This is a genomic window from Curtobacterium sp. VKM Ac-2865, assembly GCF_015350905.1.
In the GTDB taxonomy this organism is placed as follows: Bacteria; Actinomycetota; Actinomycetes; order Actinomycetales; family Microbacteriaceae; genus Curtobacterium.
This window is the reverse complement of sequence record NZ_JADKRZ010000003.1, coordinates 111282-167858: the sequence shown is the minus strand read 5'-3', so window position 1 is coordinate 167858 and position 56577 is coordinate 111282. Positions and strand designations below refer to the sequence as shown.

Genomic DNA, 56577 nt, shown 5'->3' with positions numbered 1-56577 from the left:
ACCGCTACACGTTCGCTGGTGCTGACCCGGTCAACCAGCAGGACAGGACGGGTCGTGCTGGCTACGGCTCCCTTCTTGACGGCGTTGTCACAGGCGAGAGCCTAAATAGCGCATGCAAATCGGGCTACACGACAAAGAGCTGCGCGACGGAAGCCGTTTCCACTGTGGTGGGACTCGCGACCACGGCGACGTGCGAGGGTATTGTCGGTGTTACAACCACGCCTCTTGGGGCCATAGCAGCATCGGTCGGCTGCGCTGCAGCAGGTGAGCTCGTTAGTTCGGCAGTGACGGGATTTCAATGATAGTCAAGGGTAGAATACTACCGGTGGCCGTAATGGCGTCACTTTTTGTAGTGCTTGCGGCGGTTTGCTTCTTCACCCCCCTCAGGGAGCTGCGAAGTGCTCATGGGTTCCCGGTCTGGGTGCTAGGCGCGGCACTCGCATTCTCGGGTCTTGTGCTCTGGGGGGGCGTGATTCAAGCCTTAGTTCGACGCCGGAGGTAGGCAAGCGCTTCGTCCGGTTGCCCGTTAGATTAGTTGCATGATTGAGGCGGTCCTCTCCAAGAGAGGACCGCCTCAATTGCCTTTCAATGCCATGGTTACGGGTTTCGAGCTTGCGGCAAGCGTGGTGCTCTTGGATATTGCAACGACCGGGCCTCGTGTTACCTCGTGACTGGTCAGCCCTTGTCACAGTCCGGCGTAAAGGAGTAATTCATCACGACGCTGGCGAGGGTCGTCAAACCCACCCTCTCAAGTCTGAGGGCGATCGGATTCGGCGCCGGTGGCGATGACGACGGCGTGCAGGGTTTTGATATACCAGTCGATTGATAGCCGAATGGTCGTCCTGCTCGGCTTCCTACACTGCAACTCCCTTGGTTCACGGCGTCAGCTTTCGCAACAGTCGTGTTGCGCTTCACGCTCGGGTGCGTAGCACCTCGCCAACCAACCGCAGCGGCGCCGGTGGCGTCAGCGTGTCAGGGCGTTCCGCGGGCGACAATGGAGTTCGATGGGATGTCGGACCCGATCTTCTACAAGCGCCTGCAGTGCCTCGGCACGAAAGCGGTCATGTTGACATGCCGGGGGCCCATCGACGGGGTGACGGGTCCGAACTCCGGGAGGCGCGCCGCGGAGCGGCTGCAGGTCGGTGGCTACCTCCATCTCCTCGTTTACTTCGACGAGTGCGACAGCCCCGGGATGATCTGAGCGCTGCGGTGTTGGGCGACGGCCGACCATGCGTACAGCGGACCGATCGACGGCTCCTGAGGTCCGAACATCTACTGCGGTGCCGGCTGCGCGTTGAAGCGCGAGTTTTAACCGGGAGGCGACAGTACCTCTCACGCAGCCTGATGCTCCGAAGGATCAGGGGCTGCCGCTGGGGATCATCGCGCCAGCCCCGTTCGAGACGGAGACTCCCCTTCTGTCCCTGGAGGCAATAGGCCGGCCTGAGGATGCGACCTGTCGTCCGCGGTCGTTGTCCCCCGATCCGCGATTGTCCGAACCGCGAGTACCCCGGTGGGGGACGTGTACCCCGGATCGGGGTCCATCAGGCCCGCGAAACCGGGGCGTCACGATGGAGGGCATGAGGAGAAGCCGTGAATGCCCGGGGGCGGATGGCGGTGGGCGTCGTCCAAGCCCTAGATTCCAAGGGCAGCACGATGTACCCCGGATCGCGACAGGAGCAGCGCCATGAGCATCACCGCCACCACCCCGCAGACCCAGCGTGAACTCACCCTCGACACCGAGACGGTCGACACGATCGCCATCCTCGAAGCCGGCGTCGCTCCCACCGCCCGACCGGCCCGGGCGAAGCTGACCTGGACGCATGAGGACGACGGCGAGTGGGTCGCCAACTACGGCGGCTACTTCGGCGGCTCGGTCGACAAGGTCGCGAACCGCTACGTCGCATCGGACACGTTCGGCCTCGTCGTCGGCGACTTCGCCTCGCTCGAGGACGCCCAGGCGAACCTCGCTGACCGCCTGCACGTGATGCTCCCGCCGGTCATCCGCCCGGTCGCCTGACCAGCACGACCGCTCCCGCACGACCTGCACGAGATGCACCACACGCACGACACGAAGGAACGACCATGAGCTTGATCGACGACCACCATGCGACCACCGAGGTCACCCTCGACACCGAGACCATCGAGGTCATCGCGGCCATCGAGGCCGAGGTCATCGCCCCCGTCCGGCCCGCACGTGCCACCATCCTGTGGACCCGACCGGACACCGGGCTCTGGGCCGCGAACTACGGCGGCTACTACGGCGGCACCGTGGACAAGCAGGGCTCGCACTACTTCGTGTCCGACACCTTCGGTCAGTACGTCGGCGACTTCCGTTCGCTCGAGGAAGCCCAGGCGAAGCTCGCCGAACGCCTGCACCTGGTGCTGCCGGACGTCATCCGGAACGCCTCCTAGCCCCGCTCCACAGCACGCCCCGTCGGTCTCCGGCGGGGCGTTCGTCATGCCCTGCGGAGGCGTCGGCGGCGTCGTCCCCCGAACGAGTGGTCCCCCCTACTGGGGACCGACCTTGTCCCCACTTCCCTCATGTTTCCTGTCAGGATCAGGCCAGCGCGAACGTCCGTTCTCCCGGCCCTGCGGGATCGAGCGGGTCGCGTTCCGTCGACCCGACCCGGAAGTGATCCATGCTGTCTGCCTCGAAGCGCCCTGCCGTGCCCCGCCGCCGTGCGGGCGTCCGGCCCCTCGCCGTGCTCGTCGCCGCCCTCCTCGTGGGGACCGGTCTCAGCACGGCGACGGCCGTCGTCGCGGCGACGCCGGCGTCGGCTGTCAGCGCGACGACCGACGGACACTTCGTCTGCGACCAGAACACGCTCTACGCCGTGAACAGCGCCGGCAAGGTCGTCGCCGTCGACCTCACGACGGGCGACACGAAGGGCCAGACGGTCGACGTCGCTGACCTCGGCACGGGCGCGAACAACGGCCTCGGCGTCTCGCGCGAGGGCAAGTCGCTCTTCGCAGCGTCGAACAACCGGACCGCGACGCTCCGGTCGTTCGACCCGGCGACGAACACCGCGTCCGACCCGGTCGCAACGGACAAGGTCCGACCGGTGATCCGCGGCGCCGTGAACCCAGTGACCGGCATCTACTACTACGGCGACAACACCGGCTGGCTCGGCGCGTACGACCCGGCGACGAAGCAGTACCTCGGCCAGGTCGGTCAGATCAACGGGCTGAAGGACGGCAACGGCGACTTCGCCTTCAGCTCGCAGGGGCTGATGTTCGTCGTCGCCGCGGACAAGGTCTACCGCGTCAACACCGAGACGGTCCCGACGACGTCCGGCACGACCGCGCTCGCCACGACCCCCATCGCGACGCTGCCGTCAGGCACGAACAGCCCCGGCATCGCGTTCTCGTCCGACGGCTACCTGTACGTGTCGAACTCGGCCACGACCAACAACGTCGCGACGACGACGCTCTACCAGCTCGACCCGACCGCAGGCACGCAGGTCCGGAACTTCCCCATCGTCGGCAACTACAACGCCAGCGACCTCGCCACCTGCAACTACGCCGACACGGTCACCGGCAAGGCGAGCATCGACGAGCGCTGGGCCGCCGGCGACCAGTTCGGCCTCGCGATCTCCGGCGACGGCATCACGAGCTCGAGCACCGGCACGAGCGACACCACGACCGGTTCCGACACGGGCGTGCAGGCCCGGAAGGCCGGCGCGATCCTGACGACGCCCGGCAAGAACTACACCGTGACGCAGACCGCGGCGGGCACCACCGACCCGGCGAACTACGCCACGACGTGGAAGGCGATCGACCTCGGCAGCGGCCGCACCGTGGCGGACGGCACCGGCACGACGGCGTCCTTCACCTTCCCGCAGGCCGTGTCGAGCGACGGCACCGACGTCGTCGTCACCTTCGCGAACACGATGAATGCCACGCACGTCAGCACCAGCCCCGACACCGCCACCACCGCGGTCGGCACGACCCTGAGCGTCCCGGCGTCAGCGGGTGTGCTCGGGAACGACAGCGGCACCGGCCTGTCCGTCGTGTCGAACACCACGCCCGCCCACGGTTCCGCGACGGTCGCCGCTGACGGCTCCTGGACGTACACGCCCGCCGACGGCTTCTCCGGCACCGACGCGTTCGACTACACGGCGAAGGACTCCTCGGGACGCACCGCGACGAGCACCGTCACGGTCACCGTGAAGCCGAACGCCGCCGCGGACGCCGTCACCGTGCACGCTGGCTCGACCGCCAAGGCCGCGGCCGGCGACGGGCTCCTCGCCAACGACGCGGGCAAGGGCCTGACGATCACCGACCACACCGACCCCGCCCACGGCGTCCTCGACCTGCGCGCCGACGGCTCGTACACGTACACCCCGGCTGCCGGCTGGTCCGGCCCGGACACCTTCACGTACACGGCGACCGACGACTCCGGTGCCACGACCACCGCGACCGTCACGGTGACCGTCCTGCCGACCGCGGGGGCCGACACCGTCACCGCGACGGCCGGACAGCCGACCGTCGGAGCCGCACCGGGCCTCCTGGCCGACGACCTGGGCCACGACGTCCGCGTGAGCGGATCCACCCAGCCGGCCCACGGCACGGTCGCCGTGCAGCCGGACGGCTCGTACACGTACACGCCCGCCACCGGGTTCTCCGGCACGGACACCTTCACGTACACGGTGACGGACGGCACCGGCTCCGACACCGTGACGGTCACCGTCCACGTCGCCCCGAAGGCCGTGGCCGACATCGTCGACGTCGCCGCCGGCGGCTCCGCCGTGACGACCGACCGCGCGACCGGGCTGCTCGGCAACGACCTCGGTGACGGCCTCAGCGTGACGGCGCACACCACGCCGGCCCACGGCTCGCTCGAGCTCGACGGCGCCACCGGCACGTACACGTACACCCCGGCCGCCGGCTTCTCCGGCACGGACACCTTCGACTACACGGTCGTCGACCGCGCGGGCACCCCGGCCACCGCGACCGTGACGGTCGTCGTCCGGCCCACGGCGAAGGACGACAGCGCGACGACCACGGCGAACGTGCCGGTCACGGTCGACGTCCAGCGCAACGACCTCGGCACGGGGCTCGTCACCACGATCGTCACTGGGCCGACGAGCGGCACCGCGGTCATCGCGGAGGACGGCAGCGTCGACTACGCACCGACCACGGGCTCCTCCGGCACCGACACGTTCACCTACCGGGTGACCGACGGCGCCGGCCGGAGCTCGGGGACCGCGACCGCGACCATCACCGTCGTGCCGCGCGCCCTGCCCGACACCGCCACGACGACGGCCGACCAGCCCGTCAGCATGGCCACGAGCGCCCTGACCCGCAACGACGTCGGCACCGGCGTCACCGTCACCGGGGTGCGTGACGCGCAGCACGGCACCGTCACCCTCGGGACGGACGGCACCGTCCTCTTCACCCCGACCGCCGGGTTCTCCGGCACCGCGACGTTCCACTACGACGCCGTCGACACCGCCGGCGGCACGACCACCAGCTGGGTCGTCGTGGTCGTCGGACCCCAGGCGACGGCCGACACCGCGACGGCCACCGCCGGCTCGACGCTGACGGTCTCGGCGTCCACGGGTCTGCTCGCGAACGACCAGGGCACCGGCCTGACGGCGACGATCGACGAGGAGCCCCTCCACGGCACCGTCGACGTGCACGCCGACGGCTCGTACACGTACACGCCGAAGGACGGGTGGTCCGGCCCGGACGCCTTCACGTACACGGCGACCGACGCCGAGGGCAACACCTCGACCGGCATCGTGCGCGTCACGGTGCAGCCGAGCACGGTGAAGGACTCGATCACCACGGCCGCCGGACAGCCCGTCACCGTCACCTCGCGTGACCTGACGGCGAACGACCACGGCACCGGCCTCACGGTCACCGCCGTCGGCCCGGCGACCAGCCCCGCGACCGTCGGCACCGTCGTGCGCAACGCCGACGGCACCGTCACCTACACGCCGGCACCCGGCACGTCGGGCACGGACACGTTCACCTACGTGGTCACCGGCGCCAACGGCAACACGGCGACCGGCACCGTCACGGTGACGATCACCCCGGTGGTCGCAGCCGCCGACACGTCGGCCACCGCGGACGGCACGCTCGTCGTGCCCGCCGACCAGGGCGTCCTCGCCGGGTCGACCGGCACCGACCTGACGGTCACGGGCGCCACGAAGCCCGCGCACGGCGACGTCGACGTGGCGGAGGACGGCTCGTACACGTACACGCCGACCCCGGGGTACTCCGGCCCGGACACCTTCGACGTGACGGTCACCGACGGCACGGGCACCACCACGACCGGCACCGTCACGATCACCGTCGCCCCGAAGGCGCTCGCCGACACCGCCACCACGACGGCGTCCACGCCGGTCGACGTCCGCGTCACGAAGAACGACTCGGGCACTGCGCTCACGGTCACCGCGGTCGGCACGCCCGGCCACGGCACCGCCAGCATCAGCGGCACCGGGACGGTCACGTACGTCCCCGCCACCGGGTTCTCCGGCACGGACACGTTCACCTACACGGTGACCGACCCCACCAAGGGCACGGCCACCGCGACCGTCACCGTGACGGTCACCCCGACCGCCGTCGCCGACACGCTCCGCACCCCGGCAGGCACCGCACTGACGATCGCCGGCACCACGCTCACGCGCAACGACCTCGGCACCGGCCTGCGGGTCACGGGTCACGGGAAGGCCGCCCACGGCACCGTCACGGCTGGCCCCGACGGGTCGCTCGTCTACACGCCCCGCGCGCGCTTCTCCGGCACGGACACCTTCACCTACACGGCGACGGACGCGTCCGGGCGGCCGACGACGACCACCGTCACCGTGCTGGTGGGCGCGGTCGCGGTCGACGACTGGAGCACCACGAAGACGAACGGCGTCGTGCGGATGCCCGCGGCCAAGGGCGTGCTGAGCGACGACGCCGGGACGGGCCTCTGGGCGTCCATGGAGACGAAGCCGCAGCACGGCCGCCTGCGCCTGGCGAAGGACGGCTCGTACGTCTACTCGCCGGCCGCGAACTGGTCCGGCCGTGACTGGTTCACCTACGCCGCACACGACGCCGCCGGCGCCACCGCGTTCGCCCGCGTCGCCATCGACGTCGTGCCGACCGCAGGGCACGACACCGCCCGCACCACGGCCGGCACCCCGGTCCAGGTGAAGGGCCCCGGCGTGCTCGGCAACGACCGCGGCAGCGCCCTGCGCGTCGTCGCCCTCGGCCGGGCCGCGCACGGCACGGTCACGGTCGCCGCGGACGGCACCTTCCGGTACGCGCCGGCAGCGGGCTTCTCGGGCGTCGACACCGTGACGTACACGGCGCAGGACGCCTCCGGGCAGCGGGCCGACACGACGGTCACCGTCACGGTGGGCATCGCCGCCGCCGGCGACCACGGCAGCACCATCGCCGGCACCGCCCTGCCGGTCGACGCCCGCCACGGCCTGCTCCGCAACGACCTCGGCACGGGGCTCACCGCGGCACTGCGCGGCACTGCCGCACACGGTGCCGTCCGGGTCCGCGCCGACGGCTCGTACGTCTACACGCCCGCCGCCGGGTTCACCGGCACGGACACGTTCACGTACACGGTGACCGACGCCTCCGGCCAGACGACCACCGCGACCGCGACCATCACCGTCGTCGCACACGCCGTCGCCACCGACGACCGGGTCGTCGGCACCCAGGGCCGCCCCGTCACGATCGCCCCGATCGGCAACGACAGCGCCACCGGCGGTGCGCGCTTCCAGACCGGTTCGCTGCGTCTGGTCGACCCCGCCGACGGCGCCCACGTCACCCGCGTGACCGTCGACGGCCAGGGCGTCTGGGTGGTCCGTGACGGCAAGGTCGTCTTCACCCCGGAGGCCGACCGCCCCGGCACCGTCCAGATGCCCTACACGGTCACGGACACCGACGGGCAGGCAGTCACGGCGACGATCACGGTGGTCTACCCGGTCGGGCTCGCTGCCGCGGCGCACGCTGCGCAGCTCGCCTTCACCGGGGCGACCGGCCTGGTCGGGATGGGCCTAGCGGCCCTGGCCGCGCTCCTGGCGGGCGCAGCACTGCTGCTCCGACGTCGTCAGCCCACCTACGGTCCGCTGCGGCGCGGCTAGCGGTCACTGACTGGAGGCCCCGATCACCTCCGCCACCCGGCGGACGTGATCGGGGCCTCCTGTCGTTAGCCGTCAGGCGACGGGGTCGATGAGCTGCGGGCCGTCGTTCCGCACGCTGTTGACCGCGCGCGAGACCTCGTACTGCTCGAGGCCCGCCGCGACCGCCAGCGACTCGTGGTCGAGGAGCGCGAGCAGGTCGTCGCTGCCCAGGTCCCCGCCGAGCCAGTCGTCGTAACCGCCGGGCGTGAGGAACGCCGGCATCCGGTCGTGCACCTCGCCCGGGGCCACGTGGGCGTCTCGCGTGATGATCGCCAGCGACAGCCGCCACTTGTCCGGGTCGTCCTCGGGCTTGGTCGGGTCGGGCCACGCGCTCACGACACCGGCCATCGCGAGTGCGCCGCCGGGCTCGTGCACGAAGTGGGGTTCCTTGCCGTCCTCGCGCACGACCCACTCGTAGTAGCCCTGCGCGGGGACGATGCACCTGTTGGTGGCGAAGGCCCGCTTGAACATGCCGCTCGTGGCCACGGTCTCGATGCGGGCGTTGATCGGCTTCGGCCGCTGCTTCCGGAAGTCCTTCGCCCAGCTCGGCACGAAGCCCCAGCTGATCTGCGGGAGTTCGCGCTCCCCGTGGCGCTGGCGGACGGCGGACACGGGGTCCGTCGGCGCGACGTTCCAGCTCGGGACCAGGCCGGTGCTCACCACGCCGGTGTCCTGGTCGACGTGCTCGGTCCGGTCGGCGAGCTCACCGATGAGTTCCGGGAGCAGGTCGGTAGTGGTGTCGGAGACGACGAAGCGGCCACACATGCGCCCAGTGTGCCCGTCCCCGCCGACAGCGGTGCGTGCGTGGGCCTGCCGGGTGGGCTGCCTGCCCGCCTGCCGGCTGCCGGCTGGCGACCCAGCGGAGCGTCCGTCGGCGGTCAGCCGCCGGGCCGAGTCTCGGGTCCGCGGACATCGTGCGCCGGATTCGGCGCGCGATCTGTCCGCTACGGCGAGACTCGGTCCGCCCGAGCGACGGTGGGCGCGGTGAGGGGCGCGTCGGTCGGGGGCAGGGCAGCGGCGGCGCGGTGGGCACGTTCGGCGCGGCCGAGTTCGTCGAGGCGGCCGACCGTGGCGACGGACCAGAGGACGAAGTAGACCAGCATGTATGCCGGGATCACTCCGGACGTCCACCCAGCGACCGCCGCGAGGGACCCGGCAGCGGGGAGCGGGGCCAGTCGCGTCAGGTCGAGCACCAGCCCGCGCCGGAGCAGGGCAGTGTCGACGAGGATCGCCTCCCGGTCCTCCGGGCGCACGGCGGGCGCCCTCCGCCGCAGGTACGGCTTGACTGCTGCCCGCACGGTCCGCGCGGTGTCGGGCCGGACCTGCCGACCGTTGATCGTCGCCGCGGGGTCGAGGGGCCGTGCGACCGGATAGCAGCCGAGCACCAGGAGGCCCGTCGCGACCGCCAGCAGCACGATCACGACGACCGTCAGCCCAGTGCTCACGGGCGACCAGCGGAAGGCGGCCTCGGTCCCGACCAGGACGGCAGCGGCGACCACGGCCGCGAGCACGCCGATGCCGAGCGCCCGCCGGAACCGGTCGACGGAGACCGCGTCGGCGAAGTGCGCGCGGAAGACCTGCCACCCGAGTCGGAACACGTGGTCAGTCCTACCGGAACCAGCTGAGCATCGCTCGGAGCAGCGGGGGGACAGCGACGTTCGGATTGCACGCTGACGAATCCGGTCGGCGAACCTCGAGGTCCCTGAGCCAGATCCGTCACGGGCGTGGACGAGGACGGCTGCCCCGGTCGCGTCGGCGGGGTCCGCGGTCGGTCCCCGGGTTTCGGATCCGCGCCGTGACGGATCCGGTCGGCGCAGCCCGGCTCCCGTGAACCGGATTCGTCAGGGCCGCGATCGGAATCCGCCGTCCTGGCCGCGACCGCTCGGATCACCGGGCCGCGACCCGCGGGAAGGAGTCGCGCGGTACCCAGCGCGGGACACGCCCGGTCGGCGGTGGCGGGGGAGCGGCGGACACCGGTCGTGGTGCCGGGGTTCAGCGATCGTCCAGACAGAGGCGGTCACCTGGCTCCATGAGTCTCGACATCGTCTACACCGCCGTCGCCCACGCCTCCGGGGGAGGACGCGACGGGCACGTCCGCAGCGAGGACGACCGACTCGACCTCGACACCCGTCCGCCGAAGGAGATGGGCGGCAGCGGCGAGGGCACGAACCCCGAGCAGCTCTTCGCCGCCGGGTACGCGGCGTGCTTCCTCGGCGCCCTGCACGCCGCCGGCCGCGAGCTCGGCGTCGACACCACCGGCGCCGAGGTCTCCGCCGAGGTGGGCATCGGCGGCACGGGCACCGGCGAGTTCGGGCTGGCCGTCGAGCTCGACGTGTACACGCCGGCCGTCGAGCAGGCGCAGCGGCAGCGCGTGGCCGAGCGGGCGCACGAGATCTGCCCGTACTCGAACGCCACCCGCGGCAACATCACGGTCACGCTCTCACTCGTCGACTGATGCCCCCGACCCCGGCGAGCACGACGCGGTGCCCATGCCTCAGCGGCAACCCCTACGACGAGTGCTGCGGGCCGCTGCACGCCGGCGCTGCCGCCCCCACCGCGGAACGGCTGATGCGCTCCCGCTTCTCGGCCTTCGCGCTCGGGCTGCCCCAGTACCTGCTCGACTCGTGGCACCCGAGCACGCGGCCGACGTCCCTCAAGCTCGACCCGGAGCAGCGCTGGACACGGCTGGACATCCTGTCCACCCGGGACGGAGGCCCGTTCGACACGCGGGGTCAGGTCGCGTTCCGTGCGTGGTGGCGGTCCGACACCGACCGTGGCACGCTCGAGGAGACGAGCGACTTCGTCCGTGAGCTGGGCCGCTGGTCCTACGTCGACGGGGTCGTCTCCTGACGGGAGCCCCATGGCCAGGCGTGACATCACCACCTTCGGCGCCCGCACCACCGCGGCCGAGGTCCTCGACGGCATCGACCTGACCGGTCGGACCGCCCTGGTCACCGGAGCGGCCTCGGGCATCGGTGTCGAGACCGCCCGAGCGCTCGCCGGTGCCGGCGCGACCGTGACGCTGGCCGTGCGGGACGTCGCCGCCGGGCAGCGCGTCGCCGCTGACATCGCCGCGACGACCGGTCGACCGGCACCGAGCGTCGTCGAACTGCACCTCGACCGTCCTGCCTCGGTCGAGTCCGTTGCCGGGGCATGGACCGGGCCGCTCGACGTGCTCGTCGCCAACGCCGGGATCATGGACGCTCCCGAGGCCTACACCGCCGCCGGGTGGGAGTCGCAGTTCGCGACGAACCACCTCGGCCACTTCGCCCTGGCGCTCGGGCTGCACGACGCCCTGGCCGCGTCCGGCACCGCGCGCATCGTCGCTGTGTCGTCGAGCGGGCACGGCTCCTCGCCCGTCGTGTTCGACGACCTCTTCTTCCGGCGTCGCGCGTACGACCCCGGTCTCGCGTACGCGCAGTCGAAGACCGCCAACGCGCTCTTCGCCGTCGGGGTCGGGCGTCGCTGGGCCGCCGACGGCATCACCGCGAACGCCTGCATGCCGGGCGGCATCTGGACCGGGCTGCAGAAGCACTGGGACCCCGACGTCCTGGCGGCGACGAAGGTGGCTGCCGGCGACCTCGTCAAGACGCCCGAGCAGGGTTCCGCCACGTCCGTCCTGCTCGCGACCGCGCCGGAGCTCGCCGACGTCACCGGGCGGTACTTCGAGGACTGCCACGAGTCCGAGGTCGTCGACGCCGTGCGCGACGGCCTGTACGGCGTGGTGCCGTGGGCACTCGACCCGGTGGCCGCCGACCGACTGTGGGACGTCTCGCTCGCCCTGGTCGACGCCGAGGCCCGCGCCCGCCGCTGAACGCTACGCGGTGATCGCCGCGGGCAGCCCCACGGCCGTGCGCATCGCCCGACGCACCGCGGCCTCGTCGGGCAGCATCTCCTCCTGGTCCCCGCTGAGGAAGAACCGGATCTGGCCGATCGCCTGCTCGGTCAGCATGTCGAGGCCGCTCAGCACCCGACCACCGCCGGCCTCCCACCGCGATGCGACCGCGGTCGGCCACGGCTCGTAGGCGACGTCGAACAGCACCGCGTCGGGGCCGGACGGCGTCAGCCGCAGCTCGTCGGCCGCACCACCGGGGAGCGTGGAGATCACGAAGCCGAGCGGCCCCGCGGCGTCGAGCTCGTCGAGCGGGTGCAGCTCGAGCGTGACCCCGAGCCGCGTCGCGAGCCGCACGAGCGCTCCGGCCCGCGCGGTGTCGCGCACGAAGACCCGTACGAGCTGGGCGCCGAGTCGCAGCGACGCGGTCATGGCGCTCGCCGCGGTCGCCCCGCCGCCCAGGACGGTGGCCTCGCCGGGCACGTGCCCGAGGGCCTCGACCGGGCGGATCAGCCCCTCGACGTCGGTGTTCGCGCCGACGCGACGCACGCTGTCACCCACCTGCCGGAACGCGATCGTGTTGGCGACCCCGAGCTCGTCGACGAGCGGGGTCGTGCTGTCGAGCATCGGCAGCACCTCGCGCTTCAGCGGCATCGTGAGGCTCAGGCCACGCAGCCCGGGCTGCCCTGGACCCAGCCCCGCGACGAACGCGTCGAGCTCGCCGGACGCGACCTCGTGCCTCCCGTACGTGAACGGCACCCCGAGGGCGGCGTAGGCCGCTTCGTGCAGGGCGGGGGAGAGGGAGTGCGCGATCGGCGAGCCGAGCACGGCGAGGTGGGTGCGGTCCGGGTCCGCGTACGACGGTGTCACGGTCGGACAGCCTAGCGATCCCCGTTCCGAGACCGGCGCTTAGGGTAGCCTTACCTCTGTGATCCGACCTTCCTCCCCCAAGCAGCGCCTCCGCCGCGTGCTCGCCGCTGCCGGCGCCGTCGTGGCCGCCTCGCTCGTCCTCGCCGGGTGCTCCTCCGGCTCCCCGTCCGACCCCGAGGCGTCCGGGTCGACCTCCGGCAGTTCGGTCTTCCCGGTGTCGATCACGACCGGCCTCGGCACCACGACGATCAAGTCCGAGCCGAAGCGCGTCGTCGCCCTCGGCTGGGGTGACGCCGAGACGGCACTCGAACTCGGCGTGCAGCCCGTCGGCGCGAGCGACTGGCTCGCGTTCGGCGGCGACGGCGTCGGTCCGTGGCTCAAGGGGGCATACAAGAAGTCGCCGAAGATCATCAACACGCTCGAGCCGAGCTACGAGGACATCCTCAAGCTCAAGCCGGACCTGATCCTCGACGTGAAGTCCTCGGGCGACAAGGACCGCTACAGCAAGCTCTCGGCGATCGCCCCCACCGTGGCGATCCCCAAGGGCGGGGAGAACTACCTCGCCTCGACCACGCAGCAGACCACGATGATCGCGAAGGCGCTCGGCAAGCAGGCCTACGGCAAGAAGCTCCTGTCCGGGGTCGACGACGCCTACGCCGCAGCGCGCAAGGAGCACCCGGAGTTCGAGGGAAAGTCGGCCGTCATCGGTGCCTACACGTCCGAGGGCTTCGGTGCCTACGCCTCGGCCGACAGCCGTGCGCAGTTCATGCAGCAGCTCGGGTTCACCATCCCGAAGAAGATCGACCAGGAAGCCGGCAAGCAGTTCTCGGTGTCCCTGTCGAACGAGAACCTCGACCTGCTGGACGCCGACCTGACCGTGATCCTGCCGATCTACGTCGAGGCCTCGGCCGCCGAGAACGACCCGCTGTTCCAGAAGGTGCCGTCGGTGCAGGCCGGCCACGACATCGTCGTCGACGACAAGGACGTGTCCTCCGCGTTCTCGATGGGGACCACCGCTGCCATCGAGTGGGCGCTGGACCGGCTGCCCGCGGAGTTCGCGAAGAAGCTCGGCTGACACGTCTGGTCGCGCCCTGTGACGGACAGGAGGCCCGACCCGCCATCTCGGGACCGCTCGCGGTCCGTGGGTGGTGGGGCGGGCCTCCTGGCCGTTGGGGTCCGGCTGTCTACCGGGGCTGGCTGTCTGCCGGGGCCGCTCAGTTGGCGAACATGGACCCGAGGAAGGCGAAGAGCAGGGTGATGAGGGGCAGCGCCCCCTGCGCGAACGCGGAGTTGAGGTAGCGGCGGCCCGTGCCCACGAGGACGATGGCGGCGGCGAGCATGCTCGCCGTGGCGAACACCACGAGGGTCCAGCCGGTCGCGTGGTTGCCCGTCGCGACGAACACCACACCGAGGACCGCGCCGATCGCCAGGAACAGGTTGTAGAAGCCCTGGTTGAAGGCCAGCGACCGGGTGGCCCGTGCCTCGGCGTCGGAGGCGATCCCGAAGATCTTCCGCACGCGGGGGCTGGTCCACGCGACGGACTCGAGGAAGAAGATGTAGACGTGCACGAGTCCGGCGAGGACTGCGCACACACACGAGATCACGAGGAGCGCTGACATGCGTCCCATTGTCACAGACACGGCGGACGTCACAGGCACCGCGGGCGTCACAGACACCGCTCGCGTCGGGGTCCGCCGGTAGGCTCTGGACATGAGCGAGTACGACGACGAGGCCGTGGCGGAACTCCAGAGCATCCGGCAGAGCATCGACAACATCGACGCCGCTGTGATCCACATGCTCGCCGAGCGGTTCAAGTACACGCAGCGTGTGGGCTACCTCAAGGCCAGCGCCGGGATGCCCGCAGCCGACCCGGGTCGCGAGCAGATCCAGGTCGCACGGCTCCGCTCGCTCGCTGCCGAGTCGCACCTCGACCCGGCGTTCGCGGAGAAGTTCCTGAACTTCATCGTCGCCGAGGTCATCCACCACCACGAGCGCATCGCCGTGGGCGAGGACCTCGTGGCGGACGCCCCGTGAGCGACGCCGGTCCTGCGGCTGGGGCTGGGGCTGCGTCTGGCTCTGCTGCGGCTGCGTCTTCTTCTGCGGTGGCTGCGTTGCGGTTGCTCGTCGGCTCGTACACGGCCACGGGTGGTGGGAACGCGACCGGCATCTCCTTCGTGGACGGCGGGGTCGCGGCGACCGTCGCCGTGCTCGACGACCCCTCGTTCCTCGCGGTCTCCGGCGACCGTGTGTACGCCGTGTCCGAGACCGCCGAGGGCAGCGTCAGTGCGTTCCGCCGCTCGGGTACCGCACTCGAGCACCTCTGGACCGCGACGGCCGGCGGCAACGCGCCCTGTCACGTGCAGGTCGACCCGTCCGGGGCGCTCGTCGTCACGAACTACGTCTCCGGCACCGTGACCGCCGTGTCGTTGGCTGCCGCCGAGTCGTTCGCGGCCTCGGTCGCTGCGAGCGACGGGGTCGTGGGGGCGCGGGGTTCCGCTGGTGCCGTGGTGGTGCCGGCCTCGGCGATCGCGACGGTCGCGTTGCCTGGACGTGGTGCCGGTGCCGGTGCCGGATCTGCGGCCGTCGGTCCTGTTGCCGATCGGCAGGACGGGCCGCACGCGCACCAGTCCGTGTCGACGCCGGAGGGCACGCTGCTCGTCGCCGACCTCGGAGGGGACATGTTGCACGAGTTCCAGGTCGAGACGTCCGGTCCTGCTGGTGCTGTTGTTGGTTCTGCCGGTGCCGGTGCCGGTGATGGTGCCTTGTCGCTCGTGCCGGTGCGGGTGCACGACGTGGCGCCGGGTGCCGGACCGCGGCACATGACCTGGTTCGACGGCGACCTCATCGTCGCCGGGGAGCTCGACGGGCGCGTGCACCGTCTGCGCCGTGACGACGACGGTGTGCTGCGGACGGTCGCCTCGGCCGACACGTTCAACGGCCCCGTGGGGGAGTCCCTGCTGAGCCACATCGAGGCCGACGAAACCGGCCGCGTCACCGTCGCCGTGCGTGGTCGTGACGTGATCGTCGTGCTCGACGCCTCGGACGGCGGGCTCACCGTCGTGGGCAGTGCCCCGTGCGGTGGGGCCTGGCCGCGGCACTTCGCGCTGGTGCCCGGGTTCGTGCTGGTCGCGAACGAGCGCTCGGACGCGATCGCGGTGCTGCCCGTCGGGGACGACGGCGTACCGGGCGCGGCCGTGGCACAGATCGCCGTCGGCACACCCACCTGCGTCGTCCCGGTGTAGCCGGGGCGCTCGGTCGGGTCAGCGCTCGATGAGGTTCTCGAACGTCCGACCCTCGGCCAGCGCGGCGACCTGTCGACGCATCAGCTCGATCGACCGCGGCACGCTGAGGTCCGTGTTGCCCCCGACGTGCGGCGTGAGCACCGTGTTCGGCGTCGTCCACAGCGGGTGACCCTGGGGCAGGGGCTCGGGGTCCGTGACGTCGAGCCCTGCCGACAGCCGACCGCTCTGCAGCTCGGCGACGAGTGCGTCCGTGTCGACGACCTTGCCGCGGGCCACGTTCACCACGACGGCGCCGTCGGGCAGTGCGGCGAGCAGGTCGGCGTCGACGAGCCCCTCGGTCTCGTCGGTGAGCGGTGCGATGAGCACCAGGACGTCCGTCGTCCGCGCGAGCTCGGGGAGCTCGCCGAACGCGTGCACGTGGCGGCCGTCCTGCTCGCGGGCGGTGCGGGCCACGACGCGGACGTCCGTCTTGAAGGCCTCGAAGCGCGTCGCGATCGCACCGCCGATGGCCCCGTACCCGACGACCGTCACCCGGCGGTCGGCGAGCGAGCGGGTCTCGCGGGCGTCCCAGATGCCGGCCGCGCGGTCGAACTGGAAGGCGCCGATCTCGCGGAGCACCGTCAGCGTCAGGCCGACGGCGAGCTCGGCGGTCTCGTCGTCGTGGATCCCGCGGCCGTTCGCCAGGGCAGCGTGCCCCGGGACGTGCGGCAGCGCGTGCTCGTAGCCGGCGCTCGGCAGCTGCAGCAGCTGGAGGTTCGGCAGGTCGTGTACGTACTGCCAACGGTGACGCCCACCGAAGTAGAACGGCAGGAACGCGATGGCGACGTCGTCCGGGCGACCGTAGGGCGCCTCGACGTCCCACACGTCGAGCTCGATGCCGTCCGGGACGGGGCCGAACCGGTCGACGAGCTCGGCGAAGGGCAGGGTGACGATCGACATCGCGTTCCGCCGCTCAGCTGTCGGTGCGGGGCGAGAAGGTGCCGTCCGAGGCCAGCGGACCGCGGCCCAGGACGCCCTCGGTCACGGTCTCCTGGATGACGTCGCCGAAGCGGGTCGGCATCGTCGAGCCGTGCGTGACGCGCAGCTCCTCGATGCTGGCGGTGAACGCCCCCTGGACCTCGAGCGCCTGCGAGTGCCCGTCGGTCACGCCGATGCGCAGGACCGGGAAGGCCCGGCCGTTGCACAGGCCCTGGAAGCGGACGTCGTCCTCGCGGCGGACCGACACGACCACACGGCCGGTCGACTCCGAGAACAGCGCGGTCGCGAGGTCGACCCCGTCGCGCTCCTGCAGCTCGTCGAGCACGACACGCGCGCCGACGCCGAAGCGCAGGACCCCCTCGGCGAGCGTCTGGCCGAGGCCGCCGTCCGCCAGGTCGTGGGCGCTCGTGAGCAGCTGCTCGTCGGTCGCCGCACGGAGCAGCTCGCCGAGCGCCTTCTCGCGGCCGAGGTCGACCGCCGGGGGACGCCCGCCGAGGTGCCCGTGCACGGTGCCCGCCCACGCGGAGCCGTCGAGCTCGAGGCTCGTCGTGCCGAGCAGGTAGAGGTTGTGGCCGTCGTCCTGCCATCCGGAGGGGATGCGCTTGGCGACGTCGTCGATCACGCCGAGCACACCGACGACCGGCGTCGGGTGGATCGGCGTGGAGCCGGTCTGGTTGTAGAACGACACGTTGCCGCCGGTGACTGGGATCCCCAGCTCCATGCAGCCGTCAGCCAGGCCCTCGACGGCCTGCGAGAACTGCCACATCACCTCGGGGTTCTCCGGCGATCCGAAGTTCAGGCAGTCGGTGACGGCCGCGGGGACCGCACCGGTGACGGCGACGTTCCGGTAGGCCTCGGCGAGGGCCAGACGGGCGCCCTGCTTCGGGTCGAGCTGGCAGTAGCGGCCGTTCGCGTCCGTGGCGATCGCGACACCGAGCCCGGTCTCCTCGTCGACGCGGATCATGCCGCCGTCGTCGGGGAAGGACAGCGCGGTGTTGCCGAGCACGTAGGTGTCGTACTGGTTCGTGATCCAGCGCTTGTCCGACAGGTTCGGCGACCCGAGGAGCTGCAGGAACTGGGCCTTGAGCGCCGGACCCGTCTCCGGGCGGTCGAGCGAGTCGGCGCCGTCGGCCTGGAGCTCGTCGATCCAGGTCGGGTAGGCGACCGGGCGGTCGTACACGGGGCCGTCGACGGCGACGGTGCGCGGGTCGACGTTGACGATCTCCTGGCCCTGCCAGTCGATGACGAGCCGGCCGGTGCCGGTGACCTCGCCGAGCACGCTGGTCTCGACCTCCCACTTGCCGACGACCTCGAGGAAGGCGTCGAGCTTGTCGGGACGGACGACCGCCATCATCCGCTCCTGGCTCTCCGACATGAGGATCTCCTCGGCCGTGAGCGTGGGGTCGCGGAGCAGCACGTCGTCGAGCGAGATGTGCATGCCGCCGTCGCCGTTGCTGGCGAGTTCGGACGTGGCGCACGAGATGCCCGCGGCACCGAGGTCCTGGATGCCCTCGACGAGGTCCTTCTGGAACAGCTCGAGGCAGCACTCGATGAGGACCTTCTCGGCGAAGGGGTCGCCGACCTGGACCGCCGGACGCTTGGTCGGGCCGCCCTCGGTGAAGGTGTCGGACGCCAGGATCGACGCGCCGCCGATGCCGTCGCCGCCGGTGCGGGCGCCGAAGAGCACGATCTTGTTGCCAGGGCCGGACGCGTTCGCCAGGTGGAGGTCCTCGTGGCGGAGCACCCCCACGGCGAGGGCGTTGACGAGCGGGTTGCCCTGGTACACCGGGTCGAAGTAGGTCTCGCCGCCGATGTTCGGCAGGCCCAGGCAGTTGCCGTAGAACGAGATGCCCCCGACGACGCCGTGCACGACGCGTGCAGTGTCCTCGTGGTCGATCGCGCCGAAGCGGAGCTGGTCCATCACGGCGACCGGGCGGGCGCCCATCGAGATGATGTCGCGGACGATGCCGCCGACGCCGGTGGCAGCGCCCTGGTACGGCTCGATGTAGGACGGGTGGTTGTGCGACTCGACCTTGAAGGTCACCGCCCAGCCGTTGCCCACGTCGACGACGCCGGCGTTCTCGCCCATGCCGACCATCAGGTCCTTCTGCATCTCCGGCGTGACCTTCTGGCCGAACTGGCGGAGGTAGTTCTTGCTCGACTTGTAGGAGCAGTGCTCGCTCCACATCACGGAGTACATGGCGAGCTCACCCGAGGTGGGGCGGCGGCCCAGGATCTCGCGGATCTTCGCGTACTCGTCCGCCTTGAGCCCGAGCGCCTCGTAGGGCTGCTCCTTGTCGGGCGTCTCGGCGGCGTCCTGCACGGTGTCGGGCTTCGGGCGCACGTGGGTCGTCACGGTGGTGTTGTTCCCTGTCACTGGCGTCGGCGTCGTCACTTGACGAGCGTCGACTCGATCACGGAGGTGAAGAAGGTGAGGCCGTCCGTACCGGAGGCCATCGCCGCGGGGGTGTCCGGGCCGAAGCCGGGCTCGGTCGCGTGCTCGGGGTGCGGCATCAGGCCGACGACGTTGCCGCGCTCGTTCGAGACGCCGGCGATGTCGTCGATCGACCCGTTCGGGTTGACGCCGACGTAGCGGAAGACGACCTGGCCGTTGTCCTCGATGCGCTTGATCTCGTCGGCGTCCGCCACGAAGCGGCCGTCGGCGTTCTTCAGCGGGATGGTGATCTCCTGCTGGGCTGCGAAGCCGTTCGTCCAGGAGGTGCCCGCGTTCTCGACGCGGAGCTTCTGGTCGCGGCGGATGAACTGCTGGTGGGCGTTGCGCGTGTGCGCACCGGGGACCAGACGGGCCTCGGCGAGCATCTGGAAGCCGTTGCAGATGCCGAGCACGGGCATGCCCTTGCCGGCGGCGTCGATGACCTCGGCCATGATCGGGGCCTTCGCAGCGATGGCGCCGGCGCGGAGGTAGTCCCCGTAGGAGAACCCGCCGGGCAGCACGATCGCGTCGACGCCCTGCAGGTCGTGGTCGCCGTGCCACAGCGCGACCGGGTCGGCGCCGGCGAGACGGACCGCACGCTGGGCGTCGCGGTCGTCGAGCGAACCGGGGAACGTGATCACACCGATGCGCATGGCGGTCACTTGGCGACGCCGTCCTCGGCGTCGTCGACGGTGACCGAGACGACGTCCTCGATCACGGCGTTGGAGAAGACGTCCACCGCGATCTCGCGGACCTCGGCGAGCTTGGCGTCGTCGACGGGGCCGTCGACGTGCACCTCGAATCGCTTGCCGATGCGGACGTTGGTCAGGTCGTTCTTGCCGAGGCGGGCGAGGGCGTTGCCCACCGCCTTGCCCTGGGGGTCGAGGATCTCGGCCTTCGGCATGACCTCGACGACGATCGTTGGCACGTGTTCACTCCAGCACGGGGGAATCGGGTGGGGACCGCTCCAGTCTAGGTGGCGCGCGCATCGCGCCGGGCGCGGTTGTGGAGAACTGTTCGAAGACGTATATTCCAAGTCGAACATTCGGCATCGAACGCGGACGGGAGGCACGGATGGCGTCGCTCACACCGCTCGCGTTCGCCGCGCTCGACCTCCTGAACGAGGCGCCGATGCACCCGTACGAGATGTTCCAGACGATGCTCCACCGTCAGGAGGAGCGGAACGTCAAGGTCCGGCCCGGCACGCTCTACCACCAGGTCGGCCGGCTCGCGGAGCTCGGCCTGGCCGAGGTGGTCGGCACGGACCGGGAGGGCAACCGCCCGGAGCGCACGACGTACACGATCACCGACGCCGGTCGTGCCGCCCTCGCTGACGGGCTCCGGCGGATGGTGACCGAGCCGGCCGACGAGTACCCCGAGTTCCACCTGGCGCTCTCCGTGCTCGAGAACCTGCCGCAGGCCGAGGCGGTCGATGCCGTCCGGGCCCGCATCGTCGCGCTCGAGCAGCAGCGCGACGAGTACGACTCGGCGATCGACCGGGTGCACGCGAAACAGCTGTCGGACCGCTACTGGCTCGACGTGTCGTACGTGCGTGCCATGCTCACCGCGCAGATCGAGTGGCTCGGTTCCACCGTCGAGCGCATCAGCAGCGGCGACATCCCCTGGGACGGCCCGGCCGTCCCTCCCCAGACCTCCACGAACAGCAAGGAACACACTCGATGACCACCGTCACGCCCCCGCGGACGACCGAGAAGAAGCCGTGGCCGGCCCTCTGGGCCCTGGTCGTGGGCTTCTTCATGATCCTCGTCGACTCGACCATCGTGTCCGTCGCCACCCCCACCATCGCCAAGGCCCTCGACGCGGACATCAACGCCGTGATCTGGGTGACCAGCGCCTACCTGCTCGCGTACGCGGTGCCGCTGCTCATCACCGGGCGTCTCGGTGACCGCTTCGGCCCGAAGGTGCTGTACCAGGTCGGCCTCGTCGTCTTCACCCTGGCCAGCCTGTGGTGCGGCCTCGCCGGCTCCATCGAGGTCCTCATCATCGCCCGCGTGGTCCAGGGCCTCGGCGCCGCGATGATGACCCCGCAGACGATGGCCGTCATCACGCGCATCTTCCCGCCGCAGAACCGTGGCGCCGCCATGGGCCTCTGGGGTGCGGTCGCCGGTGTGGCGTCGCTCGTCGGCCCGATCCTCGGCGGGCTGCTCGTCGACGGCTTCGGCTGGGAGTGGATCTTCTTCGTCAACGTCCCCGTCGGCGTGGTCGCCTTCGTGCTCGCGCAGCGCTTCGTCCCGACGTTCGACCGTCACCGACACCGCTTCGACTACCTCGGGATCGTGCTCTCGGCGGTCGGTCTCTTCCTGCTCGTGTTCGGCATCCAGGAGGGCGAGACCTACGACTGGGGCACCATCACCGGCCCGATCTCGGTCTGGGCGTTGATCATCGCCGGCATCGTCGTGCTCATCGCCTTCGTGGTGTGGCAGGGCGTGCAGAAGGGCGAGCCGCTGCTGCCGCTCGGCCTGTTCAAGGACCGCAACTTCACCCTCGCCAACATCGCGATCACGGCCGTCGGCGTCGCCATCTCGTCGTTCGCGCTGCCGATCATGCTGTGGGCGCAGGACGTCCTCCGGTTCTCACCGACCCAGGCGGCGCTGCTGCTCGTGCCGCAGGCCGTCATCTCGGCCGGGCTCGCACCGTTCGTCGGCAAGAAGCTCACCGTGTGGAACCCGCGCTGGGTCGCCGCGTTCGGCCTCGCCTGCTTCTCGGGCGGCCTGTTCTGGTTCGCCGCACTGCTGAGCGCCAACGCCGACTGGGGATGGGTGCTCCTGCCGAGCGCGCTCCTGGGCCTCGCGAACGCCTGCATGTGGGGGCCGCTCTCGGTCTCGGCGACGCGCAACCTCTCCCCGCGCCTCGCCGGTGCCGGGTCGGGCGTCTACAACACCACGCGGCAGATCGGTGCCGTCCTCGGTTCGGCCGGCATCGCCGCGCTGATCGAGGCCCGCATCACGGCGAACTTCCCGTCGCAGTCGGGCGGCGCGTCCGCGGGCGGCGCCGAACAGCAGATCGGTGCGCTGCCGGGCTTCCTGCTCGACCCGTTCGCGAAGGCGATGGGGCAGTCACTCATCCTGCCGGCCGTCGTGCTCGTCGCCGCGATCGTCGCCGCGCTGTTCCTCGCGAAGCCGAAGCAGACCGTGGCCTGGGCCCAGACCGGTGCGGTCACGACCCAGCCCGACGCGGAGGCCCCCGCGGCAGAGCACGCCGAGCACGGTGCACACGCCGCTGCTCCTGCGCCGACCACCCCGGAGGAGGAGCTCGCCGCGGCCGACCACCACGGCAAGCACGCCGGCGCGTAGCTGTCGTCGCACGACCGCAGAGCCCCCGACCACGCCAGTGGCCGGGGGCTCTCCGCATCCGCCCGACAGCCCCGCGCCTGCCCCCTCCTGCCCCGCCCGTGGACCGAGCCCCGACTCGGAACGACACCATGGACGTCGTACGACAGCCACGTTGTCGTTCTGAGTCGGGAGACGGCCCGGTGGATCCGAGGCCCGACGCGCGCGCGACAACGTGGACGTCGTACGACAGCGACCTTGTCGTTCCGAGTCGGTCGGGTCGGTCGAGTCGGTCGGGCCGGTCGAGTTGGTCGGGTCGGTCGGACCGTCCCCGCGTCAGTCCCGCCGCGCCAGGTGCGCCCGGGTGAGCGCGTCCATCTCCTCGTCGGAGAGGGCGTCGACGTCGCGGGCCTCGCGGCGGTCGGTCCGCTGCCACCGCACGAACAGTGAGATGAGCACGGGCACGTCGGCCACCTCGGCGATGAACCAGAGCAGGTCCCCGGCCAGGTGCTGGTCACGGAGTGGCGACGGGAACCACGCCGGACCGGACGCCATCACGGTCGCCCCGTCGAGCACGTGGTTCGTGATCCGCAGCACGATGCCGGGGATCGCGTCGAGCATCAGCTCCACGAAGGCGAGCAGGAACTCGGCGGTGACGAACGTCGACGAGCGCAGCAGGCCCGGCTCCGACAGGGGTGCGAGCAGGGCGAACCCGAGCACCGGCACGACGACCGTGATCGCGACCGCACCCACCGAGGACGTGCGGAGCGCCGCCGACAGGGGTGTCAGCAGCAGGCAGAACAGCGCGAGGGCGACCAGCGGCGACACGATCGCGGTCCCGAGCACGCGCACCGGACGCGACCCCATGACGGCGGAGGCGGCCTGGGCGAGGCGAGCCGGGCCTCCAGTCCGGAGCAACGTGACGGGCGCGGCGAACGCGGCGAACGTGGGGACCGCGAAGAAGAGCAGTGCCAGGCGGAGCACGAACGCCCACCGCAGCGTCTGGTCGTACACACCGACGATGCCGAACTGCAGCACTGCGAACAGGGCCAGCGCCCCCACGAAGGACAGCGACCGCCACCAGGGCCACGGCCTGCCGGCACGGTGCGCGCCGACGACGAGCCAGCCGTAGGTGCCCGCCGCGACGACGAGGAGCGCGAGCGCCAGCGGGTCGACGTGCCAGATGCTCCAGAACTCGGACGGTGACGGCGTGGTGGGCCTCCTGCGGATCGCGCTGCAGGATCATCCTGCGACCGCGGGGCCGCAGTGGTCGGTCGAATCCGGTGAGAACCGGCTCAGGCGCGCCGGACGCCGACCGCCGGGACGGTCCGACACAGCAGCCACACGCCGACCGGCACCAGCACGGCCCCGACGAGAGCGACTCCGAGCGACAGGTGCAGCTGCATGACCGCGAACGCCGGACCGATGGTGCAGCACGCGGCGAGGACGACCACCGGCCAGGCCGGACGGTCGGTCCCGGGCACCAGGCGGGGGAGCGGGCGGTCGGACCGACGGAGGCCCCGCGCCACGCCGAGCGCGACGGCCAGGACGACGACGAGGGCGATCGGCCGGGTCGCCCACCACGTCGCCGACCCGGGCGTGGGGAACGGCAGGCCGACCAGCAGCCCGATGCCGTTCAGGGCGATGTACAGCGGCAGGTGCCAGAGGTAGATCGTCATGCCGTCGCGGCCGAGCACGAAGACGGTGCCCTGCGCCGCCCGGGTCCGCATCAGCCGGGTGAGCGGCGCGTGGACGAGCTGCACCAGGCACGCCTGCGCGACGGCCAGCAGGGCGAGCGGCAGCATCGGCGGGTTGAGGTCCTGCAGCATGTCCGGCGCCCACAGCCCGATCGACGTCATCGGGACGAGCAGGGCGTAGGCACCCACGGCGACGAGCGCCAGGGACAGTCGTGACCGTCGGGCGAACCAGCCGTCCGCCCAGAGGAAGCCGAGCTGCTGGGCGAAGAGCCACACCGGGCCGAGGTTGAGCAGGCCGACCTCGGCGGTGTCGGTGGCGAAGCGGAGGGCGTCCACCGCGGCAGCGAGGACGAGCAGCCCGGCCAGCGTCCACCACGGGGCGCGCTCGTGCAGGCGCGCCATCACCGGGACGCAGCACTGCGTGATGCCGTAGGCGGCCAGGAACCAGAGCGGTGCCCCGATCCCGAACGCGACCTCGTCGAGCATCTCGGCGGGCGTGCCGACCACGGTGGCGACGCCCAGCCCGATCGTCAGCACCGCGAAGAGCGGCACCGCGGGACGGAACAGCCGGACGAGTCTGGTCGACACGAAGTCGCGGGCGCCGCCCCCGCGGGCGAGGGTGCTCCGCCACCCGACGGCGCTGGCGAACCCGCCGACGACGAAGAAGAGCGGCATCACCTGGCCGACCCACGTGGCTGCGACGTACCAGTCGAGCTCCTGCAGTGGGCTCGTCACGCGGATGCCGGCGTCGCTCACCCCGACTCCGACCATCGTGACGTGCACGACGACGACGAGGACGACGCAGGCCGTCCGGATGAGGTCGACGACCAGGTCCCGCTGTGCGATGGTCCCCCGGGCGTCCTGAGCGAAGTGCGACCCCTGCACGTTCTTCGTGGACATGCTCGGACGCTACTGGCCGATGGCGCGTTCCCAGGGTCGACCCAGCTGATCGCGACCGAACCGTGACACATGTATTCCGGCTCCGGCATGCGGCGGTCGTGCAGGTGTCAGCGGATCACGCTACAGTGGCCATTGTCTTGACCGTTGCAAAAGAAGGGGTCCTCATGGATGACGACGCAGACCTGCTCCGCGCAGCCGGACTCCGTATCACGACCCCGCGTCTCGCCGTCCTCCGGGCGACGGGATCCGTGCCGCACGCGACGGCCGACGACATCGTCACCGCGCTCGCCGCCGAGCTGCCGACGACGAGTCACCAGGCGGTCTACGGCGTCCTGGCAGCACTGACCGGCGCCGGACTGGTCCGGCGGATCGAACCCGCCGGCAGCCCCGCGCGCTACGAGCGACGGACCGGTGACAACCACCACCACATCGTCTGCACGATGTGCGGCACGATCGCCGACGTCGACTGCGCGGTCGGACACGCCCCCTGTCTGACGCCGTCCGACGCGCACGGCTTCGCCGTCACCACGGCCGAGGTCACCTACTGGGGCATCTGCGACGCCTGCGCCGCAGCCGAGCGCGTCGACGCCGAGGTCGAGCCAGTCCCCGCCTGACCCACCGTCAGCCACCACGTCCGACCCCATGAGCCACCCGAGCATCCCCGTCCGAACCAGCCCCATCCCAGGAGGAACCGTGTCCGACCAGAACACGCCGACCGGCACCCCGTCCAGCACGCCCACCACCACGACCAACAGCGGCGCCCCCGTCTCGAGCGACGAGCACTCGATGGGTGTCGGGGCCGACGGCCCCCTCGCCCTGCACGACCACTACCTCGTCGAGAAGCTCGCCCAGTTCAACCGCGAGCGGGTCCCGGAGCGCGTCGTCCACGCCAAGGGCGGCGGTGCGTTCGGCACCTTCACCGTCACGCACGACGTCAGCCGCTTCACCCGTGCCGCGTTCCTGCAGCCGGGTCAGCAGACCGAGATGCTCGCGCGCTTCTCCAGCGTCGCCGGCGAGCAGGGCTCCCCGGACACCTGGCGCGACCCCCGCGGCTTCGCGCTGAAGTTCTACACGACCGAGGGCAACTACGACCTCGTCGGCAACAACACCCCGGTGTTCTTCATCCGCGACGGCATCAAGTTCCCCGACTTCATCCGCTCGCAGAAGCGCCTGCCGGGCTCGCACCTCCGCGACCACGACATGCAGTGGGACTTCTGGACCCTGTCGCCCGAGTCGGCGCACCAGGTCACGTGGCTGATGGGCGACCGCGGCCTGCCGTCGAGCTGGCGGCACATGGACGGCTTCGGGTCGCACACCTACCAGTGGATCAACGCCGACGGCGAGCGCTTCTGGGTGAAGTACCACTTCAGCACCGAGCAGGGCCACGCGACCCTGACGCAGGAGGACGCCGACCGCATCGCCGGTGAAGACGCCGACTTCCACATCCGCGACCTCCACGAGGCGATCGAGCGTGGCGACAACCCGCGCTGGACACTCGCGGTGCAGGTCATGCCGTACGAGGACGCCGCCAGCTACCGCTTCAACCCGTTCGACCTGACCAAGGTGTGGCCGCACGCGGACTACCCCCTCATCGAGGTCGGCACGATGGAGCTCAACCGCAACCCGGAGAACTACTTCGCGCAGATCGAGCAGGCGACCTTCGCGCCCTCGAACTTCGTCCCCGGCATCGCGGCCAGCCCCGACAAGATGCTCCTCGCGCGCATCTTCAGCTACGCGGACGCCCACCGCTACCGCGTCGGCACGAACCACGCGCAGCTGCCGGTGAACGCCCCGAAGAACGAGGTGCACTCGTACTCGAAGGACGGCGCCATGCGCTTCGACTTCCAGAAGTCCGAGGTCCCCGTGTACGCGCCGAACTCGCTCGGTGGCGCGCACGCCGACCCGACCGCCACGGACGACGCCCCCGGCTGGGAGTCCGACGGCGCGCTGCAGCGCTCCGCCGCGACGCTCCACCCCGAGGACGACGACTTCGGCCAGGCCGGCACGCTCTACCGTGAGGTCCTCGACGACGACGCCCGCGAGCGCCTGGTCGGCAACATCGCCGGGCACGTCTCGAAGGTGACGCGTGACGACCTGCGCGAGCGCGTGTTCGCGTACTGGACCAACGTCGACCCCGACCTGGGTGCGCGCGTGCGCGCCGCGGTCGCGCCGAGCGCGCCGGGATCGAACGAGGACCCGGAGAAGGTCGCGGTCCAGGCGTAAGCCCCAGCCGCTCCACGCAGACGGGAGGCACGGTGCCAGCTGGCACCGTGCCTCCCGTCTGTCGTTCGTTGCGTCGTTCGCTGTTCTACTAGACCTGTTGTCCGTTGAGCCAGATGGGACCGGGTTGGACTGCCTGTCCAGTCCTCGAGCTAGACCTGTTGTCCGTTCAGCCAGATGGGACCCGTCGGCCAGTCCTCGAGTGCTGCGGTGACCGGGCGCACCATCCAGCCGCCCTGCTCCGTGTTGGTGATGCCGGCGCCCTCGGCGGTGAAGGCGTTGAAGGTGGCGACCGCTCCGGGGAGTTCGTGCCAGCCGACGTGGCTGTAGAACGGCACGCGGTCCTCGCCCGTGCCGAGGAAGCCGTACGGCACGTGGAGGCCCTCGAGCACGGCGTCGGTACGGGTCATCAGCTCGCGGCCGACGCCCGTCCCCTGCAGTCGGGGCGCGACGGCAACGAGACCGGTGTCGCCGACCAGGACGTCCTCGCCGCCGACCGTGACGAACATCCGCCGGATGCCCACGTGCGCCAGGACCACGCCGTCGGCGTCGTGCGCGAGCACGCGGCGCTCGGGCTGCATGCCGGACCAGCTCCGCCCGCCCACGAACCAGTGCGACCAGTCCGGGAACGCCTGCCCCAGCATCGCCGCGATCGCCTCGTGGTCGGGGAGGGTCAGCGTGCTTTCCTCCACCACCTCCCACCGGATGTCGTCGCTCATCCGTCCATCCTGCACGGGGCTGCTGCGAGGGGTTGCGCTGACGTGCTGACCGGTAATACGTTACCGATCACCACGAGGGGTTCGTGGACAACAACGGGGAGGAAGAACCATGATCTCGAAGTTCGTGCTCGGAGCAGCCGTCATCGGCACGGTCGTCAGTGGTGGCATCGCGCTGGACATCGCGAAGGCGCCGGAGGCGAAGGCCGCGGCGTGCTACGGGTCAGTCAGCATCTGGAAGGGGAAGAACAACACCTGCTCGTCCGCGCGCCACTGGGACGCCATCAAGAACTCCAACGCCAAGTACGGCGCCTGGGTCGGCAAGGGGAAGTGGTCGCAGCAGAATGCCTGCTGGGCGAACGTCGTCTCCTACGGGATGACGGCCAGGTAGATGCGGCGTCGGGAGCACTGCCGCGCCGAGGCGGTCCTCGCAGCCGCGGCCGTGGTCTCGCTGCTGCTCGCGGGTTGCTCCGCTGACAAGAGCTCGAATGCGGCCAGGAGCACTGACGACGCCTCGTTGGAGCATGCAGGGCCCTGGGCCGAGGACTTCCGGGACGCGCTCGCACATGGTGTCTCTGACTACGAAGCGGGCATCCTCTCCGATGGGCAGGTCACGACTGCCGAGGTCGAGGATGCCCACGACCGCATCAGTCGGTGTCTTGAAGACTTCGGTTACACGATCACCTACAGCGCCGATGGCGGTTTCGAGATCGGCAGTCTGCGCGGCGCATCGCCGAGCAATGACATGACCCGGACGAACGCGGTGCTCGAAGCCTGCGAGAAGCGGTACGACGAGTACGTGACCATGCTCTTCCAAGAGACACGGCGCAACCCGGAGAAGCAGGACGAGGCGAAGATCACCGTCGCCTGTCTCCGCAAGGCTGGCATCGTCGGCAAGGCCTACACAGAACGGAAGTGGCAGTCCGAGTACGACAGCGGAGTCTTCTCGTTCAACGACTCCGACCCGCGCGCCCAGCAGTGCGACCTCGATCCGCTCGGACTCTGGCGGGACCGATGAGCCGGCAAGGCTGTGCTGCGGCAGTGCTGCTCGCGGTCTCACTTCTGGGGACTGGCTGCGCGCAGGAGGAACCATCAGCACGGTCGACCACGGGGTTCGAAGCCGCAGGCCCGTGGGCGCAGGAGTTCGCTGACGCTGTCGGCAGCCCCTACCAGGACCGGATACTCGAGGACGGTGTGATCACCGCCGCGGAGCGGGCGGACGCTCAGCAACGGACAAGCGCATGCATGCGCGACCACGGGTACCGGTACGAGCAGGCGGATGACGGCACCGCCGAAGCAGATCCACTGCATGGTCAGATCGAGAGCATCGACACGGTGAGCGGGTTCTTGCGGTCGTGCTCGGCGCGCTTCGACCACGACGTCTCGTACCTCCACAACCAGGTGCGGCGGAACCCGCAGAAGCAGGACGACGCCACGATCACCGTGAAGTGCCTCCATGCGGCGGGACTGGTCGGCGAGGACTACACGGAGCGGAAATGGCGGTCGGAGGACGAGACCGGGAAGTACTCGTACGACGAGTGGGCGGCTGAAGCGATCCAGTGCCGGCTCGATCCGCTCGGACTCTGGCGGGACGGATGAGCCGGGGGAGGGGTGCCGTCTCTGGGCCGCTCATCGCTCTCGGCAGCCTGCTCGTCGCGGCGGCAGCGGCCATGGGCGTCGTCGTGGCGCTCCCGGTCGACCCACCGGCGGCCCTCGCGACCGCGACCCCGGCTGCCAACGTTGCCGTGACGCAACGGTCGGACGCCGACGAGCACCAGGTGCAGCTGGCGCTCGACACCGGTGCGCCTCGCGCGGTCGTCACGACACGCTTGGGGACGGTCACGGCGTCGTCGTGCACGACGGGCGGGGTCCTGCGGAGCGGTGTTGCGATCGCCCGGGTGGACGACCGCCCGGTGATCGCCATGGCGACGGGGACCCCGCTGTACCGCGACCTCGCTGTCGACGACCGCGGGGATGACGTCCGCGGGCTGCAGCAGGAGCTCGCGCGACTCGGGGTGCCGGTCACGGTCGACGGGATCGTCGGCGCGCGGACACTGCGAGCCGCGCAGAGCTTCCTCCTCGCGCACGGCTTCACGCGCGACGACGTGACCGACGACACGATCGAGCGGTCGGCGTTCGCGTGGATCCCCTCCGCCGAGACCACGGTCAGGACGTGCACCGCGGTCGTCGGGGCTCCGGTCGGTGCTGACGGGGTGCTGGTGGAACTGCCCGCCGAGCTGCGGAGCGCCAGAGTCGAGCAGCTCCCGGGTGACGCCGTGGCAGGTGCTCGCCGAGTCCTCCTCGGGCAGGTACAGGCCGACGTCGACGAGCGCGGAGTCGTCACCGGGCAGTCCGACCTCGCTGCCATCGGGGCGCTGCCGGAGTACGCCGCCACGGTTGCGTCGGCCGACGGTGTACCGAGCCTGTCCGGGTCGTGGTCGCTGCGGGACCCGCTCGAGGTCCGGGTCGTCCCGCCGACGGCGCTGTGGGACGTGCGCGACGACCATGCATGCGTCCAACCGGCCGAGGGGCAGCCGCTCCTCGTCGAGGTGGTCGGGTCGGAGCTCGGGCAGTCCTTCGTGCGGCTCGACTCAGGCGACACCCTGGACCGAGTCCGCGCGACGCCGGAGCGTGGGCAATCGTGCCGGTGACGCTCCACGCGGTCGGGCACCGCTGGCCTGGCGGCACGGAGCTGTTCCGTGACGTCGAGTGGGTCTTCGAGGAGGGATCGGTGACGGCGCTGGTGGGGCCGAGTGGGGCGGGCAAGTCGACCCTGCTCGCGGTCCTCGCCCGGATGCTGGTGCCGACGGCCGGAACCGTGGAGCTGCCGACCGGTGCCGAGGTGCTGTGGGTGTTCCAGAACCCGCACGGCGTCGCCCGTCGGTCGGCTCTGGACCACGTGTCGCTGCCGTTGCTCGCGCGGGGGCTGACCCGTCGCGCAGCGGACGACCGAGCCACGGAGGTCCTCGAGCGCTTCGGCCTGGCGCGACGGGCGTCGGCGCGGTTCCGGGAGCTCTCCGGCGGGGAGGCGCAGCGGCTCATGCTCGCACGTGGTGTGGTGTCCGCTCCGACGCTGATGCTGGTCGACGAACCGACGGCGCAGCTCGACCGGGCGACCGCTGCCGAGGTGAACGACGCCATCGGGGAGCTCGCGGCAACGGGCACCACGGTCGTCGTCGCGACCCATGACGACGCCACCCGCGCCGCCTGCGGGGACGTCCTCGACCTGGGGCAGTTCCGGTGACCGATCGGCAGGTGTCACGGCGGAGTCGGATGCGCACGGCGGAGGTGGTCCGCGAAGCCTGGCGGGACCTCGCGACGGGGGCCGGAGCCGCCGTGACGTGCGCGCTCGTCCTCGCGGTGCTCCTCGCCGGGGTCGTCGGACTGCGCACGGCGTCGACCGCGGAGGACGTCCGCGCCGCCGCAAGGTTCGTCACGTCCGGCGCGGCGACACAGGTCTTCACCGCCGACGGGCGGATCGACGGCACCGCCTGCGCAGCGCTCGCCGACGATGGGTCCGTCCTCGCGTCCGGGGCGGTGCGTCGGGTCGAGGACGGGCTGGTCGTCGCAGCACTGCCGGGTACGTCCGTCCCGACCTACGAGGTCTCGGGCGGATTCGCTGCCGTGGTCGGCGTCGAGGGCGTCGTCGGTGGGTCCGGCGTCGTGGCCTCGGCCGAGGTCGCGGACACGCTCGGCGTCGAGCCCGGCCAGCGCATCGAGGCTGCCCAGGGCACGGTGCCGGTAGCCGGTGTGTATGCCTGGCCGGACGACGGCCGCGACCCGGACCTGGCGTACGCGGTGCTCGCCCCCGCGATCGACGACGGCACCCCGTTCGACGCCTGCTGGGCGACGATCTGGCCCGAGGACGACACCGCACTCGCGGGACTCCGACGGACCCTGCTGCCGTCGACCGGTGCCGAGGACGATGCCCGATCGACCCTCGGGCAGCTCAACCCGCGGTCCGGCACCACGTTCACGCCGACGGCACCGCCACCGAGCGGGGCAACCGAGGCCGTGGTGCTCGGCATCGGCCTGGTGGTGGGCATCGGTGCAGTCATCCGTCGACGACTGTCGACCGCATCCGACCGGCACGTCGGGGTGACCATCGGCGCGCAGGCGCTGGGCATCGGGATCCAGCACGGAGCGTGGGCGTCCGTCGGTGCCGCACTGGCCGTGGCAGCGTCAGTCGTCCTGGTGCGTGGGCTGCCGGACGCCGATGCGTGGCCCATCGTGGTCCACGCGGTCGTCCTGTGCACGCTGGGGTTCCTGGGAGCCGTGGCGGGCGGCGTCGTCGGCGTGACCCTCGTCCGGGAACGGGCTCTGCACCGCTACTTCCGGACCCGGTGAGGTGAGCGTCGAGCCGGAGGCGGGCCGAGCCTCCCGTGCGAGGTTGCGCACTCCGTGCGCCGGACCAGCGCCGCACCACGTGGAGAACCCCGCACCAGCTGAGGGACCGCGCACGGTGCGAGCCGCGCACCCGAGCAGCTCACCCGCGTCAGCGCAGCAGGGTCACCCGCGCCCGGGCGCCGTGACCTCGATGCGGTTCGCCCAGGGGTCCTCGAACGCGACCGTGCGCCCGTCGTCGGCCGTCTGCACACCGTGGTCCCGCATCCGGGCGGTCAGCGCGCCCAGGTCGTCGACGCCCGGTACCTCGATGCGCACGAGTCCCAGCCCGAGCGCGAGTTGCCGGCGCCCGGCGCCGCGGGAGTTCCACGTGTTCATCGCCATGTGGTGGTGGTAGCCGCCGGCGCTGACGAACAGGGCCTCGCCGAAGCCCGCGGTGGTGGCGAAGCCGAGCTGGTCGACGTAGAACGCCCGCGCACTCGCGACGTCACCGACGGACAGGTGCACGTGTCCCACCCGGGCCGGGCGTGCTCCGGCGTCGGACAGTCCGGTCGACGTCAGGTGCTCCTGCAGGAACGCGTTCGGGTCGACGTACTTCGTGTCCATGTCGACCATGCCGTGCGTCCACGACCACTCCGTGCGGTCGCGGTCCCAGTACAGCTCGACGCCGTTGCCCTCGGGGTCGGTGAAGTAGAAGGCGTTGCTGACGAGGTGGTCCGCGCTGCCGGTGAACGTCTGCGGGTACCTGGTCGCGACCGAGTACAGCGCCGCGGCCAGGTCGGCGCGGGTGTCGAACAGGACGGCGGTGTGGAAGAGGCCGGCCTCGTGCGCTCCGGCATGTGCCAGCTCCGGCGCGTGCTCGAGCACCACGACCGGCGTGGTGCCGCGTCCGAGCACGGCGACGCCGCCGGTGTTCGACAGGAGCGTGAGCAGGACGCCGTCGCGGTAGTAGGCGATCATCCGGTCGAGGTCGGCCACGCGGAGGGTGACGGCGCCCATGCCCGTGTCGGCGGCGAGGAGGTCCTGGGTCTGCATGGCTCCAGTCTCCGTCCATTTGGTTGACGCGTCAACCAAATGGAGACGCGACGCGCGGGCGTGGACCACCATGGACAGACCCTCACGTCGCGGTACCGTTCTCGCGTGACGGAGACCGAGGGCACGGCGGGAACGCCCTTCGAGTACCGCACGGGCGGTGACGACGACGTCTCCGTGCACCGGATCGGGACGAACGGACCGCAGACCGGCACGATCGGACCCCGTCCCGCGCACGTGCTGTTCTGGCTGTCGGACGGGCACGCCGTCGTGACTGCCGACACCGGCGACCGGTGGGAGGTCGGACCCGGCCGACCGGTGATGCTCTCCGCGCCGGTCGCCTACGCGTTCGACACCGACGCCACCCGGATGACGCTGCTGCACCTCACGCCGGCGTTCCTCGACGCCGTGGCTGCTCGGACCTCCGACGACGGCGCCGCGGGCGAACCGTGGGAGTTCGTGCAGCCCGAGGCCTCGGACATCCGACTCGAACCGCTGCGGGCGCTGCTGCGCGAGGTGACCGCGCAGATCCTCGACCCCGACCTGCCCCAGGCCGACCGCCAGGGCGTGAACCGCCGGGTGGCGAAGGTCGTGCTGTCGACGTTCACGCGCTCGCGGGCGGACGTCGAGAACCGGCTGCGGCGGGCCGTCCGGTTCGTGCACGACCAGGCGGCGGACGACATCACCGTCGGGGACATCGCCGTGGCGGCCGGGCTCAGCGAGCGCGGCATCCAGGACCTGTTCCGGCGGACACTCGACGTCACGCCGATGCGGTACCTGCGCGAGGTCCGACTCGACCGTGTGCACCTGGACCTCCAGGCGCGGCCGGCTCGCGGCGTCGTCACCGTGCAGGACGCGGCACGGCGCTGGCAGTTCATGCACCTCGGTCGGTTCGCGGCGAGCTACCGCGACCGGTTCGGTGAGAGCCCGCACGAGACGGTCGACCGGGCCGGGTCAGGCCGCAGCCACCGCGACTGAGCCGGGGTGCCGACGCAGCGGCGGCGTCGGGCTCAGCAGCCGATCGAGGTCAGCGTGACGTCGGTCACCTTGCCGCTCTCGATCATCGCCGTCTGGGTGCAGAGGTCGTTCGCACGGACCGTCACCTTCCCCACGGCGATGCCCGCGAAGCGCAGGGTGTCGCCGGGGAACGCGCGCTGCTGCGCGGCGGTGCGCCCGTTCGGGATGAGGACCTCCACCCGGTACTGGTGCTCGGCCTCGTTCTGCGACACCGTGACGGTGATGCGGCCGGTGGAGTCCTGGGCGCCGCAGCCGGACAACGTCAGCGCCGCCACGAGGCCGACGACGAGCACGGTGGCAGAGCGACGGATCACGTGATAAGCCTACGACGGTGACCCGACCCGGTTGACCCGCCTACTGGGGGCAGGAGTCCTCAGATGGGGGGACAGGCGATGTCCGATCGGCGCGCTAGCGTGGAGGCATGACAGTCGGGACCGGGACGAGCGTGCAACCGACGTCCCGTCCGGACGCAGCGAAGCGGGCTGCGCTCCTCGCCGCCCTCGACGTCGTGCAGGGCGGGGCCGAGGAACGCTTCGAGCGGATCACCCGCATCGCACGAGAGGCCTTCGGCGTCTCCGGCTCCTTCCTCAACCTCGCGAACGAGGACCACCTCGTCATCAAGTCGCAGCAGAGCGACGAGGTCTTCACCGGTCCCATCCCGCTGCGGGACACCTTCTGTGGCCGGACCATGACTGAACCGGGCGCCGTGCTCGTGCCCGACGCGCTCGACGACGACCGCTTCCGCGACATGCCGATGGTGACCGGCGACCCGAACGTCCGCTTCTACGCCGGCGTCCCGCTGCGCCTCGGCTCCGACGCCGTCAAGGTCGGCACGCTGTGCCTCATCGACCAGCAGCCCCGCACGCTGGGCCCCGACGACGTCGCCCTGCTCCGGGAGCTCGGCACCTGGGCCGAACGCGAGCTCGCCGCCGGCGCCGACGAGGACCGCCTGCGCTCCGTGCTCACCGGACTCGAGCCCGACCCCGTCGACGTGCCCGGCTACCGCGTCGACGGCATGTCCGTCCCGCACGGCGTGGTCTCCGGCGACTTCCACGACTGGCACCGGTCCGGCGACGCCCTCGTGGTGACCGTCTCCGACGTGATGGGCAAGGGCATGTCGGCCGGACTCCTCGGCGCGGGCATCCGCGGCGCCGTCCTCGCCCGCGGCGACGAACAGCCCGCGGTCGCCGTCGCGGCGCTCGAGCGGCAGGTCGCGCCCGACCTCGGCCGCGCCGAGTCCTTCGCCACGTTCTTCCACGGACGCCTCGACCCGGCGACCGGACACCTCGACTTCGTCGACGCCGGACACGGCCTCGTGCTGCAGCTGCACGCCGACGGCACCGAGACCATCCACCGCTCGCTCGACCTGCCGCTCGGGCTGCACCCCGTCGGGCTGCCCCGGAACAGCGGATCCCTGCTGCTCGAGCCGGGTGACACCCTCATCGTGGTCAGCGACGGCGCGCTCGAGCTGTGGGACTCCACGCTCGCGTCGCTCTCGCGGCTCGGCGGGCTCTACCGCAAGGCGACGGACACCGCGTCCTTCCTGGAGCGCGTCCGTGCCCGTGCCCGAACGCACGACCCGGGTGACGACCTGACGGTCGTGGTCATCGCGCGCGAAGGCTGACCCGGGGCTAGGCGCGCCGCTCTGGTGCCGCGTCGGTCACTCGGTGCGAGGTTGACGCGGCGCACGGGGTGCGCAACCACGCACCGGCCGGGAAAGCGCGCACGGTGCGGCCGTCCTGGAGCTGGCGACCGCCGGACTGGAGGCTGTGCTCACCACGTGCGCCGAGCCTCCAGTCCGGCGCGGAGCCGGCTCAGGGCCGCACTGTCGCCCGCCGAGCGGTCGGGTGTCGTCGCTGCGCGACGGCGCCGGGTCGCCGAGTGGTCGCGTCCTGTCGCTGCGCGACGGTGAGTGGTCGCGTTCTGTCGTGTGCGGGGGCGTGGAACGACAGGACGTGACCACTCGGCGGACGTGAGCGGGGCGTCGTGACCGCTCGGGTTCCATCGGCACGCGCGCGGTGCGGTTTCGCGCGGTGCGGCGTTGGGCACGCGGTGCGAGGCTGACACGCCGCACGGGGTGCACGACCTCGCACCGGGCGGAACACCTCGTACGGTGCGGGGGTGCACGACCTCGCACCGCGCGAGACACCTCGCACGGTGCGGCTCGGGCGTCAGGCGCCGAGGCGCTCGATGAGCTCGCGGTACCGGGCCGCCGTGCGCTCGACGATCTCGTCAGGGAGCACCGGCGGCGTGCCCTGGCGGTCCCAGTGCGCGCTGAGCCAGTTGCGCACGATCTGCTTGTCGAAGGAGTCGGTGCGGTTGCCGGCGTCGTACGAGGAGGCGTCCCAGTACCGGCTGGAGTCACTCGTCAGGACCTCGTCCCCGATGCGGATCTGCCCGGAGGTGTCGTGTCCGAACTCGAACTTCGTGTCCGCGATGATGACCCTGCGCTGCAGGGCGATGGCGGCAGCCTCGGAGTACACGTGCAGCGAGAGGTCGCGGAGGGTCGCAGCGACCTCAGCGCCGACGAGCTCCTCGGTGCGCTCGAACGAGATGTTCTCGTCGTGCTCGCCCTGCGGCGCCTTGTACGCCGGCGTGTAGATCGGCTCGGGCAGTCGGTCGCCGTCGGAGAGCCCGGCGGGGAGCGGCACGCCGCACACGCTGCCCGACTCCTGGTACTCCGCCCAGCCGCTGCCGGAGAGGTAGCCGCGGACGACGCACTCGACCGGGAACATGCGCAGTGGCATCACGTGCATGGACCGCGTCGCGACGTCGGAGGGCACCGGGGTCGTGGTGGCCGACGGACCGAGCAGGTGGTTCGGGACGTCACCGAGCTGGGTGAACCAGAAGCGGGACAGGCGCGTCAGGAGCTCGCCCTTGCCGGGGATCGGTGGTTCGAGGGCGAAGTCGTAGGCGCTGACGCGGTCCGAGGCCACCAGGAGCAGCTCGGTGGCACCGGCGACGTCCGCGGTGGTGGCAGGGACGTAGAGCTCGCGGACCTTGCCGGACGACACGTGCTTCCAGCCGTCGACGTGGGGTGCGGCGTTCATCGGGTGACCTTCGTGGCGATGTCGGTGCGGAACTGGGCACCCGGCAGGGTGATGTCGTGCAGGCCGGCGTAGGCGCGGTCCCTGGCCTCGGTGAAGTCGGACCCGGTCGCGACGACGCTGAGCACGCGGCCGCCCGTCGCGACGAGCTCCCCGTCGAGCACGCCGGTGGCTGCGTGCAGGACGGACACGCCCTCGCGCGCGTTGGCGGCGTCGACACCGGTGATCGGTCGCCCGGTCTGCGGGTTGTCGGGGTAGCCCTCGCTCGCCAGGACGACGGTCACCGCGACCTGGTCGTGGAACGCCGGCGCGGGGGTGCCGCCGAGCTGGCCGCTCGCCGCTGCCAGCAGGAGCGCACTGAGCGGTGTGGCCAGGCGGGGGAGCACGACCTGGGTCTCCGGGTCGCCGAAACGGGCGTTGAACTCGATGACCCGCACGCCCTGCTCGGTCACGATCAGCCCGCAGTAGAGGAGCCCGACGAAGGGGGTGCCCTCGTGCTCGAGGCGGCGGACCGTGGGCAGCGCGACCAGGTCGGTGACCTCGTCGACGAAGGCCTGCTCGGAGCCCCAGCGGTCGGCGAGCCACGGCAGCGGGGAGTAGGCACCCATCCCGCCGGTGTTCGGCCCCACGTCACCGTCGCCCAGGCGCTTGTAGTCCTCTGCCGGGCTGAGCGCGCGGACGTCGTGGCCGTCGCTGAGGAAGAACAAGGAGACCTCTTCGCCGTCGAGGAACTCCTCGACCACGACGGGGCCGTGCTGCAGCCAGTAGGTGGCGTGGTCCACGGCGGCCTGTCGGTCGTCGGTCACGAGGACGCCCTTGCCGGCAGCGAGCCCGTCGGCCTTGACGACGTAGGGCGCTCCGAGTTCGTCGATCGCGGCGATGGCCTCGTCCAGCGTGCCGGCGGAGAGCGGCCTGCCCGTCGGGACGTCGGCCTCGGCCATGATGCGCTTCGCGAAGGCCTTCGAGCCCTCGAGCGCGGCGGCGGCCTTGCCCGGGCCGAACACCGGGATGCCGCGGGTGCGAAGGGGATCGGCGACACCGGCGATCAGCGGGGCTTCCGGGCCGACGACGACGAGCTCGACACCGTTCTCGAGCGCGTACTCGGCGACGAGCGGACCGTTCGTGGGGTCGAGGGACACGGTCTCGACGTCGGCGGCGATGCCGGCGTTGCCGGGCGCGGCCGTGATGACGTGGCCGGCCTGCTCCGCCAGGAGCGCCGTGATGATCGCGTGCTCGCGGGCACCGGAACCGAGGACGAGGATTCGCACCCGATCACCCTACCGAGCCACGGCGCTCGGCTGGGGTGCACCGGCTAGCCTGTGGACATGCCGGGCAGGACGATCGACGACGCCGAGGGCGCAGCCGCACTGCGCGCCGTCGTCGAGGGTGCGACGGAACGACCGCTCGTCGCCATGGCCGTGCGGTGGACGCTCCAGCGGCTCGCCGAGGACGTGCCCGGCAACAGCGTCGAGGTGCGCGTGCCGCCGTTCGCCGCCGTGCAGGCCGTGCCCGGACCCCGCCACACCCGCGGGACCCCGCCGAACGTCATCGAGACGGACGCGGCGACGTGGATCGCGCTCGCGACGGGGACGCTCCGCTGGGACGACCCGACCGCCGCCGTGCGCGTCAGCGCCTCTGGTTCCCGAGCGGACCTGGCGTCGTTCCTGCCCGTGCGGACGCACGGACTCGAGCCCGTCGACTGACGGCCGCACTCCCGTCGACTGACGGTCGCACTCCCGTCGACTGACGACCACGCTCCCGGTACCCGGGGGGATCGAATTAGGTAGTGCCTACCGATGTGGCCGTTGCTACCGCAGCCGTACCGTGGAAGTCGCCGGGATTCGGACCCGACCCGAACGGGTCCGAACCCGGCGACAACGCCCACGGTACGCGACAACCGTCGTTCCGTGTCAACCATCCGGCGTGGCGTGCTGCATTCCGCAACCCGATTGCGGATTCTGTCGCGCCCGGACGGGTGGAGCGCTCCCGTCCCGCCGGCGGTCCACCAAGCCGCCGGTGGCACGGAGCGCGGCGCCGGCACTGCCCCGCGCTGCACCGCCCTGCCTCGCGCAGCCCAGCCCAGCCCAGCCCAGCCCCGCCCCGCGCTGCACCAGCCCAACCCAGCACCGCGCTGCGCAGTGCAGCCCAGGCCTCAGACCAGGTCCGCCAACTCCGACCGCGCGTGCAGGTCCCACTTCGCGAAGATCCGCGACATGTGGGCGTCGATCGTCCGGACGGACAACCCGAGCTGCTCCGCGATGGACCGGTTCGACAGGCCCTCGGCCGCGAGCTCGGCGACCTCGTACTCCCGACGGGTCAGCGGCGGTCGCGAGCGCTTCGCCGTCACGTACATGCCCCGCGCGGCGAGCGCTCCCTGTGCGGCGATCGTCCTGGTGCCGTCCCCGGCCAGCACCGCGTCGGCGTACTCGCGCACGGCGGCGGCCATCGGCCCGTCGACCCGGTCGACCACGGCGCGCAGCCGTCCGATCGACGCGGCCGGGTCCCGCCCGTTCATGAGGTCGTTGGCGTACAGCAGGACCTCGCCGAACATCACGCTCGTCCAGGCACCGTCGGCCGTGGCTCGCTCGATGACCTGGTGCGCACGCTGCAGCCCCGCGGGGTTCCCGAGCGCGGTCTCGGCCCAGGCGATCGAGATCGCGATCTGCTCGCCGGTGATCCGCATGGCCCGTGGAGGGACGCTCCGCGCACGCTCGAGCGCGACGCCCGCCTCTTCCGCCCGACCGGCGGACGCCAGGGCCATCGCCAGCCGTGCCCAGGGGTACGCCCCGAACCCGCCGTGGTCGGCCACGGCGTAGCGCTCGCACGCTGCCGAGAACGCGGTGACGGCGTCGTCCCACCGGCGCTGCCCGATCGCCAGGTTGCCGACACCGATGAGCTCGAGGGTGAAGTCGTACTTCAGGAACGGGCTGGAGCGCTTCACCGAGATCTGCGTGATGAGGTCGTCGTAGTCGCCCCGCCAGACCTGCACCTGGTGCATGACGGACAGGAGCTCGCCGACGCTCCACGGTGCTTCCTCGACGTGCACGGTCGCGGTCGCGAGGGCGGCCCGGCCGAGGTCCATGGCGTCCTCGAGCCGTCCGCCGGTCGCCAGGGCCATCACGGCGCACGGTGCGATGCAGAGGAACGACATCGGCACGGTGGGGGCGTTGACGATGCCGGAGCGCTCGACCTCGGCGCGGACCCCGGTGAAGTCGCCACCCCAGCCGAGGTGTGCCAGGCGCAGCAGGCGCAGCCGTTCGACGCCCTCCGGCCCCACGAACGCGGTGGCGGCGTCGGTGAGCGCGACGGCGGCCAGCACGTCGTCGTCGTGGAACTGCCGGATGTTGGCCAGGGTCTCGCAGGCCTCGATGACGGCGGCGTCGGGGACCTCGTCGTGGCGGGTGCGGGCGATCTCCCACGCGGCCTCGGCGTCGGCGCGACCGGCTTCCCGCCCGGCGCTGTACCCGCGGGCGAGGGAGCGCAGGCAGTGCGCGGCCACCCGCTGGGCGGCGCTGAGGTCGGCGCGGAGGGCGGCCGAGCTCAGGGCGACGGCGCTCTCGTGCTCCTGCAGGCGGCCGGCCACCTGGGCGGCGTCGAGCAGCTGCGGCACCGGCGGGAGCACCCCGCACTCGATCGCCCAGAGCGCAGCGCGGAGCCGGGCGGCAGGGACGGCGCCGGCGGGGTGGTCGGTGCGGAAGGCGTTGGCGCGGGCGAACAGCGTCGTCCGTCGGGCCACGGGCACGAGCGACCGGACGACCTCGCCGACCAGGGGGTGCGACGGCCGCACGATGGGAGCGCCGTCGGCGAGCGAGTCGATCCGCACGAGGCCGAGCGCGACGACCCGGTCGACGTCCCCGCCACCCACCAGCCCGAGCAGTCGGGAGAGCGGGATCGGGTCGGCGAGCGCCACGATGTCGACGACGTCGCGGAGGTCCTCCGGCAGCGCGCCGAGTTCAGTCCGGTACATGTCGGCGAGGCTGTTCGACGCGGTGATCCGGCCGCGCCAGTACCAGCCGGACGCGGTGTGGTCGAGGTCGCCGGACGCCAGCGCTGCCCGCACCACCTCGCGCAGGTACAGCGGGTTGCCCTCGGTGGCCCGGTGCACGCGCTCCACGGACGCCGACTCGAGCGGTGCGCCGAGCGCGTTGCCGATGAGCGTCGCGGTGTCGTTGAGGTCGAGCGGACCGAGGTCGATCCGCTCGAGCAGGTCGTCCTGCCACAGCGAGCGCAGCGGCTCGGCGAGCGCGGCGAAGTCGCGGCAGGTCAGCACGAGCCGTGCACCCTGGTTCCGGACGAGCCAGGCGACGTACCTGGCTGAGATCGCGTCGAGGTGGTCGGCGTCGTCGACCCGGAGCAGCAGGTCGCGGTCGACGGCGTCCGCAGCCTGCCGGAGTCGCTGCTCGGCACCGACCTGGTCGGCGAGCAGTTCGGCGGGCAGGTCGCCGAGCTGTTCGGACACGGCGCTGAACGGCATGGTCGCGCCGGCGGCGACGGCGGTGATCGGCACGACGAGTGTCCGGTCAGCGCTGTCCCGGCGGGCCACACGGTCGGTGACGCGCGCCGCGGAGGTGCTCTTGCCGAGGCCGGGTGCCCCCACCAGCGCGACGCTCGTGCCGTGCTCGGCGACGACGGCGACGGCCCGGTCCTCTTCACGGCGCTGCATGACGGGCCAGGCGATCCGCGCGGGCACGGCGCTGCGCCGGTGTCCCGGCAGCATCGGTCCGGCCATCCTGCGTCACCCCCACACGTCGGACACCGATCGGTGCCGGTCCATCATCCCCCGGATCCGCGTCGGTCGTCAGGCCCCGGCACGTCCCAAGGTGGGGGACAATGGGGTCGTGAGCACCACCGACCACCCTGACGACGCTGCCGCGCCCGCACCCGACACCGCTTCGACCTCGGACGAGGTCACCATCCGGCGCGCGCCCAAGTTCGGTGTCTTCATCGTCGGCGGGGCCCTGCTCGGCTTCCTCGTCACCGTCATCGTGATCGCCGCGACGATGAACATCGACCGTGGCGACAAGACCGAGACCGTCGGCTTCAGCGGCCTGGTCGGCTACTTCGGTCTGTGGGGCGTCACCATCGGCATGGCCGTCGGCGCCGTCGTCGCCGTGGTCCTGGACCGCGTGCTGGCCCGCCGCGCAGCCCGCCTCACGGCGGAGCGCATCGCCGTCGACCTGCCCCCCGAGACGGTCGAGGGCGAGATCGACGACCACGGCGACCAGCCGCGCTGACCGCTCCCGGTCACGTCGTGGCCGGCCATGGACGGACGGGAGGCTCCCCACCAGCTGGTGGGGAGCCTCCCGTCCGTCGTCCTGGTCGCGACCAGGACCGCGCTCAGCTGAGCTGGTTGGCCTCGACCCAGGACAGGTACTCGGGGCTCACCGTGCCGGTGACGTACTCACCGGTGAAGCAGCTCATCTCGAGGTCGGTGACGTCGGAGCCCTCGATGATGGCGTCCCGCATGTCGCCGATCTCCTGGAAGATCAGGTGGTCGCTGCCGAGCACGCGGTTGATCTCCGGGATCTTCCGGTCGTGCGCGATGAGCTCCTGCCGCGTCGGCATGTTGATGCCGTAGACGTGCGGGAACCGCACCGGGGGAGCGGCGGAGGTGAAGGTGACCTCGTTCGCACCGGCGGCCCTGGCCATCTCCACGATCTCCTTGCTCGTCGTGCCGCGCACGATCGAGTCGTCGACGATGAGGATGTTCTTGCCCTTGAACTCGGACGACATCGCGTTGAGCTTCTGACGCACCGAACGCTTGCGCTCCGCCTGCCCGGGCATGATGAACGTCCGGCCGACGTAGCGGTTCTTGTAGAAGCCCTCGCGGTACTCGATGCCGAGCTTCTGCGCGACCTGCATCGCCGCGGGCCGTGAGGAGTCCGGGATCGGCATGACGACGTCGATGTCCCCGGTGGGCGCGTACTGCGCGATCGTGTCAGCCAGGCGGTTGCCGAGGCGCAGGCGGGCGTCGTACACGGAGATGCCGTTCATGACGGAGTCCGGACGGGCCAGGTAGACGTACTCGAACGAGCAGGGCACCAGGCGCGGGTTCTTCGCGCACTGGCGCGCGTGCATCGTGCCGTCCATCTCGATGAAGACGGCCTCGCCCGGGGCGACGTCGCGGACGATCTCGTACCCGCCGGACTCGAGGACGAGCGACTCGGACGTGACGACCCACTCGGAGCCACCGGAGTCGCTGAAGCGGTGCCCGAGGATGAGGGGGCGGATGCCGAACGGGTCGCGGAAGGCCAGCAGCCCGTGGCCCGCGATCGTGGCGATCGCGGCGTAGGAGCCCTCGACGCGCTCGTGCACGCGCTCGACGGCGTCGAACACCTGCCCGGCGTCGAGCTCGCGGCCGCGGACCTGGCCCTGCAGTTCGTGCGCCAGGACGTTGACCAGCAGTTCGGTGTCGGAGCTGGTGTTGAGGTGTCGACGGTCGATGTCGAACAGCTCGCGCGTCAGCTCCCGCGTGTTCGTCAGGTTGCCGTTGTGCACGAGGACGATGCCGTACGGCGCGTTCACGTAGAACGGCTGGGCTTCTTCCTCGTTGCTCGCGGTGCCCTTGGTGGCGTAGCGCACGTGGCCGAGGCCCATCGTGCCGAGCAGCGCCCGCATGTCCCGCGTGCGGAAGGCCTCGCGGACGTGCCCGCGGGTCTTGTGCATGTGGTGGATGTGCCCCTCGACCGTGGCGATGCCCGTCGAGTCCTGTCCCCGGTGTTGCAGCAGGAGCAGTGCGTCGTAGATGGATTGGTTTGCTGGCCCCTGATTGACGAGGCCGACGATGCCGCACATGCGCGGAGTGCTCCAGACCGTAGGATCGGGTGGTACCGAACAAGTCTGCCATGCCCCGCGGAGGACGACGTATGCCCAACCCCTACGCCGAGGCCGGCGTCGACACCGCTGCCGGTGACCTGGCCGTCGAGCTCATGAAGTCCGCCGTCTCGGCGACCCACAACGCGTCCGTGCTCGGCGGGGTCGGCGGGTTCGCCGGGCTCTACGACGTGTCGTTCCTGAAGGACTTCTCACGGCCGTTGCTCGCCACCTCCACGGACGGCGTCGGCACGAAGGTCGCCATCGCGCAGGCGATCGACAAGCACGACACCATCGGCCAGGACCTCGTCGGCATGGTCGTCGACGACATCGTCGTGGTCGGTGCGAAGCCGATGTTCATGACGGACTACATCGCCTGCGGCCGGGTCGTCCCGGCGCGCATCGCGGACATCGTCGCCGGCATCGCCCGTGGGTGCGCCGACACCGGCACGGCCCTGGTCGGTGGCGAGACGGCCGAGCACCCCGGGCTCCTCGGGCCGGACGACTACGACGTCGCCGGTGCGGCGGTCGGCGCGGTCGAGGCCTCGTCCCAGCTCGGCGCACACCTCGTGCAGGATGGCGACGTCGTCGTGGCCATCGCTTCCTCCGGCCTGCACTCGAACGGCTTCTCGCTCGTGCGGCACGTCCTGGGGCAGCGTGGCGTCGGGTACACGGACTCGCTGCCCGAGTTCGGCGGGCTGGTCGGCGAAGCCCTGCTCGAGCCGACGCGGCTCTACACGACGCCGCTCCTGACGCTGCTCGACGCCTTCCCCGGTGCCGTGCACTCGCTCTCGCACGTGACCGGTGGCGGCATCGCGGCAAACCTGGCGCGCGTGCTGCCCGTCGGCTCGTGGGTCGAGGTCGACCGCGCCACGTGGGAGCCCCTGCCCGTCTTCCGGGTGCTCGCCGACATGGCCGGCACCCCGATCGAGGACACCGAGGGCACCTGGAACCTCGGCATCGGCATGTTCGCCGTCGTCGCGGCGGCCCAGGCGGACGAGGTCATCGCGTCGCTCGGTGCTGCCGGGATGGCGTCGTGGTCGGTCGGCGCGGTGTCGATGTCCCCACGCGAGCTCGACGGCTTCGAGCAGGGCGCCAAGGGCGTCGACGGCGGGGCCGTGCGCTTGACGGGGGCGTACGCGGGCTGAGGCGCGTGCGCGCCTCCTTGCGCTGCCCGACTCGGAACGACACCGTCCGCGGCGCTGCCCGACCCGGAACGACATCGTCGAGGTCGTACGACTTCGATGATGTCGTTCAGCGTCGACGAAACCCGCGCGTCGGCGCCGCAGCGGTGCCCGCGCACACGGAAACGCCGCGCTGCCCATGGGGCGCGCGGCGTCGTCGAGCCGGACTCAGGCGGACTTGTTCTGGTCCTGCTGGGTCTCGAGCTCGTCACCTTCGTCGAGGGGCTCCGGGCCGTACTGGTCAGCCCAGCGGTCCTCGTAGTCCTCGCCGTCGTTCTGCCCAGTGGACAGTTCGCGTTCGAGTGCACCGTAGTTGGTCTCAGGGCTGAAGTACTTCAGCTCCCGAGCGACCTTGGTGTGCTTTGCCTTCTGACGGCCGCGCCCCATGCGTGACCCCCTCGTGTGTCGGCTCGTGTCCGGTCTGTCGGGAGGCGAGTGTCACCCGGTGAATCCGAACGGTTCGTGGTTGGAAATCTGCCGATCACTCTACCATGTAGCCCTATCTGGACCTGCCCCACGGGCCTTGAGCATCCAGCAGAATCGGAAGTGATGACGGACCCGACACCGACCCTCGACGACCAGCACGCCCGGGTGGTGGTGATCGGTGCCGGACAGGCCGGTCTGTCGGTCGCCTGGCACCTGCAACGACTCGGGCTGGTGCCCGGGACGGACATGGTCGTCCTCGACCGGGCTCCGGGCACGGGCGGCGCGTGGCAGTTCCGCTGGGAGGCCCTCCGGCTCGGTGCCGCGCACCGCGTGCACGACCTGCCCGGGATGCACGAGATGGGGCTGCGGTTCGACGACGCCGACCGGGCGCGTCCCGCTCGTGACGTCGTCGGCGAGTACTACCGCCGCTTCGAGCAGCACCACGACCTCCGGGTGCGGCGTCCGGTGCAGGTGACGAGCGTCGACCGCGCGGGTTCCGGACTGTGTGTGACGACGCGGGGCGCGGACGGGCGGGTCGCGCGGATCCTGGCGGACGTCGTCGTGAACGCGTCGGGTACCTGGGGCACCCCGTTCGTCCCCTGGTACCCGGGCCGCGACGTGTTCGGCGGGCGGCAGGTCGACACCACCGAGTACCGGTCCGCGGCGGCGTTCGCCGGGCAGGACGTCCTGGTGGTCGGTGGCGGCACGAGCGCGATCGGCTTCCTGCTCGAGCTCGACGGTGTCGCCCGGTCCACGCGGTGGTTCACCCGGCGTCCGACGGTGTGGTCCGACGGGTCCGCGCTCGACGTCGAGTCCGCGGTGGCCGCGGTCGAGGAACAGGACCGGGCAGCGCGTGCCGGCGAGGTCCTGCCGAGCATCGTCAGCGGGACCGGGACCCCGGTGTCGCGGCGCATCCGGGCGGGCCTGGATCGCGGGGTGCTCCGTGACGAGCCGATGTTCCAGCGGTTCGACGAGGACGGCGTGGTGACCGCTGACGGCGAGCACGTGCACGCCGACGCGGTCATCTGGGCCACGGGCTTCCGGGCCGACCTACGGCACCTGGCGCCCCTGCACCTGCGGACGGCGAAGGGCGGCGTGGTCGTGTCGGACGGGCGTTCGGAGGACGAGCCCCGGCTGTTCCTCGCCGGGTACGGCCCGCAGGCGTCGACCATCGGGGCGAACCGAGCCGGTCGACGGATCGCCCGCCAGGTGATGGCCGCGCTCGACCCGTCCTGACCTCGCACCGTGCGAGGTCCTCCGGCCCGTGCGACCCGGCCTGAACTCGCACCGTGCGAGGTCCTCCGGCCCGTGCGAGGTCGCACACCCCGTGCGCGCCGACGGCCCCGCACGGGGTGCGCAACCTCGCACCGAGCCGCCCCCGCGCCCGCCGGCCGCCGGCCGCGCGCACCCCGCGCGCAGCGCCGACCTACGCGGCCAGCGGCTCCTCGACGCCACGACGGCGACGACGTGCACGCAGCACGACCGCGTCGAGGGAAAACCGCCCGGGCCCGGTCAGCGCGACCGCGAGCGACCCGGCGGCCAGCACGAGCACGAACTCGAAGCCGCCCGACTGCGCGAAGAACCCGGCCTCGCTGTGCGCCAGCACCCCCGCCGCGACCATGTCGACCGCGAGCAGCGCCGCGACGACCCGCGTCGCGACCCCGAGCACCAGGAACGCGCCGCCGACGAGCTCCAGCCCGGCGACGAGCGGGGCGGCGACCTCGGCGAACGGGACGCCCATGCCGGAGAAGCCCGAGGCGACGGCGGGGATGCCCTGCCCGACCTTCTGGGCTCCGTGGGCGATGAAGACCACCCCGAGGACGACGCGCAGGACGGTCAGGCCGATGGATGTCGATGTCGTTCGCATGGCCACGACCGTACGAGGTGACGTGTCACGCATCCAACATGTCGGGGGTTCTCTGCTGACATCACCAGGGGATGCCCAGGCCAACGGGAACGGCCACCCCGTGCGAGCACAACAGCTCGCACGGGGTGGCCGACGTCGCACCGGGCGACGGGATCAGCGTCGTGTCAGGACGTGGCGCCGATGGTGCCGGAGTCCGAGGCCTCGCCGTCGGGCGTGCCGCGGCCGGTCTGGTGCTGCAGGCGGTCGATGTGCTCGGACGCCTCGGCCTTGGTCAGGTCGGCGGAGAGCTCCTCGCCGGCCTCACGAGCCAGGGTGTCGAGGTAGCTGCGCTGCGGGCCGGTCATGGGCTCGTCGCCGGTGACCCACTGCTCCGGGTCCTTGCTCGCGGTGGTGGACGGGTCCGGACGGGCCCCGCCGAGGGTCTCGCCGTCGGTCGGCGACTCGGAGGGGGACGGGGAGGAGGTTGCATCGGTCATGGCACGGACGCTACGCCGCACCCACTGACACCAGCCGACCCGCGGGCCGGAAGACGCTACGCAGCGCCGGACTCGTCCACCGGCACGCTCGTGTACCGCACGAGGTCCGGCCCGACCTCGTTCGCGGCGAGCGGCACCGAGCGCCCGTCCCGCGTGACCCAGAGCGTGTTGCCGGGCTCGTCGAGCCGCTCCACCGGGTGCAGCGACCCCTCGAGCAGCACCGCCGCACGGACTTCCACCCGACCGGAGGATGTGCGCGGCGGCAGGCCGGGCACATCGTCCGCGAACCCGGGGTAGGTGCCGGGCGCCAGCAGCGGGCTGATCGGCGTCGTGACGATCTCCACACCGGCGGCCCCGGTCGGTGTCGTGGCGTCGGCGGTCACCGTGACCAGCCGGACAACCTGGTCCTTCGGGAGCGGCGCGTCCACGACGCCGGACGCGGCCAGCGCGCGGAAGGCGGGCCGACCGTCGGGGCCGAGGTGGGCCTCCTGGCCGTCGATCCGGACGCGACCGCGTCCGCGGGTGTCGGCGTAGACACCGGGCTCCAGGCCGGAGCGGCGGGCCTCGACGAGCGGCACGACGACCCGGTCGGGCCGGTACCAGTCGCGGAGGGTGGCCGGGTCGACCCAGCCGATGCTCGCGACGCCGCGGGCCAGTTCGGCGTCGTCGTCGACGGCGCGTTCGTCGAGCGCGCCGAGCGGGTGTTCGCCGCGGACGGCGACGAGGCCGTCGTACCGGTCGTCGCGGTGGTCGAGGACCTCGACGCGTTTCGACACCTTGCCGCCGTGGCCGTCGAACGTCGCCCAGGTGCGCAGTTCGGGAGCGTTGGTCATGGGGTCACATCGTATTCCGGGAGGCTCGGCTCACTCCGAGGACGTCGGCCTGCGCGCCGCGGACGCCGCCACCAGGGCACGGATCTCGCCGGTGCAGAGGGCCGGGTCGACGCCCTCGGCGGGGCCGGCCGGTCGGGTCGCACGACGCGACTGCAGGCTGTTCCGCTGGGCCGATCGGAGGATGCGGTCCTCCTCTTCACTGCGGAAGACACCGTTCGGTGACCGGCGGAGCGGGGGTCGGACGGGCTCACCACGGCGGTCCTGCCCGGGGAACGGGCGGGAGCGACGGCCGTAGAGCAGCTCGGACGAGTCGAGGAGCCACGGCACGAGCGCGACGGTCACCCCGTGCACGAGCAGGAGCTTCCGCCGGATCCGACGGCCACGGTGGTTGTGGAGCAGGCCCTCCCACCAGTGTCCGACGATGAAGATCGGCGTGTAGACCGTGACGACCTCGGACCCGTGGGCTGCCCGGTGCGCCTTGATGTAGGAGATGAGCGGCATCGAGATGTCGCGGTACGGGCTCGGCACGATCGTCAGCGGGACCTCGATGCCGTGCTCGGCCCACTGCTGCCGGAGGTGCGCGGCGTCGGCGTCGTCGATGGCCACGTGCACGGCCTCGAGTCCGGCGTGCTTGGCGGCGATGGCGTAGTCGAGCGCCTTGAGCACCGGCTTCTGCAGCTTGTTCACCAGGACGATCGCGTGGTCGCCGGTCGCGCCGAACTGCGTCTCGACGTCCGCCTCGACCTCGTGCTTGACGTCGCGGTAGTACCGGTTCACACCGAGCATCAGCACGTAGAGCACCGGCATGATGAGGAACACCAGCCAGGCGCCGTGCGTGAACTTCGTGATCGTGACGATGACCAGGACGACCAGGGTGAACGTCGCGCCGATCGCGTTGATCGTCCGGGAGCGCACGACCTGCCCGCGGTGCACGGGCTCGGACGCGGTGCCGTCCCGGTCGGCGCGGAGCAGCCGCGTCCAGTGCACGACCATGCCCGTCTGGCCGAGCGTGAACGACACGAAGACGCCGATGATGTACAGCTGGATGAGGCTCGTGACGTTCGCCCGGTAGACCACGAGCAGCGCGGCCGCGACGAGCGCCAGCACGATGACGCCGTTCGAGTAGATGAGCCGGTCGCCCCGCGTCGACAGGGCCTTGGGCGCGTAGGAGTCGCGCGCCAGGATCGAGCCGAGCAGCGGGAACCCGTTGAACGCCGTGTTCGCCGCGAGGAGCAGCACTGCGGCCGTCGTTGCCTGGATCACGAAGAACAGCACGGAGTTGTCCCCGAACGTGGCCGCCGCGATCTGGGCGATGAGGGAGCGCTGCGGCGTCGTCGCGCAGTTCGCGAAGCCGACCAGGTCGCAGGCCTGTTCGGCGTAGTGCACGCGGGACACGAGCGCGAGCGTGATGAGTCCGACGAACAGGACGATCGCGATGCCGCCCATGGCCACCAGGGTCGCCTGGGCGTTCCGCACCTTGGGTCGGCGGAAGGCCTGCACGCCGTTCGCGATCGCCTCGACGCCGGTCAGCGCGGAGCAGCCGGACGCGAACGCGCGGAGGAGCAGCAGGATGAACGCCGCCTGCGTGGTGTGCTCGACGTTCTGCACCGTGTACCCGGCCGACTCGGCGACGGGAGCGTGCCCGGCGGCGACGCGGACCAGGCCGGTGACGACCATCACGAAGACACTCGCCACGAACAGGTACGTCGGGACGGCGAAGGCCTTGCTCGACTCCCGCACACCCCGCAGGTTCGCGGCCGCCAGCAGCACGACGAAGGCCAGCGCGAGCTCGACGCGGAACGGGTTGAGCATCGGCAGCGCGGAGATGATGTTGTCCACGCCCGAGGCCACCGACACCGCCACCGTCATCACGTAGTCGACGAGCAGGGCACTGGCCACGACGAGCCCGGCCTTCTCGCCGAGGTTCCGGTGCGCGACCTCGTAGTCGCCGCCGCCGGACGGGTACGCCTTGATGAGCTGGCGGTAGGACGCGACCACGACGACGAGCAGCAGCACGACGAGCGCGGCGACCCACGGGGCGAAGGTCAGGAACGCCATCCCGCCGAGCAGCAGGATCATCAGCAGCTCCTGCGGGGCGTACGCCACCGAGGAGAGGGGGTCGCTCGCGAAGATGGGGAGCGCGAGGTGCTTCGGGAGCAGCTGTCCCTCGAGCTTCTCGGAGGGGAGCGGATCCCCGATCAGCCGCGACTTCAGCGACCGGATCTCGTTCGTCACGAGCGGCAAACCTACTCACATCCGCGCGCGAGTCAACACTGTGCGGACGGACAGGCAGGCGGAGGTCCGGTCCACGCGCTGGTGCGGTGGGCCGACTGCGCCAGCGGATGGGAGGCCGTGGTTGCCCCCGCCCCGCCGGCGCGAGCGGTCAGAGCGACCGGCGCAGGGCCTCCAGGCCGTCGCGCAGACGCGTCACCGTGTCGGCGCCGAGCGTGCCGCGGGTGGCACGGCGGCGCAGGTCGGCGCGGACCTGCTGCCGGAACGACGACAGGGCCATCTCGAGCTCGCGGAGCACCCGGGCGCTCTCCGAGGGGACGGAGGTCGGTTCCTCGGTGCTGGCGCCCTGTGCGGACGCGGCGAGGTCGGCGCGGAGCGAGCGCATGGCGTCCCCGACCGAGGCTCGGACCCCGTCGGCCAGCGACCGGACGGAGTCGTTCACGCCGGACTCGACGTCGGCGATCTCGTCGGCGCGGGCGGTGAGCTCGGCGCGGCCGGCCTCGGTGATCGCGTAGACGGTCTTGCGGCCGTCGACGGTCTTCGAGACCAGGCCCTCGTCCTCGAGCTTGGCCAGGCGCGGGTAGACCGTGCCAGCGCTCGGGACGTAGGTGCCGCCGAAGCGCTCGCCGAGGGCCTGGATGACCTCGTACCCGTGCATCGGGTGGTCGGCGAGCAGGACGAGCAGGTACAGGCGCAGCTGACCGTGGGCGAAGACGGGGCTCATGCGGGCGCCTCGGTCTCGTCAGTCGTGCCGTGCGTGCCGGTCGTGCCGGTGGTCGGCGTCTCGGGGGCGGTGTACGCCGTCGTCGGGGGAGCCGTGGGGGCAGCCGGCGGGGCGTGCAGCACCGCGATGTCGCCGGAGACCGAGTTCACCTTGAGGTCGAGCCACTGCCCGGAGAGCTCGCCGCCCTGCTTGACGTAGGAGCCGCGGACGCCGTTGATCTCCGCATCGTCGAACTGCAGCTTGCCGGTCGCCGTGCTGACGGTGCAGCGGAAGGGGACACCGTCCTCGAGCCGGACGCTCACCGAGCCGGACACCGTGTTCACCTTGGCGGCGTCGGGGGTGCCGCGCAGGTCGAGCACGACGTCGGCGGAGACGCCGTCTGCCGAGAACCGCGGGATCTCACCCGTCGCGACGACGTCACCGGAGACGGTGTGCACCGTGAGGGCGCCGTCGAGGTCGTGGATCGTGGTGGAGCCGTTGACCGCGTTCACGGTGACGTCGCCCGCGACGCCGTCGACGACGAGGTCGCCGGACACGGTGTTCAGCGTCGCGCCGCGGTTCGTGCCGGAGAGCAGTGCGCCAGCGGAGACGACCCCGAGGGTGACGCCGGCGTCGCGGGGCACCAGGATGCTGACGTCCGCACGGGCAGAGCCGCGGAAGGACCGCAGGAACCCGATCGGGTCGTCCCAGCGGATCTGCGGGTGGTCGACGGTGAGCGTGTCGCCGTCGAGCTCGATCTTGAGCGGCTTGCCCGACACGCTGTGCACCTCGACGCGTGCGGTGGGCTCGTCGTGCGCGACGACGTCGACCTGCCCGCCCACGAGTCCGACGCGCACGGACCGGACGATGCCGGTGTCGATGACCTTGGGCTCCTCGACGAGCCACTTCTCCTGTGCCATGTTGCCTCCTCGAACTCGCGATGTATCGCGTTGTGGAAGTCACGATACATCGCGAGTCTGGACGCGACAAGGGCCGCGCGCGGCTTCCCGGCCGCGCGGACGCCCGGCGATCACGGGGCGGGCGTGGGCTCCGTGGCGGGGGCGGGGCGGGCCTCCCGGCCGGGTGGGAGGTGACCCGACCGCTCGGGGCTCCACGGGAAGCGGCGGAAGAGCGGCATCATGGGCTGGACCATCGGGCCGATGGCGAACGCGGCGATCACGGTGCCGGCGCCGACGTCCCCGCCGAGGAACCAGCCGACGATGACCACGGCGACCTCGATCAGGGTGCGGGCGAGCCAGATCGGCCAGCCGAGCCGCTGGTGCAGTCCGACCATCAGTCCGTCGCGCGCGCCCGTGCCGAAGCCGGCGCCGATGTAGAACGCGGTCGCGACGGCCAGCAGGACCAGGCCGGCGACGAAGAGCCCGATCCGTGCGACCAGACCGTCCGGTGACGGCACGAGCCACAGGACCAGGTCGGCGGAGGGACCGATCAGCAGGGCGTTCAGCAGCGTCCCGACACCGGGCTTCTGGCGGAGCGGGATCCAGAGCAGCAGGATGACGCCACTCGACACGACGGTGATGAGCCCGAACGACCACGGCACCACGTGCTCGAGCCCCTCCGTCAGGACGGTCCACGACGAGACGCCGACGACTGCGCGGACCTGCAGGGCGGTCGAGGCGCCGTAGAGGAACAGCCCGACGAGCAGCTGGACGGACCGGAGGGTGAGGGCGGTTGGGCGGGACATGGTCCGATGCTCCCGCGGATTGGACTGCCCGTCGAGAGCCAATCTGACTAGCGTGGTCCCCATGACCCCGGTCCTCCTCAGCGCCCGCTCGGCCGCCCTGCTGCTCAGCGAGTGGCGCACCGACTCCGACGCCACGGCCTACGCGGCGCTGGCCGATGCCATCCGGGTCCTCGTCATCGACGGCCGGGTGCCGCTCGGGGCCCGTCTGCCGGCGGAACGCGGGCTGGCCGAGGCGCTCGGCGTCTCACGGACGACCGTCGCGAACGCGTACGCCCGCCTGCGCGAGGACGGCTTCCTGGTCTCCCTCCGCGGGTCCGGCAGTGTCGTGCGGCTGCCGGCGGACCTGGCAGGACGGCCGGACCCCGAACGGCTCGGCGGCGTCGTCGCCGGGGACGTGCTCGACCTCCGGAAGGCGGCCATGCACGCCGCGCCCGGGGTGGCGGACGCCGTCGAGCGCGCGATGCGGCACGTCCCGGCGGCGCTCGCCGGGATCGGGTACGACACGGTGGGCGACCCCGGCCTGCGCGAGGCCATCGCATCGCGGTACACCGATCGAGGGCTGCCGACATCCTCCGACCAGGTGATCGTGACCGTCGGCGCCCAGCACGCGATCGCCCTCCTGGCGCGGGTCCTCGTCCGACGGGGGGATGCCGTGCTCGTGGAGTCGCCGACGTACCCGCACGCGCACGAGGCCTTCCGCGAGGCCGGCGGCCGACTCGTCGGCGTGCCCGTCGACGCCCGCGGTGGGTGGGACACCGCGGTGCTGGAGACGGCCCTGCGGCGATCGACCCCGGCGGTCGCGTACGTGATGCCGGAGCTGCACAACCCGACCGGCGCGACCATGTCGGCCGAGGCCCGCGCGCTGCTGGTCGACGTCGCCGCCTCCGTGGGGACGACCGTGATCGCCGACGAGACGATGGGGGAGCTGCGGATCGACGGACCGGCCGCCGTGCCCCTGGCCACGCTGAGCGAGGACGTCGTGATGATCGGGTCCGCCGCCAAGGTCTTCTGGGGCGGGCTGCGGATCGGTTGGATCCGCGCGCGACCGGCGCTGCTGCAGCGCCTGCTGCTCGCACGCCCGACCGGTGACCTCGGCACGCCGGTGCTCGACCAGCTGGTCGCGCGCGAGCTGGTCCCCCGGACCGACGCCGTCCTGGAGGCTCGGCGCACGTCCCTGCGGCAGGGTCGCGACGAGGTCGTGGACGCGTTGCGCACGCGGCTGCCGGAGTGGGACGTCCCGTCGCCGGCGGGCGGGTTGACGACGTGGGTGGGGCTCGGCCGACCGGTGTCCAGCGCGCTGGTGCTCGCCGCACGGGCCGAGGGCGTCGTGCTGGCGTCCGGCGGGGTGTTCGGGCCGGACGGCGGCTTCGAGCGGTTCCTCCGGGTGCCCTTCACGATGCCGCCGGCCGACCGGGTGCGCATGGTCGACGTGCTCGAGCGGGCGTGGGGACGGGTCGGCCGGGCGTCGGCAGGGGCGCGGGGGTCGCTGGCCGCGGTGGTGTGAGGCGGGGCGGGATCATCCTGTCGGTGGACCCGGCTGGCTCCCTGGTGGGACGACGGTGCGCCGGGCGCTCGCGATGCTGGGCGCATGACACCGATCACCGCGAGCAGCTCCGTCCCCGCCGTCCCGGCCGTGCCCGCGGCCGCCCGGGTCTCGATGGCGTTCGGCGGGGCGCTGCTCGCGGGGGTGCTCACCTCGTACGGCCAGGGCGTCACGGGGCTGTCGAGCGTCGCCAACTCGGCCGGACCCTGGTTCATCGTCGCCGTCGCGCTGCTGCTCGTCATGCGGGTGCGCGGCGGACGCGTCGGGCTGCCCGTGGCGATGGTGACCGGCATCGTCCTGCTCGAGCTCCTGCACGTGGGGTACTGGGCGGCGTCGAACCTGCGCGGCTTCCCGGACGTGCTGTCGATCACGAGCTTCTGGGTGCTGATGGGCTTCCCGGCCGGGGTGCTCGCGGGTGCCGTCGCCGTGGCCGTCCGCTCCCGGGACGGCCGCTGGCGTGGAGCGGCCTTCGGCGTGACCGCAGCCGTCCTCGTCGGTGAGGGCATCCGCTGCCTGCTGCAGGTCGCCGAGACCACGGGCGTCGCGACGTGGATCGTCGAGATCGTCGTCGGGGCGGGCGTGCTGCTCGTCGGGGTCGTGCTCGCGCGGACACCGGTGGGACGGGTCGTGGCGCTCGGGTGCGGCGTGCTCGGGACGGTCGGGGTGCTCGGCGCGTACGTCCTGCTCAGCTGACGGGTCCGGTGGTCCCACGGTCGCGGTGACGCTGCTGATGCGTCCGCTGTCAGCCCTGCCTGCGAGGATCGGAGCGTGCACCTCCTCTCGGTCTTCAGCCTGCGGAACCGCGCGCTCATCGCGCTCGTCACCATCGTCGTCGCGGTGTTCGGCGGGATCGCGCTCTCCAGCCTCAAGCAGGAGCTGATCCCGAGCGTCCAGTTCCCGCAGATCGCGATCGTCAGCGCCTACCCCGGCGCGACCCCGCAGGTCGTGTCGAACGACGTCTCGACCAAGATCGAGCAGGGCATCCAGGCGGTGCCGGACCTCAAGTCCACGTCGGCGACGTCCTCGACCGGGCAGAGCGTCGTCTCC

The 56577-nt window shown here is 71.7% G+C and carries 54 protein-coding genes (2 of these 54 running past the window's edge); 29 read left to right on the top strand and 25 right to left on the bottom strand.

Annotated elements, in window-relative coordinates:
* From ITJ54_RS09625 to ITJ54_RS09610, 4 genes are all read left to right on the top strand, one after another.
* A protein-coding gene (locus tag ITJ54_RS09625) for a hypothetical protein (protein WP_194627739.1) crosses the window boundary here: on the top strand, positions 1-302 show its final stretch. It extends 3457 nt beyond the left edge of the window; the window shows 302 of its 3759 coding nt (coding positions 3458-3759); its start codon lies off the left edge, out of view; it ends in the stop codon at positions 300-302.
* Between the two features lie 1382 nt (positions 303-1684).
* Positions 1685-2017 (top strand): hypothetical protein, encoded by a 333-nt coding sequence (locus tag ITJ54_RS09620; protein WP_194627737.1) that lies wholly within the window; start codon positions 1685-1687, stop codon positions 2015-2017.
* Positions 2018-2082: 65 nt separating this feature from the next.
* Positions 2083-2412 carry a hypothetical protein gene (locus tag ITJ54_RS09615; RefSeq protein WP_194627735.1) on the top strand — a complete coding sequence of 110 codons (330 nt, stop codon included), beginning with the start codon at positions 2083-2085 and terminating at the stop codon, positions 2410-2412.
* A 227-nt stretch (positions 2413-2639) separates the two neighbouring features.
* Positions 2640-8090 (top strand): beta strand repeat-containing protein, encoded by a 5451-nt coding sequence (locus ITJ54_RS09610; RefSeq protein ID WP_194627733.1) that lies wholly within the window; start codon positions 2640-2642, stop codon positions 8088-8090.
* 72 nt (positions 8091-8162) lie between these two features.
* On the opposite strand, the gene ITJ54_RS09605 is transcribed toward ITJ54_RS09610, so the two are convergent.
* A complete protein-coding gene (locus ITJ54_RS09605) occupies positions 8163-8894 on the bottom strand; it encodes an SOS response-associated peptidase (RefSeq protein ID WP_194627731.1) in 732 nt (243 codons plus the stop codon).
* A gap of 179 nt (positions 8895-9073) precedes the next feature.
* A complete protein-coding gene (locus ITJ54_RS09600; protein WP_194627729.1) occupies positions 9074-9727 on the bottom strand; it encodes a hypothetical protein in 654 nt (217 codons plus the stop codon).
* 431 nt (positions 9728-10158) lie between these two features.
* Between ITJ54_RS09600 and ITJ54_RS09595 the strand changes: the two genes are divergently transcribed.
* The 3 genes from ITJ54_RS09595 to ITJ54_RS09585 are packed head-to-tail and all read left to right on the top strand — an operon-like array spanning position 10159 to position 11943.
* Positions 10159-10584 (top strand): organic hydroperoxide resistance protein, encoded by a 426-nt coding sequence (locus ITJ54_RS09595; RefSeq protein ID WP_194627727.1) that lies wholly within the window; start codon positions 10159-10161, stop codon positions 10582-10584.
* Positions 10584-10979, top strand: coding sequence for a YchJ family protein (locus tag ITJ54_RS09590; RefSeq protein ID WP_194627725.1), 396 nt, complete (start codon positions 10584-10586; stop codon positions 10977-10979). Before ITJ54_RS09595 ends, ITJ54_RS09590 begins: the two co-directional genes overlap by 1 nt.
* A gap of 10 nt (positions 10980-10989) precedes the next feature.
* Complete coding sequence (locus ITJ54_RS09585; RefSeq protein ID WP_194627723.1) at positions 10990-11943, top strand: SDR family NAD(P)-dependent oxidoreductase; 954 nt, start codon at positions 10990-10992, stop codon at positions 11941-11943.
* A gap of 3 nt (positions 11944-11946) precedes the next feature.
* Here ITJ54_RS09585 and ITJ54_RS09580 read toward each other — a convergent pair whose 3' ends face one another.
* Positions 11947-12831: a shikimate dehydrogenase family protein gene (locus tag ITJ54_RS09580; RefSeq protein ID WP_194627721.1), complete on the bottom strand. Its 885-nt coding sequence runs from the start codon at positions 12829-12831 to the stop codon at positions 11947-11949.
* 58 nt (positions 12832-12889) lie between these two features.
* Between ITJ54_RS09580 and ITJ54_RS09575 the strand changes: the two genes are divergently transcribed.
* A complete protein-coding gene (locus tag ITJ54_RS09575) occupies positions 12890-13906 on the top strand; it encodes an iron-siderophore ABC transporter substrate-binding protein (RefSeq protein WP_323741666.1) in 1017 nt (338 codons plus the stop codon).
* 139 nt (positions 13907-14045) lie between these two features.
* Here ITJ54_RS09575 and ITJ54_RS09570 read toward each other — a convergent pair whose 3' ends face one another.
* The gene (locus tag ITJ54_RS09570) at positions 14046-14450 is read right to left on the bottom strand and encodes a DUF1304 domain-containing protein (RefSeq protein ID WP_194627719.1); all 405 of its coding nucleotides are present in this window, start codon (positions 14448-14450) and stop codon (positions 14046-14048) included.
* A gap of 91 nt (positions 14451-14541) precedes the next feature.
* On the opposite strand from ITJ54_RS09570, the gene ITJ54_RS09565 reads away from it, so the two are divergent.
* Together ITJ54_RS09565 and ITJ54_RS09560 are read left to right on the top strand one after the other, a co-directional pair.
* Positions 14542-14865, top strand: coding sequence for a chorismate mutase (locus ITJ54_RS09565; protein ID WP_071272322.1), 324 nt, complete (start codon positions 14542-14544; stop codon positions 14863-14865).
* A gap of 68 nt (positions 14866-14933) precedes the next feature.
* Positions 14934-16073 carry a lactonase family protein gene (locus ITJ54_RS09560; protein ID WP_194627717.1) on the top strand — a complete coding sequence of 380 codons (1140 nt, stop codon included), beginning with the start codon at positions 14934-14936 and terminating at the stop codon, positions 16071-16073.
* 18 nt (positions 16074-16091) lie between these two features.
* Here the strand turns inward: ITJ54_RS09560 and ITJ54_RS09555 are convergent, their stop codons facing one another.
* The 4 genes from ITJ54_RS09555 to purS are packed head-to-tail and all read right to left on the bottom strand — an operon-like array spanning position 16092 to position 20413.
* Positions 16092-17012, bottom strand: a complete 921-nt coding sequence (locus ITJ54_RS09555; protein WP_194627715.1) for a 2-hydroxyacid dehydrogenase — start codon at positions 17010-17012, stop codon at positions 16092-16094.
* Positions 17013-17025: 13 nt separating this feature from the next.
* A complete protein-coding gene (gene purL, locus ITJ54_RS09550) occupies positions 17026-19407 on the bottom strand; it encodes a phosphoribosylformylglycinamidine synthase subunit PurL (RefSeq protein WP_323741665.1) in 2382 nt (793 codons plus the stop codon).
* Between the two features lie 35 nt (positions 19408-19442).
* A complete protein-coding gene (gene purQ / locus ITJ54_RS09545; protein WP_194628118.1) occupies positions 19443-20138 on the bottom strand; it encodes a phosphoribosylformylglycinamidine synthase subunit PurQ in 696 nt (231 codons plus the stop codon).
* 5 nt (positions 20139-20143) lie between these two features.
* Complete coding sequence (gene purS, locus ITJ54_RS09540) at positions 20144-20413, bottom strand: phosphoribosylformylglycinamidine synthase subunit PurS (protein WP_194627713.1); 270 nt, start codon at positions 20411-20413, stop codon at positions 20144-20146.
* Between the two features lie 146 nt (positions 20414-20559).
* Between purS and ITJ54_RS09535 the strand changes: the two genes are divergently transcribed.
* A complete protein-coding gene (locus ITJ54_RS09535; protein ID WP_194627711.1) occupies positions 20560-21168 on the top strand; it encodes a PadR family transcriptional regulator in 609 nt (202 codons plus the stop codon).
* Positions 21165-22799, top strand: a complete 1635-nt coding sequence (locus ITJ54_RS09530; protein WP_194627709.1) for a DHA2 family efflux MFS transporter permease subunit — start codon at positions 21165-21167, stop codon at positions 22797-22799. Before ITJ54_RS09535 ends, ITJ54_RS09530 begins: the two co-directional genes overlap by 4 nt.
* Positions 22800-23111: 312 nt before the next feature.
* Here ITJ54_RS09530 and ITJ54_RS09525 read toward each other — a convergent pair whose 3' ends face one another.
* Both ITJ54_RS09525 and ITJ54_RS09520 read right to left on the bottom strand, forming a co-directional pair.
* Positions 23112-23942, bottom strand: a complete 831-nt coding sequence (locus tag ITJ54_RS09525) for a cytochrome c oxidase assembly protein (RefSeq protein ID WP_194628116.1) — start codon at positions 23940-23942, stop codon at positions 23112-23114.
* A gap of 128 nt (positions 23943-24070) precedes the next feature.
* Positions 24071-25372: an acyltransferase family protein gene (locus ITJ54_RS09520; RefSeq protein WP_194627707.1), complete on the bottom strand. Its 1302-nt coding sequence runs from the start codon at positions 25370-25372 to the stop codon at positions 24071-24073.
* A 164-nt stretch (positions 25373-25536) separates the two neighbouring features.
* Between ITJ54_RS09520 and ITJ54_RS09515 the strand changes: the two genes are divergently transcribed.
* Together ITJ54_RS09515 and ITJ54_RS09510 are read left to right on the top strand one after the other, a co-directional pair.
* On the top strand, positions 25537-25986 hold the full coding sequence (locus tag ITJ54_RS09515) for a Fur family transcriptional regulator (protein ID WP_194627705.1): 450 nt from the start codon (positions 25537-25539) through the stop codon (positions 25984-25986).
* A 79-nt stretch (positions 25987-26065) separates the two neighbouring features.
* The gene (locus ITJ54_RS09510; RefSeq protein ID WP_194627703.1) at positions 26066-27595 is read left to right on the top strand and encodes a catalase; all 1530 of its coding nucleotides are present in this window, start codon (positions 26066-26068) and stop codon (positions 27593-27595) included.
* 149 nt (positions 27596-27744) lie between these two features.
* Here the strand turns inward: ITJ54_RS09510 and ITJ54_RS09505 are convergent, their stop codons facing one another.
* A complete protein-coding gene (locus ITJ54_RS09505) occupies positions 27745-28311 on the bottom strand; it encodes a GNAT family N-acetyltransferase (RefSeq protein WP_194627701.1) in 567 nt (188 codons plus the stop codon).
* A 109-nt stretch (positions 28312-28420) separates the two neighbouring features.
* Here ITJ54_RS09505 and ITJ54_RS09500 point away from each other — a divergent pair, with 109 nt between their 5' ends.
* Genes ITJ54_RS09500 through ITJ54_RS09480 form a run of 6 tightly spaced genes read left to right on the top strand, consistent with a single transcriptional unit; the run spans position 28421 to position 32655 of the window.
* Positions 28421-28699, top strand: coding sequence for a hypothetical protein (locus tag ITJ54_RS09500; RefSeq protein WP_194627699.1), 279 nt, complete (start codon positions 28421-28423; stop codon positions 28697-28699).
* Between the two features lie 51 nt (positions 28700-28750).
* Positions 28751-29326 (top strand): hypothetical protein, encoded by a 576-nt coding sequence (locus ITJ54_RS09495; protein WP_194627696.1) that lies wholly within the window; start codon positions 28751-28753, stop codon positions 29324-29326.
* Positions 29327-29349: 23 nt separating this feature from the next.
* Positions 29350-29907: a hypothetical protein gene (locus ITJ54_RS09490; protein WP_194627694.1), complete on the top strand. Its 558-nt coding sequence runs from the start codon at positions 29350-29352 to the stop codon at positions 29905-29907.
* Positions 29904-30959 (top strand): peptidoglycan-binding domain-containing protein, encoded by a 1056-nt coding sequence (locus ITJ54_RS17900; protein WP_228509056.1) that lies wholly within the window; start codon positions 29904-29906, stop codon positions 30957-30959. The genes ITJ54_RS09490 and ITJ54_RS17900 overlap by 4 nt, the downstream gene beginning before the upstream one ends.
* Positions 30950-31552, top strand: coding sequence for an ABC transporter ATP-binding protein (locus ITJ54_RS09485; RefSeq protein WP_323741663.1), 603 nt, complete (start codon positions 30950-30952; stop codon positions 31550-31552). The genes ITJ54_RS17900 and ITJ54_RS09485 overlap by 10 nt, the downstream gene beginning before the upstream one ends.
* Positions 31553-31581: 29 nt before the next feature.
* Positions 31582-32655, top strand: a complete 1074-nt coding sequence (locus tag ITJ54_RS09480) for a hypothetical protein (RefSeq protein WP_194627683.1) — start codon at positions 31582-31584, stop codon at positions 32653-32655.
* Positions 32656-32817: 162 nt separating this feature from the next.
* Here the strand turns inward: ITJ54_RS09480 and ITJ54_RS09475 are convergent, their stop codons facing one another.
* Positions 32818-33687: a VOC family protein gene (locus ITJ54_RS09475; RefSeq protein ID WP_228509054.1), complete on the bottom strand. Its 870-nt coding sequence runs from the start codon at positions 33685-33687 to the stop codon at positions 32818-32820.
* A gap of 105 nt (positions 33688-33792) precedes the next feature.
* Between ITJ54_RS09475 and ITJ54_RS09470 the strand changes: the two genes are divergently transcribed.
* Positions 33793-34662 (top strand): helix-turn-helix transcriptional regulator, encoded by an 870-nt coding sequence (locus ITJ54_RS09470; RefSeq protein WP_194627681.1) that lies wholly within the window; start codon positions 33793-33795, stop codon positions 34660-34662.
* Between the two features lie 32 nt (positions 34663-34694).
* Here the strand turns inward: ITJ54_RS09470 and ITJ54_RS09465 are convergent, their stop codons facing one another.
* Complete coding sequence (locus ITJ54_RS09465) at positions 34695-35015, bottom strand: hypothetical protein (RefSeq protein WP_194627679.1); 321 nt, start codon at positions 35013-35015, stop codon at positions 34695-34697.
* 107 nt (positions 35016-35122) lie between these two features.
* Between ITJ54_RS09465 and ITJ54_RS09460 the strand changes: the two genes are divergently transcribed.
* Positions 35123-36325, top strand: a complete 1203-nt coding sequence (locus ITJ54_RS09460) for a SpoIIE family protein phosphatase (protein ID WP_194627677.1) — start codon at positions 35123-35125, stop codon at positions 36323-36325.
* 547 nt (positions 36326-36872) lie between these two features.
* On the opposite strand, the gene ITJ54_RS09455 is transcribed toward ITJ54_RS09460, so the two are convergent.
* Both ITJ54_RS09455 and purD read right to left on the bottom strand, forming a co-directional pair.
* On the bottom strand, positions 36873-37751 hold the full coding sequence (locus ITJ54_RS09455; RefSeq protein WP_194627674.1) for a phosphoribosylaminoimidazolesuccinocarboxamide synthase: 879 nt from the start codon (positions 37749-37751) through the stop codon (positions 36873-36875).
* On the bottom strand, positions 37748-39016 hold the full coding sequence (purD, locus tag ITJ54_RS09450) for a phosphoribosylamine--glycine ligase (RefSeq protein WP_194627672.1): 1269 nt from the start codon (positions 39014-39016) through the stop codon (positions 37748-37750). Before purD ends, ITJ54_RS09455 begins: the two co-directional genes overlap by 4 nt.
* 57 nt (positions 39017-39073) lie before the next feature.
* On the opposite strand from purD, the gene ITJ54_RS09445 reads away from it, so the two are divergent.
* On the top strand, positions 39074-39451 hold the full coding sequence (locus ITJ54_RS09445; RefSeq protein WP_194627670.1) for a sterol carrier family protein: 378 nt from the start codon (positions 39074-39076) through the stop codon (positions 39449-39451).
* 449 nt (positions 39452-39900) lie between these two features.
* On the opposite strand, the gene ITJ54_RS09440 is transcribed toward ITJ54_RS09445, so the two are convergent.
* A complete protein-coding gene (locus tag ITJ54_RS09440) occupies positions 39901-42465 on the bottom strand; it encodes a helix-turn-helix transcriptional regulator (RefSeq protein WP_194627668.1) in 2565 nt (854 codons plus the stop codon).
* A 121-nt stretch (positions 42466-42586) separates the two neighbouring features.
* Here ITJ54_RS09440 and ITJ54_RS09435 point away from each other — a divergent pair, with 121 nt between their 5' ends.
* Positions 42587-42982: a hypothetical protein gene (locus ITJ54_RS09435; protein ID WP_194627666.1), complete on the top strand. Its 396-nt coding sequence runs from the start codon at positions 42587-42589 to the stop codon at positions 42980-42982.
* Positions 42983-43085: 103 nt separating this feature from the next.
* On the opposite strand, the gene purF is transcribed toward ITJ54_RS09435, so the two are convergent.
* On the bottom strand, positions 43086-44543 hold the full coding sequence (gene purF, locus ITJ54_RS09430; RefSeq protein WP_194627664.1) for an amidophosphoribosyltransferase: 1458 nt from the start codon (positions 44541-44543) through the stop codon (positions 43086-43088).
* 71 nt (positions 44544-44614) lie between these two features.
* Between purF and purM the strand changes: the two genes are divergently transcribed.
* Complete coding sequence (purM, locus tag ITJ54_RS09425; protein ID WP_194627662.1) at positions 44615-45709, top strand: phosphoribosylformylglycinamidine cyclo-ligase; 1095 nt, start codon at positions 44615-44617, stop codon at positions 45707-45709.
* Between the two features lie 204 nt (positions 45710-45913).
* Here the strand turns inward: purM and ITJ54_RS09420 are convergent, their stop codons facing one another.
* Positions 45914-46132, bottom strand: coding sequence for a DUF3073 domain-containing protein (locus ITJ54_RS09420; protein ID WP_194627660.1), 219 nt, complete (start codon positions 46130-46132; stop codon positions 45914-45916).
* A 162-nt stretch (positions 46133-46294) separates the two neighbouring features.
* Between ITJ54_RS09420 and ITJ54_RS09415 the strand changes: the two genes are divergently transcribed.
* Complete coding sequence (locus ITJ54_RS09415; protein WP_194627658.1) at positions 46295-47407, top strand: NAD(P)-binding domain-containing protein; 1113 nt, start codon at positions 46295-46297, stop codon at positions 47405-47407.
* Positions 47408-47597: 190 nt separating this feature from the next.
* Here ITJ54_RS09415 and ITJ54_RS09410 read toward each other — a convergent pair whose 3' ends face one another.
* The 7 genes from ITJ54_RS09410 to ITJ54_RS09380 form a co-directional block, all read right to left on the bottom strand.
* Positions 47598-48038 (bottom strand): DoxX family protein, encoded by a 441-nt coding sequence (locus tag ITJ54_RS09410; RefSeq protein WP_194627656.1) that lies wholly within the window; start codon positions 48036-48038, stop codon positions 47598-47600.
* 164 nt (positions 48039-48202) lie between these two features.
* Complete coding sequence (locus ITJ54_RS09405) at positions 48203-48514, bottom strand: DUF3072 domain-containing protein (RefSeq protein WP_194627654.1); 312 nt, start codon at positions 48512-48514, stop codon at positions 48203-48205.
* Between the two features lie 56 nt (positions 48515-48570).
* Positions 48571-49347 (bottom strand): hypothetical protein, encoded by a 777-nt coding sequence (locus ITJ54_RS09400; protein ID WP_194627652.1) that lies wholly within the window; start codon positions 49345-49347, stop codon positions 48571-48573.
* 30 nt (positions 49348-49377) lie between these two features.
* The gene (locus ITJ54_RS09395) at positions 49378-51591 is read right to left on the bottom strand and encodes an APC family permease (RefSeq protein WP_194627650.1); all 2214 of its coding nucleotides are present in this window, start codon (positions 51589-51591) and stop codon (positions 49378-49380) included.
* A 139-nt stretch (positions 51592-51730) separates the two neighbouring features.
* Positions 51731-52303: a PadR family transcriptional regulator gene (locus tag ITJ54_RS09390; RefSeq protein ID WP_194627648.1), complete on the bottom strand. Its 573-nt coding sequence runs from the start codon at positions 52301-52303 to the stop codon at positions 51731-51733.
* Positions 52300-53202: a DUF4097 family beta strand repeat-containing protein gene (locus ITJ54_RS09385; RefSeq protein ID WP_194627646.1), complete on the bottom strand. Its 903-nt coding sequence runs from the start codon at positions 53200-53202 to the stop codon at positions 52300-52302. The genes ITJ54_RS09390 and ITJ54_RS09385 overlap by 4 nt, the downstream gene beginning before the upstream one ends.
* A 110-nt stretch (positions 53203-53312) precedes the next feature.
* Entirely contained in the window at positions 53313-53987 is a 675-nt protein-coding gene (locus tag ITJ54_RS09380) for a YczE/YyaS/YitT family protein (RefSeq protein ID WP_228509052.1), read from the bottom strand.
* Between the two features lie 61 nt (positions 53988-54048).
* On the opposite strand from ITJ54_RS09380, the gene ITJ54_RS09375 reads away from it, so the two are divergent.
* From ITJ54_RS09375 to ITJ54_RS09365, 3 genes are all read left to right on the top strand, one after another.
* Complete coding sequence (locus ITJ54_RS09375; RefSeq protein WP_194627644.1) at positions 54049-55491, top strand: PLP-dependent aminotransferase family protein; 1443 nt, start codon at positions 54049-54051, stop codon at positions 55489-55491.
* Between the two features lie 84 nt (positions 55492-55575).
* Positions 55576-56223 carry a DUF6518 family protein gene (locus ITJ54_RS09370; protein ID WP_194627642.1) on the top strand — a complete coding sequence of 216 codons (648 nt, stop codon included), beginning with the start codon at positions 55576-55578 and terminating at the stop codon, positions 56221-56223.
* 75 nt (positions 56224-56298) lie between these two features.
* Positions 56299-56577 carry the 5' end (the start) of an efflux RND transporter permease subunit gene (locus ITJ54_RS09365; RefSeq protein WP_194627641.1) on the top strand. 2937 nt of this gene lie beyond the right edge of the window, so 279 of the gene's 3216 nt are visible here — the first part of the coding sequence; its start codon is at positions 56299-56301; its stop codon lies off the right edge, out of view.

Excerpts from the sequence above, each read along its gene's own strand:
- ITJ54_RS09620 (WP_194627737.1), top strand. The coding sequence starts at position 1,685 with ATGAGCATCACCGCCACCACCCCGCAGACCCAGCGTGAACTCACCCTC.
- ITJ54_RS09615 (WP_194627735.1), top strand. The coding sequence starts at position 2,083 with ATGAGCTTGATCGACGACCACCATGCGACCACCGAGGTCACCCTCGAC.
- ITJ54_RS09610 (WP_194627733.1), top strand. The coding sequence starts at position 2,640 with ATGCTGTCTGCCTCGAAGCGCCCTGCCGTGCCCCGCCGCCGTGCGGGC.
- ITJ54_RS09605 (WP_194627731.1), bottom strand. The coding sequence starts at position 8,894 with ATGTGTGGCCGCTTCGTCGTCTCCGACACCACTACCGACCTGCTCCCG.
- ITJ54_RS09595 (WP_194627727.1), top strand. The coding sequence starts at position 10,159 with ATGAGTCTCGACATCGTCTACACCGCCGTCGCCCACGCCTCCGGGGGA.
- ITJ54_RS09590 (WP_194627725.1), top strand. The coding sequence starts at position 10,584 with ATGCCCCCGACCCCGGCGAGCACGACGCGGTGCCCATGCCTCAGCGGC.
- ITJ54_RS09585 (WP_194627723.1), top strand. The coding sequence starts at position 10,990 with ATGGCCAGGCGTGACATCACCACCTTCGGCGCCCGCACCACCGCGGCC.
- ITJ54_RS09570 (WP_194627719.1), bottom strand. The coding sequence starts at position 14,450 with ATGTCAGCGCTCCTCGTGATCTCGTGTGTGTGCGCAGTCCTCGCCGGA.
- ITJ54_RS09565 (WP_071272322.1), top strand. The coding sequence starts at position 14,542 with ATGAGCGAGTACGACGACGAGGCCGTGGCGGAACTCCAGAGCATCCGG.
- ITJ54_RS09555 (WP_194627715.1), bottom strand. The coding sequence starts at position 17,012 with ATGTCGATCGTCACCCTGCCCTTCGCCGAGCTCGTCGACCGGTTCGGC.
- purQ (WP_194628118.1), bottom strand. The coding sequence starts at position 20,138 with ATGCGCATCGGTGTGATCACGTTCCCCGGTTCGCTCGACGACCGCGAC.
- ITJ54_RS09535 (WP_194627711.1), top strand. The coding sequence starts at position 20,560 with ATGGCGTCGCTCACACCGCTCGCGTTCGCCGCGCTCGACCTCCTGAAC.
- ITJ54_RS09530 (WP_194627709.1), top strand. The coding sequence starts at position 21,165 with ATGACCACCGTCACGCCCCCGCGGACGACCGAGAAGAAGCCGTGGCCG.
- ITJ54_RS09520 (WP_194627707.1), bottom strand. The coding sequence starts at position 25,372 with ATGTCCACGAAGAACGTGCAGGGGTCGCACTTCGCTCAGGACGCCCGG.
- ITJ54_RS09515 (WP_194627705.1), top strand. The coding sequence starts at position 25,537 with ATGGATGACGACGCAGACCTGCTCCGCGCAGCCGGACTCCGTATCACG.
- ITJ54_RS09505 (WP_194627701.1), bottom strand. The coding sequence starts at position 28,311 with ATGAGCGACGACATCCGGTGGGAGGTGGTGGAGGAAAGCACGCTGACC.
- ITJ54_RS09500 (WP_194627699.1), top strand. The coding sequence starts at position 28,421 with ATGATCTCGAAGTTCGTGCTCGGAGCAGCCGTCATCGGCACGGTCGTC.
- ITJ54_RS17900 (WP_228509056.1), top strand. The coding sequence starts at position 29,904 with ATGAGCCGGGGGAGGGGTGCCGTCTCTGGGCCGCTCATCGCTCTCGGC.
- ITJ54_RS09480 (WP_194627683.1), top strand. The coding sequence starts at position 31,582 with ATGCGCACGGCGGAGGTGGTCCGCGAAGCCTGGCGGGACCTCGCGACG.
- ITJ54_RS09475 (WP_228509054.1), bottom strand. The coding sequence starts at position 33,687 with ATGCAGACCCAGGACCTCCTCGCCGCCGACACGGGCATGGGCGCCGTC.
- ITJ54_RS09460 (WP_194627677.1), top strand. The coding sequence starts at position 35,123 with ATGACAGTCGGGACCGGGACGAGCGTGCAACCGACGTCCCGTCCGGAC.
- ITJ54_RS09455 (WP_194627674.1), bottom strand. The coding sequence starts at position 37,751 with ATGAACGCCGCACCCCACGTCGACGGCTGGAAGCACGTGTCGTCCGGC.
- ITJ54_RS09445 (WP_194627670.1), top strand. The coding sequence starts at position 39,074 with ATGCCGGGCAGGACGATCGACGACGCCGAGGGCGCAGCCGCACTGCGC.
- ITJ54_RS09440 (WP_194627668.1), bottom strand. The coding sequence starts at position 42,465 with ATGCTGCCGGGACACCGGCGCAGCGCCGTGCCCGCGCGGATCGCCTGG.
- purF (WP_194627664.1), bottom strand. The coding sequence starts at position 44,543 with ATGTGCGGCATCGTCGGCCTCGTCAATCAGGGGCCAGCAAACCAATCC.
- purM (WP_194627662.1), top strand. The coding sequence starts at position 44,615 with ATGCCCAACCCCTACGCCGAGGCCGGCGTCGACACCGCTGCCGGTGAC.
- ITJ54_RS09420 (WP_194627660.1), bottom strand. The coding sequence starts at position 46,132 with ATGGGGCGCGGCCGTCAGAAGGCAAAGCACACCAAGGTCGCTCGGGAG.
- ITJ54_RS09415 (WP_194627658.1), top strand. The coding sequence starts at position 46,295 with ATGACGGACCCGACACCGACCCTCGACGACCAGCACGCCCGGGTGGTG.
- ITJ54_RS09410 (WP_194627656.1), bottom strand. The coding sequence starts at position 48,038 with ATGCGAACGACATCGACATCCATCGGCCTGACCGTCCTGCGCGTCGTC.
- ITJ54_RS09405 (WP_194627654.1), bottom strand. The coding sequence starts at position 48,514 with ATGACCGATGCAACCTCCTCCCCGTCCCCCTCCGAGTCGCCGACCGAC.
- ITJ54_RS09400 (WP_194627652.1), bottom strand. The coding sequence starts at position 49,347 with ATGACCAACGCTCCCGAACTGCGCACCTGGGCGACGTTCGACGGCCAC.
- ITJ54_RS09390 (WP_194627648.1), bottom strand. The coding sequence starts at position 52,303 with ATGAGCCCCGTCTTCGCCCACGGTCAGCTGCGCCTGTACCTGCTCGTC.
- ITJ54_RS09385 (WP_194627646.1), bottom strand. The coding sequence starts at position 53,202 with ATGGCACAGGAGAAGTGGCTCGTCGAGGAGCCCAAGGTCATCGACACC.
- ITJ54_RS09380 (WP_228509052.1), bottom strand. The coding sequence starts at position 53,987 with ATGTCCCGCCCAACCGCCCTCACCCTCCGGTCCGTCCAGCTGCTCGTC.
- ITJ54_RS09375 (WP_194627644.1), top strand. The coding sequence starts at position 54,049 with ATGACCCCGGTCCTCCTCAGCGCCCGCTCGGCCGCCCTGCTGCTCAGC.
- ITJ54_RS09370 (WP_194627642.1), top strand. The coding sequence starts at position 55,576 with ATGACACCGATCACCGCGAGCAGCTCCGTCCCCGCCGTCCCGGCCGTG.